The 57671-nt window shown below is 71.3% G+C and carries 53 protein-coding genes (2 of these 53 cut by a window edge); 30 read left to right on the forward strand and 23 right to left on the reverse strand.

Annotation, left to right across the window (positions count from 1 at the left end; genetic code table 11):
- The 5 genes from GF068_RS35965 to GF068_RS35985 all read left to right on the forward strand — a co-directional run.
- Positions 1-266, forward strand: partial view of an ATP-binding protein gene (locus GF068_RS35965; protein ID WP_338046714.1) — the final stretch only. 868 nt of this gene lie to the left of the window's left edge; 266 of the gene's 1134 nt are visible here — the last part of the coding sequence; its start codon lies beyond the left edge, outside the window; the stop codon is at positions 264-266.
- Entirely contained in the window at positions 263-2701 is a 2439-nt protein-coding gene (locus GF068_RS35970) for a DUF5682 family protein (RefSeq protein ID WP_153824062.1), read from the forward strand. The genes GF068_RS35965 and GF068_RS35970 overlap by 4 nt, the downstream gene beginning before the upstream one ends.
- 66 nt (positions 2702-2767) lie before the next feature.
- Positions 2768-3292: a hypothetical protein gene (locus GF068_RS35975; RefSeq protein WP_153824063.1), complete on the forward strand. Its 525-nt coding sequence runs from the start codon at positions 2768-2770 to the stop codon at positions 3290-3292.
- A gap of 8 nt (positions 3293-3300) precedes the next feature.
- On the forward strand, positions 3301-3570 hold the full coding sequence (locus tag GF068_RS35980) for a hypothetical protein (RefSeq protein WP_153824064.1): 270 nt from the start codon (positions 3301-3303) through the stop codon (positions 3568-3570).
- A 70-nt stretch (positions 3571-3640) separates the two neighbouring features.
- Complete coding sequence (locus GF068_RS35985) at positions 3641-4120, forward strand: peroxiredoxin family protein (protein ID WP_153824065.1); 480 nt, start codon at positions 3641-3643, stop codon at positions 4118-4120.
- Between the two features lie 406 nt (positions 4121-4526).
- Here GF068_RS35985 and GF068_RS35990 read toward each other — a convergent pair whose 3' ends face one another.
- Positions 4527-5528 carry a metallophosphoesterase gene (locus tag GF068_RS35990; protein ID WP_338046715.1) on the reverse strand — a complete coding sequence of 334 codons (1002 nt, stop codon included), beginning with the start codon at positions 5526-5528 and terminating at the stop codon, positions 4527-4529.
- 149 nt (positions 5529-5677) lie between these two features.
- Here GF068_RS35990 and GF068_RS44575 point away from each other — a divergent pair, with 149 nt between their 5' ends.
- The 8 genes from GF068_RS44575 (at position 5678) to GF068_RS36030 (ending at position 19384) form a co-directional block, all read left to right on the forward strand.
- Positions 5678-7777 carry a hypothetical protein gene (locus GF068_RS44575; RefSeq protein WP_153824066.1) on the forward strand — a complete coding sequence of 700 codons (2100 nt, stop codon included), beginning with the start codon at positions 5678-5680 and terminating at the stop codon, positions 7775-7777.
- Positions 7774-8931 carry a VWA domain-containing protein gene (locus GF068_RS36000; RefSeq protein ID WP_153824067.1) on the forward strand — a complete coding sequence of 386 codons (1158 nt, stop codon included), beginning with the start codon at positions 7774-7776 and terminating at the stop codon, positions 8929-8931. Before GF068_RS44575 ends, GF068_RS36000 begins: the two co-directional genes overlap by 4 nt.
- Positions 8928-10337 carry a hypothetical protein gene (locus GF068_RS36005; protein ID WP_153824068.1) on the forward strand — a complete coding sequence of 470 codons (1410 nt, stop codon included), beginning with the start codon at positions 8928-8930 and terminating at the stop codon, positions 10335-10337. The genes GF068_RS36000 and GF068_RS36005 overlap by 4 nt, the downstream gene beginning before the upstream one ends.
- Positions 10334-10669 (forward strand): hypothetical protein, encoded by a 336-nt coding sequence (locus GF068_RS36010; protein WP_153824069.1) that lies wholly within the window; start codon positions 10334-10336, stop codon positions 10667-10669. Before GF068_RS36005 ends, GF068_RS36010 begins: the two co-directional genes overlap by 4 nt.
- Positions 10666-13653, forward strand: a complete 2988-nt coding sequence (locus GF068_RS47235; protein ID WP_153824070.1) for a DUF4132 domain-containing protein — start codon at positions 10666-10668, stop codon at positions 13651-13653. Before GF068_RS36010 ends, GF068_RS47235 begins: the two co-directional genes overlap by 4 nt.
- 7 nt (positions 13654-13660) lie before the next feature.
- Positions 13661-16330 carry a PAS domain S-box protein gene (locus GF068_RS36020; RefSeq protein WP_153824071.1) on the forward strand — a complete coding sequence of 890 codons (2670 nt, stop codon included), beginning with the start codon at positions 13661-13663 and terminating at the stop codon, positions 16328-16330.
- A gap of 83 nt (positions 16331-16413) precedes the next feature.
- Entirely contained in the window at positions 16414-18387 is a 1974-nt protein-coding gene (locus GF068_RS36025) for a sensor histidine kinase (protein WP_153824072.1), read from the forward strand.
- 40 nt (positions 18388-18427) lie between these two features.
- Complete coding sequence (locus GF068_RS36030) at positions 18428-19384, forward strand: lysylphosphatidylglycerol synthase domain-containing protein (protein WP_153824073.1); 957 nt, start codon at positions 18428-18430, stop codon at positions 19382-19384.
- Here GF068_RS36030 and GF068_RS36035 read toward each other — a convergent pair.
- From GF068_RS36035 to GF068_RS36050, 4 genes are all read right to left on the reverse strand, one after another.
- Positions 19338-20726, reverse strand: a complete 1389-nt coding sequence (locus GF068_RS36035; protein WP_153824074.1) for a DUF362 domain-containing protein — start codon at positions 20724-20726, stop codon at positions 19338-19340. The genes GF068_RS36030 and GF068_RS36035 overlap by 47 nt on opposite strands.
- A complete protein-coding gene (locus GF068_RS36040; protein ID WP_153824075.1) occupies positions 20723-22966 on the reverse strand; it encodes a glycosyltransferase in 2244 nt (747 codons plus the stop codon). The genes GF068_RS36035 and GF068_RS36040 overlap by 4 nt, the downstream gene beginning before the upstream one ends.
- Before the next feature lie 15 nt (positions 22967-22981).
- Positions 22982-24031 (reverse strand): NAD-dependent epimerase/dehydratase family protein, encoded by a 1050-nt coding sequence (locus tag GF068_RS36045; protein WP_170319875.1) that lies wholly within the window; start codon positions 24029-24031, stop codon positions 22982-22984.
- A 91-nt stretch (positions 24032-24122) separates the two neighbouring features.
- Positions 24123-24755, reverse strand: a complete 633-nt coding sequence (locus GF068_RS36050) for a hypothetical protein (protein ID WP_153824077.1) — start codon at positions 24753-24755, stop codon at positions 24123-24125.
- Positions 24756-25075: 320 nt separating this feature from the next.
- On the opposite strand from GF068_RS36050, the gene GF068_RS36055 reads away from it, so the two are divergent.
- Entirely contained in the window at positions 25076-25660 is a 585-nt protein-coding gene (locus GF068_RS36055) for a hypothetical protein (protein WP_153824078.1), read from the forward strand.
- 19 nt (positions 25661-25679) lie between these two features.
- Here GF068_RS36055 and GF068_RS36060 read toward each other — a convergent pair whose 3' ends face one another.
- A complete protein-coding gene (locus GF068_RS36060) occupies positions 25680-26318 on the reverse strand; it encodes a hypothetical protein (RefSeq protein WP_153824079.1) in 639 nt (212 codons plus the stop codon).
- Positions 26319-26434: 116 nt separating this feature from the next.
- On the opposite strand from GF068_RS36060, the gene GF068_RS36065 reads away from it, so the two are divergent.
- The 3 genes from GF068_RS36065 to GF068_RS36075 are packed head-to-tail and all read left to right on the forward strand — an operon-like array spanning position 26435 to position 28864.
- Positions 26435-27076 (forward strand): O-methyltransferase, encoded by a 642-nt coding sequence (locus tag GF068_RS36065; RefSeq protein WP_153824080.1) that lies wholly within the window; start codon positions 26435-26437, stop codon positions 27074-27076.
- Positions 27077-27104: 28 nt separating this feature from the next.
- Positions 27105-27884 (forward strand): type III pantothenate kinase, encoded by a 780-nt coding sequence (locus GF068_RS36070; RefSeq protein ID WP_153824081.1) that lies wholly within the window; start codon positions 27105-27107, stop codon positions 27882-27884.
- The gene (locus GF068_RS36075) at positions 27881-28864 is read left to right on the forward strand and encodes a FecCD family ABC transporter permease (protein WP_153824082.1); all 984 of its coding nucleotides are present in this window, start codon (positions 27881-27883) and stop codon (positions 28862-28864) included. Before GF068_RS36070 ends, GF068_RS36075 begins: the two co-directional genes overlap by 4 nt.
- Here the strand turns inward: GF068_RS36075 and GF068_RS36080 are convergent.
- The 7 genes from GF068_RS36080 to GF068_RS36110 all read right to left on the reverse strand — a co-directional run bounded on the left by GF068_RS36080 (position 28861) and on the right by GF068_RS36110 (position 35448).
- Positions 28861-29478 (reverse strand): glutathione S-transferase family protein, encoded by a 618-nt coding sequence (locus GF068_RS36080; protein WP_153824083.1) that lies wholly within the window; start codon positions 29476-29478, stop codon positions 28861-28863. The two genes, GF068_RS36075 and GF068_RS36080, sit on opposite strands and share 4 nt — an antisense overlap.
- Before the next feature lie 87 nt (positions 29479-29565).
- Positions 29566-30465 (reverse strand): Rossmann-fold NAD(P)-binding domain-containing protein, encoded by a 900-nt coding sequence (locus GF068_RS36085; protein ID WP_153824084.1) that lies wholly within the window; start codon positions 30463-30465, stop codon positions 29566-29568.
- A complete protein-coding gene (locus GF068_RS36090; RefSeq protein WP_153824085.1) occupies positions 30465-32435 on the reverse strand; it encodes a cytochrome C peroxidase in 1971 nt (656 codons plus the stop codon). The genes GF068_RS36085 and GF068_RS36090 overlap by 1 nt, the downstream gene beginning before the upstream one ends.
- 171 nt (positions 32436-32606) lie before the next feature.
- Positions 32607-33005: a (deoxy)nucleoside triphosphate pyrophosphohydrolase gene (locus tag GF068_RS36095; RefSeq protein WP_153824086.1), complete on the reverse strand. Its 399-nt coding sequence runs from the start codon at positions 33003-33005 to the stop codon at positions 32607-32609.
- A gap of 61 nt (positions 33006-33066) precedes the next feature.
- On the reverse strand, positions 33067-34116 hold the full coding sequence (locus GF068_RS36100; RefSeq protein ID WP_338046716.1) for an FHA domain-containing protein: 1050 nt from the start codon (positions 34114-34116) through the stop codon (positions 33067-33069).
- Between the two features lie 181 nt (positions 34117-34297).
- Positions 34298-34909, reverse strand: coding sequence for a Holliday junction branch migration protein RuvA (gene ruvA / locus GF068_RS36105; protein ID WP_153824087.1), 612 nt, complete (start codon positions 34907-34909; stop codon positions 34298-34300).
- Positions 34906-35448: a hypothetical protein gene (locus GF068_RS36110; protein WP_153824088.1), complete on the reverse strand. Its 543-nt coding sequence runs from the start codon at positions 35446-35448 to the stop codon at positions 34906-34908. Before GF068_RS36110 ends, ruvA begins: the two co-directional genes overlap by 4 nt.
- A 96-nt stretch (positions 35449-35544) precedes the next feature.
- Between GF068_RS36110 and GF068_RS36115 the strand changes: the two genes are divergently transcribed.
- Together GF068_RS36115 and GF068_RS36120 are read left to right on the forward strand one after the other, a co-directional pair.
- On the forward strand, positions 35545-36030 hold the full coding sequence (locus GF068_RS36115; protein WP_206079625.1) for a coiled-coil domain-containing protein: 486 nt from the start codon (positions 35545-35547) through the stop codon (positions 36028-36030).
- A complete protein-coding gene (locus GF068_RS36120) occupies positions 36027-37343 on the forward strand; it encodes a LysM peptidoglycan-binding domain-containing protein (protein WP_153824089.1) in 1317 nt (438 codons plus the stop codon). Before GF068_RS36115 ends, GF068_RS36120 begins: the two co-directional genes overlap by 4 nt.
- Here GF068_RS36120 and GF068_RS36125 read toward each other — a convergent pair.
- Genes GF068_RS36125 through GF068_RS36135 form a run of 3 tightly spaced genes read right to left on the reverse strand, consistent with a single transcriptional unit; the run spans position 37337 to position 39668 of the window.
- Complete coding sequence (locus tag GF068_RS36125) at positions 37337-37744, reverse strand: hypothetical protein (protein WP_153824090.1); 408 nt, start codon at positions 37742-37744, stop codon at positions 37337-37339. The genes GF068_RS36120 and GF068_RS36125 overlap by 7 nt on opposite strands.
- Before the next feature lie 2 nt (positions 37745-37746).
- A complete protein-coding gene (locus GF068_RS36130; RefSeq protein WP_153824091.1) occupies positions 37747-38628 on the reverse strand; it encodes a hypothetical protein in 882 nt (293 codons plus the stop codon).
- Entirely contained in the window at positions 38625-39668 is a 1044-nt protein-coding gene (locus GF068_RS36135; protein WP_170319876.1) for an AAA family ATPase, read from the reverse strand. The genes GF068_RS36130 and GF068_RS36135 overlap by 4 nt, the downstream gene beginning before the upstream one ends.
- 95 nt (positions 39669-39763) lie before the next feature.
- Here GF068_RS36135 and GF068_RS36140 point away from each other — a divergent pair, with 95 nt between their 5' ends.
- On the forward strand, positions 39764-40204 hold the full coding sequence (locus tag GF068_RS36140) for a hypothetical protein (RefSeq protein ID WP_153824093.1): 441 nt from the start codon (positions 39764-39766) through the stop codon (positions 40202-40204).
- A gap of 7 nt (positions 40205-40211) precedes the next feature.
- Here the strand turns inward: GF068_RS36140 and GF068_RS36145 are convergent, their stop codons facing one another.
- The 3 genes from GF068_RS36145 to GF068_RS36155 are packed head-to-tail and all read right to left on the reverse strand — an operon-like array spanning position 40212 to position 42234.
- On the reverse strand, positions 40212-40616 hold the full coding sequence (locus GF068_RS36145; protein WP_153824094.1) for a hypothetical protein: 405 nt from the start codon (positions 40614-40616) through the stop codon (positions 40212-40214).
- Complete coding sequence (locus GF068_RS36150) at positions 40613-41116, reverse strand: hypothetical protein (RefSeq protein WP_153824095.1); 504 nt, start codon at positions 41114-41116, stop codon at positions 40613-40615. Before GF068_RS36150 ends, GF068_RS36145 begins: the two co-directional genes overlap by 4 nt.
- The gene (locus tag GF068_RS36155) at positions 41113-42234 is read right to left on the reverse strand and encodes a radical SAM protein (protein WP_153824096.1); all 1122 of its coding nucleotides are present in this window, start codon (positions 42232-42234) and stop codon (positions 41113-41115) included. The genes GF068_RS36150 and GF068_RS36155 overlap by 4 nt, the downstream gene beginning before the upstream one ends.
- Before the next feature lie 103 nt (positions 42235-42337).
- On the opposite strand from GF068_RS36155, the gene GF068_RS36160 reads away from it, so the two are divergent.
- A complete protein-coding gene (locus GF068_RS36160; protein WP_153824123.1) occupies positions 42338-43471 on the forward strand; it encodes an AAA family ATPase in 1134 nt (377 codons plus the stop codon).
- Positions 43468-44112: a DUF4276 family protein gene (locus tag GF068_RS36165; RefSeq protein WP_170319877.1), complete on the forward strand. Its 645-nt coding sequence runs from the start codon at positions 43468-43470 to the stop codon at positions 44110-44112. The genes GF068_RS36160 and GF068_RS36165 overlap by 4 nt, the downstream gene beginning before the upstream one ends.
- Before the next feature lie 399 nt (positions 44113-44511).
- Here GF068_RS36165 and GF068_RS36170 read toward each other — a convergent pair whose 3' ends face one another.
- Positions 44512-45687 (reverse strand): urate hydroxylase PuuD, encoded by a 1176-nt coding sequence (locus GF068_RS36170; RefSeq protein WP_153824098.1) that lies wholly within the window; start codon positions 45685-45687, stop codon positions 44512-44514.
- A 116-nt stretch (positions 45688-45803) separates the two neighbouring features.
- On the opposite strand from GF068_RS36170, the gene GF068_RS47240 reads away from it, so the two are divergent.
- Complete coding sequence (locus GF068_RS47240; RefSeq protein WP_338046717.1) at positions 45804-48317, forward strand: transglycosylase SLT domain-containing protein; 2514 nt, start codon at positions 45804-45806, stop codon at positions 48315-48317.
- Positions 48318-48321: 4 nt separating this feature from the next.
- Here GF068_RS47240 and GF068_RS36180 read toward each other — a convergent pair whose 3' ends face one another.
- Complete coding sequence (locus tag GF068_RS36180) at positions 48322-49065, reverse strand: hypothetical protein (RefSeq protein ID WP_153824099.1); 744 nt, start codon at positions 49063-49065, stop codon at positions 48322-48324.
- A gap of 79 nt (positions 49066-49144) precedes the next feature.
- Between GF068_RS36180 and GF068_RS36185 the strand changes: the two genes are divergently transcribed.
- From GF068_RS36185 to uraH, 7 genes are read left to right on the forward strand one after another with little or no spacing between them, the layout of a single operon-like run.
- Entirely contained in the window at positions 49145-50431 is a 1287-nt protein-coding gene (locus GF068_RS36185) for a protein kinase domain-containing protein (RefSeq protein ID WP_153824100.1), read from the forward strand.
- A gap of 1 nt (position 50432) precedes the next feature.
- On the forward strand, positions 50433-51560 hold the full coding sequence (locus tag GF068_RS36190) for a dipeptidase (protein WP_338046718.1): 1128 nt from the start codon (positions 50433-50435) through the stop codon (positions 51558-51560).
- 22 nt (positions 51561-51582) lie between these two features.
- Entirely contained in the window at positions 51583-52131 is a 549-nt protein-coding gene (locus GF068_RS36195) for a DUF1232 domain-containing protein (RefSeq protein WP_153824101.1), read from the forward strand.
- Positions 52131-53495, forward strand: a complete 1365-nt coding sequence (gene allB, locus GF068_RS36200) for an allantoinase AllB (RefSeq protein ID WP_153824102.1) — start codon at positions 52131-52133, stop codon at positions 53493-53495. Before GF068_RS36195 ends, allB begins: the two co-directional genes overlap by 1 nt.
- A 12-nt stretch (positions 53496-53507) precedes the next feature.
- The gene (alc, locus tag GF068_RS36205) at positions 53508-54503 is read left to right on the forward strand and encodes an allantoicase (RefSeq protein WP_153824103.1); all 996 of its coding nucleotides are present in this window, start codon (positions 53508-53510) and stop codon (positions 54501-54503) included.
- A gap of 10 nt (positions 54504-54513) precedes the next feature.
- Entirely contained in the window at positions 54514-55014 is a 501-nt protein-coding gene (gene uraD, locus GF068_RS45705; RefSeq protein ID WP_338046720.1) for a 2-oxo-4-hydroxy-4-carboxy-5-ureidoimidazoline decarboxylase, read from the forward strand.
- Positions 55011-55361: a hydroxyisourate hydrolase gene (gene uraH, locus GF068_RS36215; protein WP_153824104.1), complete on the forward strand. Its 351-nt coding sequence runs from the start codon at positions 55011-55013 to the stop codon at positions 55359-55361. The genes uraD and uraH overlap by 4 nt, the downstream gene beginning before the upstream one ends.
- On the opposite strand, the gene GF068_RS36220 is transcribed toward uraH, so the two are convergent.
- Positions 55362-56771 carry a DUF6986 family protein gene (locus tag GF068_RS36220; RefSeq protein WP_338046721.1) on the reverse strand — a complete coding sequence of 470 codons (1410 nt, stop codon included), beginning with the start codon at positions 56769-56771 and terminating at the stop codon, positions 55362-55364.
- Between the two features lie 9 nt (positions 56772-56780).
- Positions 56781-57671 carry the 3' portion of a DEAD/DEAH box helicase gene (locus GF068_RS36225; protein ID WP_153824105.1) on the reverse strand. 1662 nt of this gene lie beyond the right edge of the window, so only the last 891 of its 2553 coding nucleotides appear in the window; the start codon falls outside the window, past its right edge; the stop codon is at positions 56781-56783.

The raw sequence follows: 57671 nt of genomic DNA on the forward strand, positions 1-57671 counted from the left end.
ACCGGCCCGAGGCCCCGCTGTCGACGGCCGAGGCGATCGCGACCTTGCACGCCGCCGCGCTGCACGCGCACTACTACGGCACGGGAAGGCTCGGCGCGGAGGAGGTGGCCTCGCACCTCGCGGGCGCGGCGACGCTCGACGCGGCGGACGACGCGGCGAAGCTCGAGCGGTACGTGGAGACGGTCGTGCGTGATCGAGCCGCGCGGCACGGCGGCCCGTGGGGCGCGCTGATCGAGGCCTGGCGCAAGATCGGCCGCGCGCCGTGAACCACAGAGAGCTCGGGCCTTCGCCGGAGACACGCGCCGAGGTGGCGCGGCGGCTCGGCCTCTCGAGCGCGCTCGCCTTCTTCCCGGTGCGGCACCAGAGCCCGACGTGCGCGGCGAAGCTCGAGGCGCTCTTGCCGTCGCTCTCGCCGGACGTGATCCTCGTCGAGCTGCCCGCGCGCTTCGAGGAGCACCTCGACGCGTTGCTCGACCCGGAGAGCCGCGCGCCCTTCGCGTTCTGCGTGGTGACCGAGGAGAAGGGCCCCCGCTTCGTCGCGCGGCGCGACACGAGCCGGGGCGCGGAGCCGCCGCGATCGCGGGCGTACTACCCGTTCTGCGACTACGCGCCCGAGCTCGTGGCGCTGCGGTACGCGAAGGCGCGCGGCGCCGAGGTGCGCTTCATCGATCGGCTCGAAGCGCCACGCGACGAGGACGCGGACGCGGGTGATCTCGTGGTCGCGGAGGTGGCGCTCGGCGAGCGGCTCGCGCGTGACGCGCGAGGCCTCTTCGGGCGGAGCCGGTTCACGGCGGCGCTCTGCGCGCGGGCGGGCGCGCGGGATTTCGACGAGCTCTGGGAGGCGCTCTTCGAGCAAGGAGGCTGGGACGAGAGCCCCGAGGGCTGGGCGATCGCGGTGGGCGCGTACGCGCTCGCGACGCGGCAGACGTTCGGCCGGGAGGAGCTCGAGGCGGACGGGACGCTCGCGCGCGAGCGGTTCATGGCGGCGAGGATCGCGGACGCCACGCGCGGGGGCAGGCGCGCGCTCGTGGTGGCCGGCGCGCTGCACGTGGTCGCGCTCGGCGCCGCGCGCGAGGAGATCACGCAGCAGCGGCGGGCGCCGCGGGACGACGCGGAGGCGCTCGTGCGGCTCGTCCCGTACACGTTCCCGCGGCTCGACGCGTTGCTCGGGTACGCGCCGGGGATGAGCGGGCCCGCGTTTTACCAGCACGTGTGGGAGGCGCGCGCGGAGGCCGATCCCTTCGCGCGGGCGGCGGAGAAGGTCCTGCTCGAGACGATCGGGCGGGCGCGGGCCGAGGGGGACGCGCTCGGGCCGGGGGACGCGATCGCGGCGCTCGCGTTCGCGCGGGAGCTCGCGTCGCTCCGGGGCCGGCCGAAGATCGGGCGGGCCGAGGTGATCGAGGCCGCGACGAGCTGCTTCGTGAAGGGCGAGCTGCGCGTCTCGGGGCGGCGGGTCGTCGCGGCGCTCGGCGAGGCGCTGCGCGGCAGCCGCGTGGGCAAGCTCGGGCCCGTGGCCGGTCCGGGCGCGATCACGCGGGATTTCCGCGAGACGGCCGAGGCGCTTGGCCTCCTGCCCTCCGGAGGGCCGCCGCGGGTGATCGAGCTCTCGCTCGCGACGTCGAGGAAGGCGCGGCGGTGCTCGTGGTTCTTGCATCGCACGGCGTGGCTCGGGCTCGGGTTCGCGACGCCAGTCGGGGCGAGTGACGAGGGGGCTGCCCAGGCGTCAACCGAGCGATGGACCGTGGCGTATGCGCCGGAGGTCGACGCGCGGCTGCTCGACCTCGCGGCGGAGGGGGCGAGCGTCGAGGAGGCGGCGGCGCGCAAGCTCGCGCGCGTGGCCAGCACGAGTGAAGGGCGCGCGGGGCCGATCGCGGCGTGTGTCGGGCGTGGGGTGCGGATGGGGCTCGAAGCGGTCTGCCTGCGGCTCGCGCCGGCCCTCGAGGCGGCGATCCGGGCCGACGAGGATCCGCGCTCGCTGCTCGAAGCGGGGCGGATCCTCCGGCGGGTGCGGGCGGCGCGGGCGGCGCTCGGCTCGCCGCGGGCGGCGTGGCTCGATGCGCTCGGGCGCGTGGCCTACGAGGAGGCGACCGAGAGGTTGCCGCGGCTCGCGCAGACCTCGGGGGCGCGGGCCTCGGAGGTGCCGGCGCTGCTCGTGGGCCTCGGGGCGGCGACGCTCGCGGCGGACGGCATGGGGCCCGAGCGGGCGCGGGTCGTGGTGAAGGCGCGGGCGGCGCGGGAGATCGCCCGGGCCACCTCGCCGCTCGTGCTGGGCGCGCTCGACGGGCTGCTCGTGAGCCTCGGCGAGGGGCGGGGCGCGGAGCTCGGCGCGCATTTCGAGGCGGCGCGGGCCCGGCCGGAGGCGAAGGGCGCGTACCTCGAGGGCCTGCTCGTGCTCTCGCCGCGCGCGTTGCTCGACGAACCCTCGCTCCTCGAAGCGCTCGTCGTGCACGTCTCGTCGGGCAGCTTCGAGCGCTTCCTCGCCTCGCTCCCGTCCTTGCGCCGCGCGCTCGGTCGACTTGGCCCTCGCGAGCTCGAAGAGATCTCCACGCGTGCTTCCGCGCTGCTCGGCCTCGGCGCCTCGGAGGCGCCGCTCGTGTCGCCCTTGCCGCCCGAGGAGGTGGCGCGCCTCTCGGCCTGGGAGCGCCGCTGGCTCGAGGCCGAGGCGGCGTGGGCGGGTCCGTCTCCGACATCGAGCCGCTGACGCCGGCCACGCGCCCGGAGTACGATGCGGGCGCGAGGTGAAGACGTGAGAGGACCTGGAAAAACCTTGGCTTCCTGTCTGGCCGTGGCGCTCGTCGCGTCGACGGCGGTCGCGTCGGCGGACGTGGTCGCCGACGGGCCGACCCGGCGAGAGATCCGCGAGCAACGCAAGGAGCTACGCGAGGAGCGCAAGGAGCTGCGCGAGGAAAAGAAAGAGCTGCGCGAGGATCGCAAGGCTGGCGCGGACAAGGAGGAGCTGCGCGACGACAAGAAGGAGATCCGCGAGGAGAAGAAGGAGCTACGCGAGGCGCGCAAGGAGCTCCGCGCGGACCTGAAGGCGAAGCGCGAGGAGAAGCGCAAGGAGCTGCGCGCGAAGTGGGGCGAGACGCTGAAGCGGCCCGAGGCGCGCGCGGAGCTCCAGGTGCACGCGCGGCGGATGGCGCGGCTCGCGCAGGCGCGGAAGGTGGCCGAGGCGGACGGCAAGAAGGAGCTCGTCGCGCGGATCGACAAGCTCGTCGAGAAGGAAAAGGCGCGTCACCAGCGCGTGATGGATCGGCTGAAGGACAAGAAGGATCCCGGAGGTGCGCCGTGAGAGGAGCCGTGCTCGCAAGCGTCCTGGCGCTCGTCGCCGTCGCGGGTTGTGAACAGAAGAAGGAAGACGTCGCGCCGGCCGCGCCCACGACGGCGAAGCCGACCGCGGATCTGCCGAGGCCGCCCGTGGGGATCGCGCCGGCGGAGGCTCCGAAGGCGGCGGCGGACGAGGACGACCTCGCGACGCCGGAGGAGTTCGAGGAGGAGGCCGAGAAGGACATCACCTCGGCGACCCTCGCGGCCGAGGTCGACAAGCTCGAGAAGGAGATCGGCGAGTGACGGGCGGCGCGGGGGCGGGGCGCTCGGCCCTGCTCGACGCGCCGCTTGTGCTTTGCTACCCATCGTTTTGATGAGCTCGCTCAAGGTCGGGGATCAGGCGCCGGAGATCGACGCGCAGACGAGCGCCGGGAGCCGGTTCGTCCTCTCCCGGCAAGAGGGGCTCTGCACGGTCATCTTCTTCTACCCGAAGGCGTTCACGCCCATCTGCACGATGGAGACGGCGTTCTTCCGGGACAACTACAACGAGCTCGCGCTGGCCGGCGCGAACCTCATCGGCGTGAGCACGGACGCGGAGGACACGCAGTGCAAGTTCGCCCGCGACAGCCACCTGAACTTCCCGCTCATCGCGGACGCGGACAAGCGGATCGCGAAGGCGTACGACGTCCTCTGGCCGGTCCTAGGCGTGGCGCAGCGGTACACGTTCGTGGTGAGCCCCGAGATGCGCCTCGAGGCGATCTTCCACCACGAGCTCAGCGCCGAGAAGCACCGCGACGACGTGCTCCGCTTCGTGCACGCGAAGTTCGAAGCGCAACGGCCCAAGGTCGGCTAGGTACCTTACATCTAAAGCGACAAAGACAGGTCCGGACGTCCCGACCTGGGCTTGCACCGGCTGCAGAGACAACTCCGGACGTCCCGACCTGCACGTACACCGGCTGCAGAGACACCTCCGGACGTCCCGACCTGCGCTTGCACCGGCTGCAGAGACAACTCCGGGCGCGCCGACCTGCGCTCGCACCGGCTGCAGAGACACCTCCGGACGTCCCGACCTGCGCTTGCACCGGCTGCAGAGACACCTCCGGACGTCCCGACCTGCGCTTGCACCGGCTGCAGAGCCAGCTCCGGACGCGCCGACCTGCGCTCGCACCGGCTGCAGAGCCAGCTCCGGACGCGCCGACCTGCGATCGCACCGGCTGCAGAGCCAGCTCCGGACGCGCCGACCTCTCTTTGGCGCATCTTCAGCGCCGCGGCGCCTTCATCCGCTCGCGCTTTTCGCGCTTGGCGGCCACGGCGGCGGCGCGCTTGGCCATGACCTCGGGCGTGGGCGGGCGGCCGGGGAGCGGGTCCTGGTCGTCGTGGTGCTCCTCGATGGCGCCGGGCTCGTAGCCGAGCTCGAAGATCGCGACCTCGCGTTGACCCCGATCGCCGAGGCGGATCGGCATGACGGACGCGCCGATGCCCGCGCCGACGTACACCGCGCCGGGGTGCGCGCCGCCGCTCCTGCGGCTGCCGTAGAGGCCGTGCACATAGCGGTGCCCCGCGAGCTTGCCGATCGCGAGCTCGTGCAAACGCGCGAGCGTGACCTGTCCGGCGTGGGTGTGGCCCGAGAGGACGAGCGGCACGTCGCCGAGCGCCCAGAGGCCATCCGCCTCCTCGGCGATGTGGGACATGGCGATCGTGGGCAGGTCGCGGCGCAGGCCCTTCAAGGCCTCGTCGCGGCGGGCGTGGCCGGTGTAGGCGTCGTCCAGGCCGACGACCTGGAGCATCTGGTGGCGCAGGCCGATGAGGGTGTGGCGGTTGTCGAGGACCTCGACGCCGCCGCGGCGCAAGGCGAGGCGGACCTCGTCGGCGCCGGACCAGTAGTCGTGGTTGCCGAGCACCGCCATCACGGGCGCCTCGAAGCGCTGCACGAGGTACTGGAGGCGATCGAGGTACTGCTGGCTGTGGCAGACGAAATCCCCCGTGAGCAGCACGAGATCGGGCTTCTCCGCGTTGGTCAGCTCGACCGCCGCGAGCTGCACCGCCCACGGGGTCACGCGGCCGACGTGGATGTCGGTCAGGTGCGCGATGCGCAGGTGGGAGAGGTGCTCGGTGTAATGCCAGGGGCCGGCGAAGCGGCGGACCTGGATGCTCTTGCTGGCGCGTTCGACGGCCACCTTCGGGATGACGGTCTCGTCACCGGGGAGGCGGCCGGGGTACTGCTCGGTGAGCAAGCCGTCGGGCGGAGGGATGCTCGGCACGAGGGATCAGTATAAGGCGCGCCCCCGCACAAGCTACGGCTTTTGCCCGGGATTCGCCGCTCGCTCGCGCGTGGACCACGGCGGCTCCAGGCCTTTCGAGCCTTCCACTTTACCCATACGAGGGCGTCGTCTAGCGTCCCGATCCGCGGATGGCGGAGCGGGGATTCTGCGGTGCCCTCCGGAGGGCGAGGGCGTTCGCGGAGAGGCCGTGGATCCGCGTGCTCGTCGTCGTGACGTCGCTGCTCGTGGCGGTCGTGTTGCTCCGGCCCGGCCCGAGCGGGCCGAAGCGAGCGACCTGGGAGGAGCTCGTCCTGCCGCTCGCCCCGGGAGCGATCGTCACGCGTGGATATCACCTGTCTCCGCCGAGGCGCGGCGAGGAAGAGGACGTGATCTTCACGGCGCGGCGCGGCGCGGAGAAGATCGAGATCCACGTCGTCGACCGAGGTCGATGGCCCGGCGTGCGCGAGACGAAGAGTTTTGGTGTCGCCTACGAGACGCCACGGTCGAACGCGCCGACCGAGGATCTCGAGGCCGTGACGCAGGCGCTGCGGGACGTGATCGACCGGAACGACACGGGGCACGGATCCCCCGCGTCGATCCCGCTCGCGGCCGAGGCGGAGCCGCCTGCCTTGGCGCGCGCGCTCATGCGGCTCGAAGGGTGGCGCGTGATCGTGGTGCCGGGGCTCGTCGCGCTGGCGGTGGGGCTCGTCGGAGCGCTGCGGAGGGGCGATGCGATCGTGGCGGCGGCGCTGTTCGGGCTCGGGCTCTTGTTGCGTGCGGCGCACCTCGATGTGCCGTTCGTGCATGACCAGGACGTGCAGCGTCTCTTCACGGGGGCCTTGCCGCTCGGCGAGATCCTGACGGGCAAGGGGCTCGAGGACAGGCACCCGCCGCTGTGGTTCGTGGTGCTGCACGTGGCGGGCTGGTTCGGGGATTCGGAGGCCGTCATGCGCGCGCCGGCCGTGATCGCGGGGGCGCTCGTGGCGCCGGCGATCGTGTGGGGGGCGCGGCTCGTGCGAGGGCGCGCAGGGCCACTCGGGGCGGTCGCGGCGCTCAGGGTGGCGGTGAGCCCGGAGTTCGTGGCGCGGTCACGGGAGGTGAGTGAGATCCCGCTGTTTGCGCTGCTCGTGGTGGTGATGTGTTCGCTCGTGGTGGCGATCCCTCACCCCCAACCCCTCTCCCGCCCGCGGGAGAGGGGAGGAGATGCGCCGTCTGAGCCCCTCTCCCGGGACGGGAGAGGGGTTGGGGTGAGGGAACTCGGACTCGCGGCCACGACAGCGCTGCTCGCGTGGACGTATTACCTCGCGCCGCTGGTGATCGCAGGCGTGCTCGTCGGCCTCTGGGCGGCGCGGAAGCCGCTCGCGAGCGTGGCGCGGCCGATCGGCTTGGGTGCGCTCCTCGGCGCGCCTGCGTTCGTGCTTCTCTTCGTGACGATCGTGCGGGATCACGGGGCGCGCGAGGTGGCGGAGCGGTTCCCGGATCTCGCGTGGGGCGCCGGGGAGGGCGCGGGGCTCGGGTACCTGATCGCGGAGGTCTACAAAAACGTGGGCCCTGGGGTGCTCGTCGCGGTCTGGGCGGCGATGGCCGGGCTCATGGCGCCGCGATGTGCAGGCGCCCTCGTGCCTTGCGGCGCGCTGCTCGTGACGATGATGGGGGTGTCGTTCGCCTCGAAGTTCGCCCGCGTGCAGCCCTATTACGTCGGCGCCGTGGCCCCGGTGCTCGCGCTCGCGATCGCGCTCGCGCCCAGAGGCCGCGTGCCGATGTGGATCTGGTCGGTGCTCGCCGGCGTCGCGCTGTCGTTGCTGTTCGTCATGCCCCGGCCGCGACCGCACCTCACGTACCTGCCCGACGCGGACGCGTTCATGCCGCGCTTCGCCGCGATCGCCGCGAGCCGCTCGGAGAAGCGTTTCGTGACGGTGGCGCACTACGACGCGACGCTGCTCGCGTATTACCTGAAGCGCGAGGCGAACGAGCCGGCGGAGTGGCCACGGACGGAGGTGTCGGGGGAGTTCGTCGTCGGGGAAGAAGGGCGGCGGATCCTGCCGCTCGTGCAGGTGCACCGGATGGAGGAGCAAACGGCGGAGCAGGCGCGGGAGAAGCTACGCGCGGCGCTCGCGGAGGGGCCGGCGCTCGTGATCGAGCGGGACGCGTTCGTGCTGGCGCCGGTGCACGACGAGATCGCAAGGTGCGAGGTGCTGGTGGAGGCGCCGTCGGCGCGGCTCGTCGCGTGTGGGGGAGGGGGGCGGTGACGAAGGGCGCGGACGAGAAGAAACACGAAGCGGCGCGGCGGCTGCGGCTGCTCTTCGGGCGCTTCGCGGACAGCGCCCTCGGCAGCCCGCTCGACGGGGACGAGAAGCTCCTCCGGATCGACGAGGATCTCTCGTTCCTCTACGACCGCGCGTTCCGCAAACAGGGCGCAGGGCGCAATACGCGCGGGGCGGGGCTCGGGCCGAGCGTGCTGCGGCCTTCGACGTGGCTCGCGAGCGTGGAGGAACTGTTCCCGCCGGAGGCGCGTGTGGTGATGGAGGAGGACGCGGCGGCGCGGCACGGGCTCGCGGCGTTGCTCGAGGATCCGGCGGCGCTCGCGACGGTGACGCCTTCCCCCGCGATCCTCGCGCTGCTCGTGCGGCTGCGCGGGCAGATCCCGGAGGCGTCGCTCCCCGCGGCGCGGCGGCTCATCGAGGAGGCCGTGCGGGAGCTGTCACGCGCGCTCGCGCGAGAGCTCGTCCCGTCGCTGACGGGCGCGTCCGCGCCGCGAGGTCGTACGAATCTGCGCGTGCTCGCGAACCTCGACGCGCGGCGGACGGTGCGCGAGAACCTCCGGAACTACGACCGCGCGCGCGGGCTGCTCGGCGTCGAGCGGCTCGTGTTCCGGCGGCGACAGGCGCGAAAGGAGCGGCTGCGGCTGATCGTGCTGCTCGATCAGAGCGGCTCGATGGTGGACAGCGTGGTGCAGGCGGCGATCCTGGCGGCGATCTTCGCGTCGGTGCCGTCGATCGATCTGCGGCTCGTCGTGTTCGACACGCACGTGGTGGACATGACGGAGCTCGCCGGGGATCCGGTGGAGGTGCTGTTCTCGCTGCAGCTCGGGGGCGGGACGTTGATCGAGCGGGCCGTGGGGTACGCGGCGACGCTGATCGCCGAGCCGCGGCGGACGCTCTGCGTGCTGATCTCGGATTTCCGCGAGGGAGGCGCGCTCGGGGCGCTCGTGACGCGGGTGAAGGATCTGCTCGACGCCGGGGTGACGGTGCTCGGGCTCGTGGCCCTCGGCGACAAGGGCGCGGGTGGGTTCGACGCGCGCGTGACGGGCGCGCTCTCGGCGCTCGGGATGCCGATCGGGGCGATGACGCCGCGCGAGCTCGCGGCCTGGGTCGGGCGTCACGCGCGCGGGGGCGAGGCGTGAGGTCGCGCGCGGCAGCGCCGGCCGGGATGCGGCGCGCGGCGGCGCGGACCGAGCTCGTGGCCGTGCCGATCGGGGGCGGCGCGGTGCGCGTCGGCGGCGCGACGGTGGCGCTTCGTGAGGGGCACGCGACGTGTGATTGCCCGATGGGCGGCGCGCCTTGGTGCCTGCATCGGCTGGTGGCGGAGGGCGAGGAACGAACACGGGATCTCGGCGGGCGCGAGGAGCGCGTGGAGGCGCCGTCCGTCGTGTTGCCCGAGCCCTCGGGGGCCGAGGCGCTGCCCGCGGAGGACGCCGCGCGGTTCGCGCCGATCCTCGGCGAGGTGGAGGCGCTCGTGGCCGAGCTCGTGACGCTTGGCCTGCGGCGCGCGGCGCGTGTGTCGGGGGATCGGGCGCGAGAGCTCTGCGCGCGCGCCGCTGCGATGCGGCCACGCGCGAGGGGGCCACGCGACGCGGGGCTCGGCAGGCTCGCGCGGGCGCTCGATCGCCTCGCGGCGCTCTTGCCGATGCTCGAAGGGCCGGACGTGGGCGCGGCGGAGGCGGACGCGCTGCGCGAGGTCGCGATCACGCGGAACCTCGTGCGCGCGCTCCGCGCGAACACGGGCGCGCTGCCGCTCGAGGACATCGCGGGCGCGTCGCAACGCGCGTACGTCGAGGTGCCGCCGATCGAGGTGCAGGGGCTCGGGCTCGAGGCGTGGGTCGCGGCGGGAGGTGTCGCGGGGGTGACGGCGTACGTGGCCGTGCTCGGCGAGGGTCGTGTCCTCACGCGGACGCTGCTGACGAAGGGCAGGCCCGAGCGGCTCGTGGATCCGCGGACGTGGGCGGAGGGGCTCGCGGCGGGGCCCGCGTTCGCGCGGAGCGGCATCACCTTGCGGGATCTCGCGCGCGGCAGGTTCGCGCTGTCCGGCGCGAGGATCGCGCTCTCTCACGGGCGCCTCTCGGGCAGCCGCGCGACGAGCGCCGCCCGGAGACCGGCGCTGCCGAGGGACGACGCGCGCCTCGCGCGGCACGTGCTCGCGCGCGCCGAGGACGCGGCGCGGCTCGGCCGGAGCCTCGCCTTCGATCCGCTCGGCCGCCCTCCGCGCTCGTCGCCGATCGTGCTCTTGCCCGTGCAGCGCCTGTCCCCGACCGACTTCGATCACGCGACGCAGGAGCTCTCGATCCGCATACACGTCGGGGCGGGCGTGGAGCTGCGGACGTCGCTGTCGTTCCGGGAGGAGCGCGTGCTCCTCTTCGACAACCTCGAGGTGCTGAGCCGCTCCGCGAGGCCTCCACGCTGGCTCTGCGTCCGCCTCGCGCGGGAAGGCGGCGCGCTCGTGATCGAGCCCCTCTCGGCCGAGCTCGCAGATGGCTCCACGATCGATCTCACGCTCGACGTCGTGGACCCCGCGCTCGAGGTGACCCGATGATCGCCGAGCGGCTCGCGAGGCGCGCGCGCGCGGCGATCGAGGAGCTCGCGGCGGCCGGCGCGCTCGAGCGGACGGAGAGCCGGGCGACCACGTTCCGGCGGCTCTCGGCGGACGCGCGGGCGATCGGGCTGTTCGATCTCGCGGCGCGGCTCGAGGCCGTGGCGACGGCGCTCGAGGGGCAAGCGGCGCTCGGGCCTCGGCCAAACGCCGCGCTCGCCGAGGCGCTGCTCGCGTCGTACGACAGGATCGAGGCGCTCTCCGCGACGCTCGCTCGTTCGGCGTTGCTCGCGGCGTTCGGGGCGGAGGACACGGGCGACGCGGAGGTGCCGTGATCGATCGGGCCGAGCCCTCCGATCTCGAGGCCGTCTTCCTCGTGCGGCTGCGCTCGCTCGTGCCTGCCGTGCGTGTCGTGGAGGTCCACGCGGATGCCTGGCCGGCGCGCCGCGTCGTCGAGCAGCACGAGGGGTACTTCGCCGAGGACGTGTTGCTCTTGCGGTACGAGCCTCGCAGGGAGATCCCCTTCCCGCTTCGCCTGCACGGCGCGTCGCCCGACGACCTCGCCTTCCACGAACGCGTGCGACGCGCGAGCCGCGTCTTCCTGCGCGCCGCGGCGCTCGTGGAGGCGCGCCCCCGCCGCGCGGAGCAGGCGTTCGGGGCGATCGAGGCGCTCTTCGAGGCGATCGGCCCCGACGCGGCGGCCTCGATGTGGATCGAAGCCGCGCGCACGTTCCTCGCGCTCGGCGACGAGGAGCATGCGGCACGGTGCCTGCGCCGCCTCGCGCGGCTGTCGAGGCGCGCGCCCGTCTCCGCGGAGATGCTCGTCGAGGCAACGATGTCGCCACGCGCCGGGATGATCCCGCCCGGGGATCTCGTCGACGCCGCGGCCGAACGTTTGGATGCCCCCGCGGGCCTCGCGCTCCGGCTCGGCGTGTTGCGACGTGTGCTCGAAGCCGGCCGCGACGTGCCGCCGGGGACGATGGCGGCGCTCGCGAGCGCGGCGCGGGCCGCGGCAGATCCTGCGGCGGCCGAGGCCCGGATCGACGCGGCCCTGCTCGGCTGTGTTGGCCTCGCAGGGACGTGGGCGCCGGCGGGCGAGGTTTCGCTCGTGCGCGCGCGGCTCGCGGCGCTCTGGGCGCACTCGCACGTGGCGGGTGAACACGGCGAGCGCGTGCGCGACGACCTCGCGCGTACGCTGCGCGGCCTGCTCGCCGACCTCGACGCGTCGCGCCTCTCGGCCGTGCTCGATGTCCTGCTGCCCGCGCGCTCGCATGACGATGGATCACTCGTCCTCGACGTCACCCGATGTTTGCTCGGCGCCCTCGCGCGCGAGAACGATCCGGCCGCCGAGGACACCTGCGCCCGCGCTCTCTTGCACCTCGCCGACGTCGCCGCGCCCCTCCTCTTCGAACACGCAGACGAGCTCGGTCCCGCGCTCGCCCTCGCCTTCGACAAACCCGCGTCGCGCCCGCTGCTCGCCGCGCTCTGCGCCGACCTCGACGCCGCCACGCGCTCCCGCCTCGGCCCGGCCGAGACGGGCCCGCCGCCGCGCTCCGGCTCGCGTGTCCGTCGCGCCCGATCCCTCACGCGATGGCTGCCCGCGCCGCTCGTCGCCGCGACCCTCTCCGCGCTCGTGTCTTCCGCCGCGGATCCCACGTTCGCCCCCGCCGCCTCCTCCCCCGCGCTCGCCTTCGCCTGGGCGCTCCGCCTCCTCGGCCTCGCGCAAGACGAACGCACCTCGGTCGACCTCGCCGAAGGCGCGCTCTCCCTCGCCGAGGCCCTCGCGCGGCGTATCGATCCTCGCCTCGTCTCCGCGACGAACCTCTCCGCCGCGGACCCCACCGTCCACCTCATGCGCCCCGATCCTGCCGCGCTCCTCCGCGGCGTCGCGCTCACGCGCGCCTGCCTCGCCGACCGGAGATCCCTGCGCCCCGAGCGCTGGCCCGCCCCGGCCCTGCCCGGCATCGAAGATCCACGCGACGCTCGTTTCGTCCTGCTCGCGTGGGCGCTCTCGTCGCTCGAGGCCTCCGAGGCCGGCAGCCATCACCTCGCCTTCGCGCGTATCGCCGAGGCGACGCCCCTCGTGCGCGCCGGCGCCGGCCGCCTCTCGCCTTCGACGCTCGCCTTGCGTGGCGCCTCGGGCTCGTTCGCTCGCCTCGCCGAGGCGGGTGTCCTCCGCATCCCCACCGCGGACGCGCCCTCCCTCCGCGACGTCGTCCTGCTCTGCGCTCCGCGCGAGCTCGCCGAAGCGTTCGCCCGCGACGTCGGCCTCTCCCCGCCCCTCGTCGCCGCGGCTCCAGCGTCGTCCGTCGCGCCACCACACCTCGATCCCCCCGCTGCCCCGGCCCCGCGCGAGCTTCCCCTGCCCGACCTCGATCCCGCGCGCTCCCTCGCCGATCTCTCGCCGCGAAGAACCCACGCCGCTGCCCTACCCGCGCGAGATCCCGCGCTGCCGCTCTCGCCCGTGATCGCCGGCCACGTCGTCTCGCTCGGGCCTCGCGGCGAGCTCCACGTCACGCCCGAAGGCGCGTCCTCTCCGCTTCGCCGCGTCCCTTCGTCCGTCCGCAACGACGACCGTTACCGCGCGCTCGTCCGCGGACGCCGCGCCGAACGCGCACACAAGCACGAGGCAGCCCGGCTCCTCGATGACCACATGCTCGGCGCCGCGCGTATCGGCGCCGCCGAGCTCGCGTGGCTGCTCGACGATCCCGCCTACGCCTCGCTCCTCCGGCACCTCGTCCTCGCCACGCGCCCGCGCGAGCCCGGCCCGCCCGAGGGCCTCGTGCTCCTCTGGGCCTGGGAGCCGACGCGTGGCCTCGGCGTCGTCCCGCTCGACTACGACGCGCGCTGGATCGGCTGGACCGACGTCGAGCTCGTTCATCCGGCGGACCTGCCCGACGTCGCCCCGTGGCGCGTGCTGCTCGACGACCTCGGCGTCAAGCAGGAGCTGCCCCAGCTCTTCCGTGACCTCCGCGGCGTCCCCGACGACGAGCTCGACGCGACCGAGAGCCACGCCCTCGCGCGTCGGAAGACCTCCGGAGCAGCCCTCCGGCGCGCGCTCGAGGACGAGGGGTTCTGCACGGGACCCGGGCTCGCCACGCGTACGTTCGTCCACCAACGTTCCCGAACGACCGTCACGGCGTGGTTCGACCCGGGCAGCCCTCCCTGGCCCCGCGACGCCACGTCCTCCGGCGCGTTCGGTTTCCAGGACCCGAGCGGCGCTCCGCTGACCTTCCGCGCAGTGCCCCGTCCGCTCGTCTGCGAGGCGAGGGCCCGCGTCGAGCGCGCCCTTGCGCGCGCCGCGTCACGCGCGAGATAGTCGAGCCTTGCCGGTTCGCCTCACCGCCTCGATCCTCGGTAGCAGCTCCCCCGCGCGCGCCGCGCTGGAAGCCGAGATCCGCGCGGCCGGCTTCGAGCCGCTCCCCGCCGCAGACGAGCGAGCGGAGCCGTCCCTGCTCGTCGTCTTCGAGCGCGCGGACGACGCCCCCGAAGCCACGCTCGACGCTTGCCGCGCCGCGCGCGCCTGGTTCGACGTCGGCCCGCTCGTCGTGGCGACCGAGCGCGACGGCGATACGCACCTCCACGCGCTCGTCGACGCGGGCGCCGACGAGCTTTTCGTCCTGCCATACGAGGCGCCGCGGATCGGCCCGCGCCTCGCCGCGATCCGACGCCGCATCCAGACGCTCGGGCGCCTCGTCGACGAGAAGCGCGACGTCGAGCGAAGGCACGAGCACCTCTACGAGCGCGCGCCCATCATCTTGCACTCGATCGATCACGAGGGCCGCCTCGTGAGCGTCAGCGACGGCTGGCTCGAGGCGTTCGGCTACGAGCGCGGGGAGGTCCTCGGCCGCCGCTCCGTCGACTTCATGACCGAGGCCTCTCGCGAGCAAGCGCTCGCCCGGATCCCCGAGCTCTTCCGCACGGGCGTCGGCCGCGGCACACGTTACGAGTTCGTACGAAAGGACGGCGGCACCTTCGAGGTGATGATGACCGTGCTCGTCGAGCGTGACGCCGCGGGCGCGCCCCTGCGCACGTTCGCCGTCTCCACGGATCTCAGCGAGGTGCGCAAGGTCGAGCGCGAATCGGAGGCCCTCCTGCGCGAGAAAGAGACGCGCCTGCGCGCGCTGCTCGACAACGCGCCGGTGGTCCTCTGGGCGGTCGATCGGGACGGCCTCATCACGTTCGCCGAAGGCAAAGGGCTCGCGCACCTCGGCTTCCGGCCGGGCGAGCTCGTCGGCACGTCCGCCCTCGACCTGCCCGTCGAGGGCGGCGTGGGGATCCCGCAGGTGAGCGAGCCGCTCGCGGGCCGGGTATACAAGGGCGAGATCTCGGTCGCGGGCGTGTGGTTCGAGCACGCCGCCTGGCCTCTGCGCGACGCGTCGGGCGCCGTGACGGGCGCGCTCGGCGTCTCCACCGACATCACCGAGCGGCGCCGCGCCGAGCTCGCCCTCCGCGAGAGCGAGCGGCTCGCGCAGGCCGTCTTCGAGAACGCCCCCGTGGGCATCCAGATCTTCGGCCCCGATGGCAACTCCGTGCGCATGAACGAGGCGCACCGCAAGCAGCTCCGCCTGCCGAGCACGAGCTACGGCGTCGGCCAGTTCAACGCCCTCACCGATCCGCTCCACGTCGAGACCGGGATGGACGCGTGTTTCGCCCGCGCATACGCGGGCGAGGTCGTCGAGATCCACGAGCAGGACGTGAACCTCGACATCGACGGCAACGCCTGGAGCAGCGCCCGATCGCGCCTCGTCTTCGACACGATCCTCTTCCCCATCCGCGACGGCGACGTGACCCGCGCCGTCGTCGCCTTCTGCCGCGACGTCACCGAGCGCAGGCACGCCGAGGCGCGCCTGCTGCTCGCCGATCGGCTCGCCTCCCTCGGCACGATGGCGGCCGGCGTCGCCCACGAGATCAACAACCCTCTCTCCTTCGTCCTCGCGAACCTCGAGTTCGTCGTGGGCGCCCTGCGCCGCGGGCCCCCCGACGCCGCCACGTACGAGGCCGCCACGCAGGCCCTCGACGAGGCCCTCGAGGGCGCGCAGCGCATGCGCGCCATCGTGCGCGACATGTCCACGTTCTCCCGCCCCGAGGGCGACACCGCCGACCGCGGGCCGATCGACGTGCACGACGTCCTCGAAAAAGCCCTGCGCATGACCCACCACGCCCTGCGCCACAGGGCCCGCGTCACGCGCGCCTTCGGCGACGTGCCCCGCGTCATCGGCAACGGGCCGCGGCTCGGCCAGGTCTTCGTCAACCTGCTCGCCAACGCCGCGCAGGCCATGCCCGATCGCCCCGAGTCCGAGAACGAGATCCGCCTCGTCACGCGCCTCGTCGACGGCCGCGTCGCCGTCGAGGTCGTGGACAACGGCGTCGGCATCCCGCCCGAGCACCTCCCGCGGATCTTCGATCCCTTCTTCACGACGAAGCCCGTCGGCGAGGGCACGGGCCTCGGCCTGCCGGTTTGTCACAGCATCGTCACCGCGCTCGGCGGCGAGCTCGCCGTCGAGAGCACGCCCTCCACGGGCACGATCTTCCGCGTGCTCCTGCCCGCCGCGCCTGTCGCCGAAGCTCCGCGCGAGCGCCTCCGCCCCAGGGCGCGCGACGAGCGGCCCCGCGTCCTCTTCGTCGACGACGAGCCCTACGTCTGCGCCGCCGTGCGCCGCATGCTCGGCCGCGACCTCGACCTCGTCTGCGTCTCCGGCCCCGACGAGGCGCTCGCGCTCGTCGGCGCGGGCGAGCGCTTCGACGCCGTCATCTGTGATCTCATGATGCCCGGCACGAGCGGCGTCGCCCTCTACGCCTCTCTGCTCGAGCTCGATCCCGCGCTCGATCGTCGCGTCGGCTTCTTGACCGGCGGCGCGTGCACCGACGAGGTCCGGTCATTCGCCGGAGGCGTCGAGGATCGCCTCCTGCTCAAGCCCTTCGAGTCCGAAACCTTTCGCGCCCTCGTCTTCGCGCTCGCCTCGGGCGACATGCCGCCGAAGCGGGCGCGCTAGCGCGACGAGGGCCACGCCCGGTCGACCTTGGTCTCCTCCGCAGGCTCCCGACGCGGGAGGCGAGGTTTTATGGACCCGCTCTGATGGCGTCTGGTCTCGACCTCGTCCGCGGAGGTTGGAGAGCCCCGCGGCGATGGAGAACATCCGGCGGCGGACTCGCTCTGACGCTGGGCACCGTCGGCGGGACGATCGCCCTCCGCCACAGCCTCGACCCGTTCCTCGACGCCACGTCTCCCCTGCTCGCGTTCGTCTTCCCGGTGACGATATGCGCCGCGCTCGGCGGCTTCTGGCTCGGGCTCCTTTGCACGCTCCTCTCCCTCGGGGCGGGCGTGCTCTTCTTCATGGATCCCCTGTACGAGCTCGCGCTGGTGCACACGGGCGACGTCGTCCGGACCCTCCTCTTCGCCGTCATCGGCTTCGCCATCAGCGCCGTGAGCGGCCGCATGCACCACGAGCTCGCGCAGAGCCGCGAGGCCGAGCGCATCATCGCCGACCGCGAGCAGGCGAACGCGCAGAACGCCCGTTACTTCCGCGCCCTTCTCGCCTCCCGCACCCTCGGCGTCGCCTCCTTTCGTGGCGGCGCCATCGTCGAGGCGAACGACGCCTTCCTCGATTTACTTGGTTTGACCTCCCATGAGTTCGCCCAGAGGGGCTCGATCGACTGGCGCGACATCACGCCCCCCGAGCACCTGGCCGCCGACGAGCGCGCGGGCAGGCAGCTCCGCGCGACAGGTTACTGCGCGCCTTACGAAAAAGAGTTCTTCCGGGCGGACGGGCGGCGCGTCCCCGCGCTGATCGGCGGCGCCTTCATCCTCGGCCGCCAGGGCAGAGAGCTCTCCGGCATGATGTACATCGTCGACCTCTCGCGCGTCCGCCGCGCCGAGCAAGCCCTGCGCGAGAGCGAAACGCGGCTCCGGCTCGCGCTCGACGCGGCCCGCGCCGGCTCGTGGGACTGGGACGCGGCGACGGGCCACATCGTCTGGTCCGAGCGCAACTACGAGCTTTACGGCGTCGATCCGAGGTCCGTGCCGACCTTCGATCGATGGCTCGAAGCCCTGCACCCCGAGGATCGCGCCCGCGTGAAGGACGAGTACCAGCGTGTCCTCGCGGGGAGCGACGAGCACTTCCGCCTCGAGCTACGCGTCGTCCACCCCGCGCGTGGCGTCCGCTGGATCTCCGTCCTCGGCCAGGTGTACCGCGACGAGCGCGGCGAGGCCGTACGCGCCGCGGGCCTGAGCCTCGACGTCACCGACCGCAGGAACATCGAGGAGAGCGAGCGCGCCGCCCGCGAGGAGGCCGAACGCGCGAGCCGCCTCAAGGACGAGTTCGTCGCGACGCTCTCGCACGAGCTGCGCACGCCCCTCACCGCCGTGCTCGGCTGGGCCCAGGTCCTCCGGCGCGCGCGCCCCGACGGCGACAAACTCGACCGCGGCCTCGAGGTCATCGAGCGCAACGCGCGCCTGCTCGCGCAGCTCGTCTCCGACCTGCTCGACGTCAGCCGCATCGTCACCGGCAAGATCCAGCTCGACCTCGGGGCCGTGGACCCCGGCACCGTCGTGCTCTCGGCGGCCGAGACCGTCCGCTCGGCCGCGGAGGCCAAGGGCGTCACGCTCGACGTCCACGTCGCGCCCCTCGCCGAGCCCCTCCTCGGCGACGCCGCTCGCCTCGAGCAGGCCGTGTGGAACCTCCTGTCGAACGCCGTCAAGTTCACGCCTCCGGGCGGCCGCGTCGACGTGACCGTGCGCCTCGAGGGCGAGCGCGCCCTCATCGTCGTCTCCGACTCCGGCCAGGGCATCGCGCCCGAGTTCTTGCCGCACCTCTTCCAGCGCTTCCGCCAGGAGGACAGCACCTCGACGCGCCGCTACGGCGGCCTCGGCCTCGGCCTCTCCATCGTCAAGCACATCGCCGACCTGCATGGCGGGCGCGTGTACGCCGAGAGCGCGGGCCCGGGGCGCGGCTCGACCTTCACGGTGGAGATCCCTCGTCGGTCCGCGCAGACGGCCGACGCTCCGCGCAGCTCGAGGCCGCCCTCGGCTCCCTGGCAACGCGCCGGCTGATCCCCCTGCCTCTCCGCCGGATTCTGGTACTGTCGCGCCGATGGCCGAAGCGCCTCCCCGCCCCGCCGTCGAGCGCCCTCGATCGCTCGTGCGCGCCGCCCTGCCGTTCGTCCTGTCGATTGCCCTCGTCGCGCTCGTCCTCTCCCGCCTCGATCTCCGGGCCTTCCGGGAGCACCTCGCGCGTGTCTCCGCGCCCTCGTTCCTCGCCTTCGCCGCCGTCTTCGTGGTCTCGCTCTGCGCGGCCGACAGCCTCGCGACCGTGCTCGTGTATCGCCGCTCCGTCGCGCCCATCCCATTTCGAGATTTTTTCGTCCTGCGCGGCGCCTCGTACCTGCCTTCGCTCCTGAACCACCACGTCGGCCAGGCCTTCATCACCGTCGCCCTCTCCCGCATCCACGGCGTCCCCCTGGCCCGCGTCGCCGGCGCCACCCTGCTCGTGTATGCCTCCTGGATGGGGTCGATCCTCGGCCTCGCGTGTATCGCGATCGTCCTCGCGGACAAACCCCTCGTCTGGCTCGCCGTGCCCCTCGGCGCGGGCCTGCTCTACCTCGCCCTGCTCGCGATACGCCCCGCGCGCCTCGCGTCCATCCGGGTCCTCGCGCCCCTCTTCGAGGCCGGCGTCCGTGGCCACCTCTGGGCCCTCTTCGCGCGCTTGCCGCACCTCGCCGTCCTTTTCCTCGGCACGTGGATCCCCTTCTGGTTTTTTGGCGTGCGTATCCCTGCGGCGGCGGCGTTTGCCTTCATTCCCGTCCTGATGGTCGCCGTCACCTTGCCGATCACGCCGCAGGGGTTCGGAACGCGGGACGTCCTCGCGGCCACCTTGCTCGAGCCCTTCGCGCCCTTCCCCACGCAGGAGGAGCGCCTCGCGGCCATCGCGGCGTCGACCACCGCGTGGGGCGTGGCCATCACCCTCGTCGAGATCGTCTTCGCGCTCGTGCTCTTGCGCCGGTTCAGCCGAGGCTCGGCCAGCTCCGCGGCGGCCGAAACTTCGTATTGAATCGGGGTCCGTCCCGCCGGACGCTCCTCGCCTCCACGTCCCCGCCGGGCAGCATCCCCCACGCCTCCCGGATCATCACGATCTTCGCCGGATCGAACCCCATCTCCTCCGCGACCGTGGCGTCCACGATCCCCGGATCGAACCCGCCCACGAGCGTCCCGGCGAACACCGGCGTCGCCCCGAGCGGCCCTTCGCCCTCGCCCGCCACGATCCCGTCCACGAGCGCGAGGTAACGCCGCACGGGTTCGTCCCGCAAGACGCCGTCACGATCGACGAAAAAGAGGATCCGGTTCAGGTCGAGGATGGTCCGCCAGAGCGTATCGTTGCCCTCCCAGCTCCCGTCGATCACCTTCGGCAACGCGCCGAGGCGGGCGAGGCGCGCGACCAGGGAATGGTCACCGGGCAGGGGAAATCGCGAGAGTTTGTCCTCGATCCGCTCCGCCAAACGCCGCGGCCGATCGAACTCGTCACCGCCGACGGACGGGTCCCCTGCCGTGAAATGCGGGAGCCAGTATTTCTCGTTCGTGACTCCGATGACGCTCTTCAAGGCCAGCGTGACGCCGGTCTTCTTGTGCGTCTTCATCTTGGGCAGGTTGATGACCACGTCCGCGTCGAGCACCGTGCGCGGCAGGCTGTACTCGTGTTTGCCGCGCGTGTGGTGCGGGACGGGCGTCTCGTAATGGCTGCGGTGGAACCGGAGCCGCTCCCCCGGCGGCGCGTCCTTCCGCGAAAAGGCGCTCGCGTCGCCGAGATCCACCACCCGATACCCCCGCGGATCACCCGGGAGCCTCGTGCGGACGAGCAGGCCGAGGTTCATCGAGAGGCCCCCGCGGCGCACGTCGTCGAGCGCGAAATACGGCGCCACCCGGAAATAACGCAGGTCCACGAAATCGACGTCCGCGCCGCCCCGCCTCAGGTGATCGATCACCGCGAAGATCCCGAGCGGCCCGGCGACCTTCTCGATCTCGCAGCCCTCCACGGGCGAATCCACGACCCGCACGCTCCCCCGCGGCCCCGCCGCCCGGAGCGCATAATCGAGCACGGGCCTGAGGAGCGCGCCGTGCGTGCTCGACGCCCATAGTTTTTCGCCCGTGATCTTCTCGTGCAGGTTCTTCGAGGAGACCAGGTTTGGCTTGACGATCACCCGGTCGCCGGGCCGGATCAGGTCACCGAGCGGGTTCCATTCCGGCGTGCCGGCCCGCGCCGCGTCGAGCGAGAGCTCCCGGAAGAGCGCCTCCACCATCGCATACACCGGGTTCGGCGGATCAAACGGCGGCGCGCCCCCCGCGGCGTACGTCGTCCCCGGGCGGGACACGATAGCGACCGGATTCGCCGCGGTCATGCGCGGCTCGCCCCGCGGTCCACGCTCGGAACGACCGACGCCGAGCTGCGCTGGAAATCGATCCCGAGCCTGGACACGGCCGCGACGCGCTTGCCCGTGCGCACCATCGCCACCTCGTCCACGAAATCGACCGTGATCCGGAGGTCGTGACCGAGCACCTCGCGGAACTTCGCGAGCACCTCGCCGAGCACGTCGTCCGAGAACCGCCCGCCCTTCACGACCCGGAACGTGATCGCCCCGAGCTCCTCCTGCACCACCTGGAATTGCTTGATCGCGTGATCGTACTCCTTGAGGTAATGCGCGAAGAACGTCCCCGGCACGTGCTGGCCGTCCGTGCCCTGGATGATCGACTGCACCCGCCCCTCGATCGCCCCGATCCGCGGCGCGCCCCGCCCGCACGTGCACGGCGCCCACGCATCCATGGCCTCGGCCAGATCCCCGATACGATAACGGATGAACGGCATGCACATGTTCGTGAGGTCCGTGATCACGACCTCGCCGATCTCGCCGGGCTTCGCCGGCTCGCCGCCCTTCAGGATCTCGACGATGTATCCCTCGGCGACGACGTGGTGCCCCGCGTGCGCCTCGCATTCGTAGGCGATGCCCGAGAACTCGCGGCTGCCGTACTTGTCGAACACCGCGCACCCGAACGCCTGCTCGATCACGCGCCGGCTCGGGATCGGCAGCGTCTGCGCGCTCGACATCACGGCCCGCGGCCGCACCGAGAGATCCCCGTGCGCCTGGAGGTACCGCGCCAGGAAATCGAGCGCCTCGGCATATCCGTCGAGCAAGACCGGCTCCGCCTGCGCGATCGTGCGGACCATCGCGGCGAGGTTCTTCTCGCTCATCTCGAAGACCGGCACGAACGTGCGATTCGAGAGCATCGCGTCCGCGCGCTCCTTCCGGATCTGGCTCTTCGACATCCCGATCGTCTGGTGCCAGAGCCGCACGCACGGGTCGCCGAATCGATACCCCGTCCACTCCTGGGCCCGCAGCGTCGCCGCCCAGCGCAATTCGAGCTGCACGCGGTCCGCATAACAGACGAAAGGCTCACCCGTCGATCCGCTCGTCGCGATGCGCAGCACCTGCGATTTGTCGTGGTTCTCCGACATGATGTCGAAATAGAGGTGCTTGCGGATGTCGGCCTTCGTGAGCAGCGGCAATTTGTGCAGATCCGCCTGCCCCCGGATGTCCTCGGGCCGCAGGCCCCGCTCCTGCATGCGCGCGCGGTAATACGGCACGTTGCGGTAGGCGTGCCGGATGAGGCGCCGGAGCTTCTCGTCCTGGAGCTCGCGGGTCTCCGAGGCGCCCAGCCATTGCGTCTTGCAGAGCGTCTCGTAATGATGCTCGACGTCCCGCGTGATCATCCAGTGCGTGCTGTCGAAGGCCGCGAGGTACGCGCGCCACCGCGCCTCCTGCACCGGCGTCCGCGACGGCGTACGATCCGCCACCGGATGGCGCCGCAAGAATTGATGCGCCACGTCCGGCGGCGGCCGGCTCACGCGGTACTCCCACGTCGCCTTCCCGATGTCCACGAGCGAGAGCACGCTCGCCCGCACGGCCGTCTTCTCGAGGAAGCTCGTCCCCTGCCGCCGCTGCTCGAAGATCGTCTCGATCTCCTTGTACGAATACCCCTTCGCGTGGGCGGCGACCATGATGAACGATTGCCAGTAGAAATACGTGCCGCGGTACGTGAGCAGGTCGAGCATCACCTCGCGGGCGCACATGACGAACCCGCTCTTGTTGTCCGAGAGGTTCATCCCGAACACGCCGTTCAACAGGTGATTGAGCCCGCGGCTCAGGTGGTATCGCTGGTCCTTGCGCCGCCCGACCGCGCTCCGGAACCCCTGCACCACGTCGACGCTGTACTCGTAGAGCGCGCGCCGGAGCCGCAGGAGATCCTCCGGCTGGTACTGCAGATCCGCGTCGATCGTCGCGACGAGCTTGCCACGCGACGCGCCCACGCCCGTCCGCCACGCCGCCGCGATGCCCCGGTTCTCCGGGTGGAAGCAGCCCACGATCCGCCCCGCGGAGCCGGCCGAGAGCTCGCGGATCACCGCCGCCGTCCCGTCCTTCGACCCGTCGTCGACGAGCACGAGCTCCCCCACGAGCCCGCCGACCTCGAAGACCCCGAGCACACGCGTCGCGAGCTCGCGCAGGTTGAGCTCTTCATTGAAGCAAGGGACGATCACGCTGAGCTCGATCGGCGATTCGTCCATGGAGAGCGCTTGTTCGGTCATCGGAGGGCGCGCAGTCTACTCCACGGCGCTGCCCGGGGAAGCCGCGCGGGAGCTTTGCGTGTACGCAGGCGCCTTGCCCGCGATCTCGGCCGAAAACCGGCTGACGCCCTCGAGCGAGCGCATCCGCGGCGTCCAGCCGAGCTCCCGCACCGCCTTCGAGGCGTCGTACACCACGTCCCGCGAGAGCAGCTTCACCACGAAGGGCGTGAGCGGCGGCGTCTCCTTCCGACCGGCCAGCGAGAAGGCCGCCACGAGCGACCTCGCCGCGGCCATCGCGGCCGGATACGGGAGCGACAACCGCGGCGGCCGTAGCTCTGCCGCGCGCGCGATCGCCTCGAACACCTCGCGCACGCTCGGCGGACGCGCGTCGACCTCGTCCATCACGTTGAACGCCTCGCCCCCGAGATCACGCCGCTCCGCGGCCCGCAGGACCACGTCGACCACGTGATCCACCCACACGACGTTGAGCGGCGCGCGCCCTCCGTCGACGAGCAGCATCATCCGCTTTCGTAACGTCGCGATCGCGCGCGGCAGGAAGTTCCGATCGTACGGCCCGTAGATCATGGGCGGACGCACCGCGACCACCGAGAGCCCGAGCGCGCGTCCTCGCTCGAGCGCGAGCCTCTCCGCGTGTGTCTTCGAGTCCTCGTAGGGCAAACCGCTCGTGCGTGTCGGCCACGCCTCGGTCACGCGACCACGATCGGGCCTGCCGTACACGGCCACCGACGAGACGTGCACCACGTGGGGCACGCCCGCCTCCACCGCCGCCTCGATCACGGCGCGTGTGCCGCCCACGTTCACGCGCTCCATCTCGGCCGGGTTCGAGGTCTCGCCGACCGCGGCCGCCGCGTGCACGACCACGTCCACGCCGCGCAGGATGTCCCCGAGCGCCCGCCGATCCTCGACGTCTCCGCCCACCACGCGCACGCCGATCCGCGACAGCGCCCGCGCGTCGAGCCGCGTGGGATCCCGCGCGATCCCCGCCACCTCGTGTCCGGCTTCCCGCGCGATCTCGCAGAGCCTCCGGCCCACGCCGCTCGTGATCCCCGTCGCCGCGATCTTCATGGCGGCGAGGGTGGCACGCGGGCCCCGCGCATTCCAGCCGCAGCCGCGAAGCGGATGCTGGGGTTTGGGGCGCTGCCCCATCGTGAACGAGCTAGCCGCGCGACGGCCGCGTCGCCGGAGCGGGCGCGCTCGACGGCCGCTCGGTGCGCGGCGGCTCGCCGACCTCCGAGGGCCTGCGCGGCGGCTCGCCGACCTCGGAGGGCCTGCGCGGCGGCTCCTGGGAAGAGCGGAGGTGCGAGGTCGTCGGCAAGGACGAGATCCGATCGCTCCGGTTCGACTCGAGCGCCTGGGGCCTTCGCGGCGCGAGGCTCACGGGCGGCGCCTCCCCGCGCACGCTCTGGCCGCGCAGGTACTCGAGCGCCTCCGCCTCGTCGTGAAACACCTCGGCCCCCGCGCCGTCCTCGCGCAGGTGGCGCTTGACCTGCAGCGCGCCCACCGCCGTCTTCACGACGATCGCGGCGCCGCGGAACCCCCGGAACATCCGGGGCCGATAGCGCCGCATGGCGTCCTCGAACAGCGGATCGTTGCGCCGCGGCCCTTCGCGCAGATCCACGAGCAGCTTCCTCCGATCACGCCCGAGCTCGTCGAACGCGCCGATCACCGCTTCGAGGTCCTGCTCCATGATCCAGACGTCGGTGTAGTCGCGCGGCGTCCTTCGGAGGATGAGGATGTGCCCCGAGCCATCCGTCTCCACCAGGTGATACGGGGTCTCGAGCTCGATCATCACGTCGAAGCATAAACCGCCTGTTTTCGGGCGGCGAGCTTTCCTTCCGTGCTAGGGTCCGCCTCGCAAAATGGGCGCCTTTGCGCCCTTCGCGAGGACCTATGCGATCCATCGAAAACAGGCTCGGCGTGGCCCTCGTGGCCGCCTCGATCGGTGCTCTGCTCCTCGGCGCGACGCGCGACGCGCGGGCCTGAGGCATCGCGCCGGCCGTCGGTCCGACGGGCATCCCCTCTTGCAACGACGACCTGGGCGCGCCTCTGCCCCTGGGCGAACCCGGCGCGCCCGCGCCGAGGCCGAAGCCGCGCCTGTACCGCGTCGGCGTGACGACGGGTTACGCCTGGACAAACCTCGTCTTCGCCGGGAAATACGACGTCGCCCTCGAGCGGCGCGCGGCGGTCGCGACGTTCGAGCGCAGGCTCGGCTCCGCGTGGACGCTCCAGCTCGGCGCGGGTGGCATCCTCTGGGGCAGCTTGCGCGAGGGAGCGCGGCGCTACGATTTCGGCCCTGGCTGGTCCGCCTCCATTGCCGCGTCCTACCGCCTGCTCGACGGCCGTGATCGATGGCCCTTCGTCCTGCTCGGCGCCTCGCTCGCCGTCGCCGGCGCCGAGACCCGCGAGGCGAAACGAGGCGCCCCCGTGGTCCCGTATCACGCCGGCGACCTCCGCATCAGCGCCGTCGCCGGCAAGACGTTTTTCGACGTGCTGAGCCCGTACGTCGTGGCCCGCGTGTTCGGCGGGCCGATCTTCTGGCAGGTCGACGGCGAGGATCGGCAGGGCACCGATCGTTACAAGTTCCAGCTCGGCCTCGGCCTCGTGGCGACGCTGCCGATCGGGCTCGACGTGTTCGCGGAGATCGTCCCGCTCGGCGAGCGCAGCGCCACGAGCGGCGCGGGTTTTTCCTTCTAGAACCGCGCGCCGCGCCCCTTCATCCGCAGATGCACTGGAAGGGATCGATACACTCGAGGCCCTGGAAGGCGCAATCGAACGGACACGCGAAGGGGTTGCACGGCGTGCCGGAATCCGTGCCGCCGTCGGCGCCGCCCGAGCACGTGCCGCCCATGCACGTCTGACCGGCCGCGCATTCCGCGTCCGAGCAGCACTGCGACTGACACACGCAGGAGAAACCGTTCTTCACGTACCCCGCGTTGCAGCTCACGTCGCAGAGGCCCGACGAGTTGCAGATCGCGGTGCCGTTGCCCACGGACGGACACGGCGTGCACGTGGTCGACGTGAAGCACCCCGTCGCGGGGGTGTTGCCCGCGCAAACGCCGGCGCAGGCGTGCTCCATCGGCCCACACATCTGCCCGCCCGAGCTCGAGCTACTCGACGCGCCGCTGCTCGCGCTGCTGCTCGACGCGCTGCTGCTCGACGCGTTGCTGCTCGACGCGTTGCTGCTGCTGCTGCTCGCCGAGCCCATCCCACCCATACCGGTGTCGAGCCCGCTGCCCTCGCCGCCCTCGCCGCCCGTGCCCACGCCTGGCCCGGTCGCGGTCGCGCAACCGCCGCCGATCCACGCCCCGAACCCGAGCGCCATCACCAGAAAGCCAAGCTGCTTCGTGCGCACGACGTACCTCCGCGCTCGATGTTCACCTGTTTCTCCCGCAAGTGGAAGCTTCACCGACGAGGACGTCGTGGTAGACGAACCCGCACGCGCACGCCGCGACACGGCGGGGAGGACGCATGAAGCCCATCATTTCGCCCGAGCTGGACGTTTACATCGAAGCCCATACCCGCCCGCGCCCGGCGCTCTTCGACGAATTGCGCGACGCGACGTACGCCTCGACGAGCTCGCCGCAGATGCAGGTGGGCCGCGTCGAGGGCACGTTCCTGAAGATGCTCTGCGCGCTCGCCTCGGCGCGGCGCGTGCTCGAGATCGGCACGTTCACCGGCTACTCCGCGCTCTGCATGGCCGAGGCGCTGCCCGACGATGGCGAGCTCCTCACGCTCGATCGAGACCCCGACGCGACGCGTATCGCCCGCTCCTTCTTCGATCGGAGCCCGCACGGAAAGAAGATCCGCATCCTCCTCGGCGACGCCCTCGAGACCCTGCGATCCCTCCCTCCGGGCGCGCCCTTCGACCTCGTCTTCATCGACGCCGACAAGGAGCGCTACACCGACTACTACGAGGCCGTCCTGCCGCTCCTCCGCCAGGGCGGACTCGTCGTGGGAGACAACACGCTCTGGAGCGGCAACGTCCTCGATCCGAAGGAAGCGTCCGACCACGGCATCTGCCGCTTCAACGACCACGTCACGGCCGATCCGCGCGTCGAGAACGTCCTGCTCTCGATCCGCGACGGCATGATGCTCGCGCGGAAGCTCTGATTTCCCCAGGAAGTGGTAGGGTCTCCCCATGCTGCTCGTCGTCGACGTGGGCAACACGAACATCTCGTTCGGCGTGTTCGAAGGGACGAAGCTCCTGCACCACGTGCGCTCCGAGAGCGCGCGGAACCGCACGGCCGACGAGTACGCGGTCCTCGTCCGTCAGATGCTGGCGCTGCGCGGCGTCGATCCCGACCTCATCGAGAGCGCCATCATCGCGAGCGTCGTGCCGACCCTGACCGACACCATGATCGAGCTCGTCCGCCGCGCCTTCCGCCGCGATCCGCTCGTCGTCGGTCCGGGCATCAAGACGGGCATGGCCATCCTCTACGAGAACCCGCGCGAGGTCGGCGCCGACCGCATCGTCAACGCCGTCGCGGCCTACGAGTGGGCGAAGGGCCCCGTCATCGTCGTCGACTTCGGCACGGCCACGACCTTCGACTGCGTGACGCCGAAGGGCGAGTACCTCGGCGGCGTGATCACGCCCGGCGTGCACATCAGCGCCGAGGCCCTCTTCTCGCGCGCCGCGCGCCTCTCCCGCGTCGAGATCACCTTGCCCCCCAAGGTCGTCGGGAGAAACCCGGTCCACAGCATGCAATCCGGCATCGTGTACGGCTACGCGGGCCTCGTGGACGGCCTCTGCAAGCGCCTCGTCGACGAGCTCGGCTACACCTGCCGCGTCGTCGCCACGGGCGGCCTCGCGCGGCTCATCGCGCCGCTCACCACGTCCATCGAGCAGGTCGACGACGACCTCACGCTCACGGGCCTGCGCCTGCTCTACGAGCGCAACCGCGGGACGGAAGGCGCTTGATCCGACGACCGATCCTGCCCGCCGCCGCGCTCCTCGTCCTCGTCACCGCCCTCGCGCTCGCCTTCGGCACCGAGCCTGTCTCGCTCGCAGACGCCCTCCACGAGGACGGCCTCGCCCGCACGATCCTGCTCGACGTGCGCCTGCCGCGTGTCGCCCTCGCCGCCATGGCCGGCGCCGGCCTCGGCGTCGTCGGCGCCGCGTTCCAGGCGCTCCTCCGCAACCCGCTCGCCGAGCCGTACGTGCTCGGCGTCTCGGGCGGCGCCGCGCTCGGCGCCACCACGGCCATCGCCCTCGGCCTCGGCGCCACCACGCTGCTCGGCGCGGCGCTCATCCCGGCCGCCTCGCTCGTCGGCGGCCTGCTCGCCACCTCGCTCGTCTACGCCGTCGCGCGTGGCATGCGCGGCGGCGCCTCGGGCACGGCCATCCTGCTCGCCGGCGTGATGGTCAACTCCATGGCCGCCGCGCTCATCACGTTCCTCAAGGCCCTCGTCCCGCCCTCACGCGCGCAGCAGCTCTTGCGCTGGCTCGTCGGCTTCGTCGACCTCCCGCACGCCTCGTCGCTCCTCGCGGCCCTCGCCTACGTGGGCGTCGGCTGCGCCGTGCTCCTCCGCGACGCCGGGCGCCTCAACGTCCTCGTGCTCGGCGACGCGACGGCCGGCACGCTCGGCGTCGACGTGCGCGCCCTCGAGCGGCGCACGTTCATCGCCTCCTCGTGTGTCGTCGGCGCGATTGTCAGCTTGACCGGCCTCATCGGCTTCGTGGGCCTCGTCGTCCCGCACGCCGTCCGCCGCTTGATCGGCCCCGACCAGCGGCGCGTCTTGCCCGTCTCGCTCCTCTCGGGCGCGACGATGCTCATCGGCTGCGACCTCCTCGCGCGCCTCGCCTTCCGCTCGCTCGGCACCGAGCCGCCCGTCGGCGCCGTGACGGCGCTGATCGGCGGCCCGGCCTTCCTCGTGCTCCTGCGTCGCTCGGGCGGTTAACCCTGCATGATCCGCGCGAACGCGGGCCGCGCCGTGCACCGATCGACCCACGCGTTCACGTTCGCGAAGGCGCTCGTATCGATGCCGAAGCGCCTCATGAACGGGATGGCCGCGGCGATGCCGATGTCGGCGAACGTGAACGTGTTGCCCACGAGGTACTCCTTGCCCTCGAGCGCGTCGTTCAGGATCACGAACTGCGCGGCGATGTCCTTCTTCGCGGTCTCGGCGGCCTTCGGGTTCCGCTCGTCCTCGGGGAAACGATCCAGCGTGTTGCGGAGGAACCGCTGCAGCGCTTCTCCCATGGTCACGTTGCCCCAGGCCAGCCACTGGAAGGCCTCGGCGCGCTCCGGGTTCGGCGGCGGGAAGAGCCCCTTGTCCACGCCGAAGCGCTCGCCGAGGTAGAGCAGGATCGCGAGGCCCTCGAAGATCGGGCGGCCCTCGGCGACGAGGAGCGGCACCTTGCCGTTCGGGTTGAGCGCGAGGAACTCCGGCTTGCGCTGATCACCCGCCGCGAGGTCGAGCTTGACCTTCTCGTACGGGATGCCGAGCTCCTCGAGCGCCCAGTGCACCCGCGCCGCGCTCGTCATCGGCGTGTAATAGAACTTGATGTCCATCGCGATCGACCTTCCTCCCTGCGCGGCGCAGGCAGCGCCGCCGCGGTCGAGGGTGTCCGACGCGGCCACGCGCGGCAAGAGCCGGGCTCATCGATGGTGCATGTCGACATCGAAGACGGCGGGCTGCGTGCCGTCGTCGTCCTCGGCCCAGCCCACGGACACGCCGACGAGCGGCTCGTGATCCCGCTTCGTGCGGCTCGTGCTCACGCTCACCTGGATCACGCGCATCCCCACATCCGAAGGTTTCGCGCGGCTCTGCGGCAGGATCTGGGACCCGGACAACGTGGTCCGCGCGGGCTGCGGCGAGGCGACGCGGTTCGTGCGGATGCGACCTGCTGCCATGATCATGGCGCCGTTCGTGGCGGTCGTATCGAGCCCGATCCGGAGGTGCCCGCACTGCGTGAACCCGACCTGCCCGCGCGGATCCACGTAGCCGAGCCTCTCCTGCGCCGGGATCACGACCTGGAGCTCGTTGCCCTTGCGTAGCCCGTACACCACGTAGCTCGCCGGCCCCTTCGCGAGCGTGGTGAGCGGCACGCGTGTCGTCGCGACCTTCCGCACGCTCGACGTTCGCGCGTCGAGCCAGCCGTCCACGACCTCGAGCTCCGCCTCGCCCGGCTTGCGCTCGACGAGGCGCTCGACGCGCATCGGGACCACGGCGCCTGCGCGGACGAGCGTCTGCGCGGAGCCCGAAGGCGCCACGCCCCGCGGGGTCGCGCCCGCCGTGAGGCAACGCCCTCCCTCGACGTGCACGTTCGCGAACGCGCGCTTGCCCTGGAACGCATCGGCCTCGACGCGCACACCCTCGAGGCTCTCGCCCGCGGGGATGGCGTCCGGCGCGTCCTTCGGATGCAACATCTCCGGCACGCGCGCCTCGGGGATCGAAGAGAAGCTCGGCGCGACCGCCGCGTGCGCGCTCGTGCCCGCCACGAAGGCCAGCGACGAAGCCACGAGCGCGACGGAGAGGCTCGTCCCGATGCGGCTCATCACAGGCTCCTCATGTAGGCCTCGAGCGCGTCGAGGTCTCCCTTCGAGAGGTGCTTCGTGTGGCCCATCGTGCCGTCGACGCCGATCAGGAGCGAACGCAAGGTCGCGTAGCGGCCGTCGTGGAAATACGGCGCCGTGCCGCCGACGAAGCGGAGCGAGGGCGTGTCGAACGTGGCCGCGACGTCGGCGTCGGCGCGGCTCGAGACGTCGTGCGCCCTGTGATCGGTCCACGCGCCCTCCTCGTGATGGCAGCTCCCGCAGCCCGTCTCTGCCGAGTGGAAGACCACCTTGCCGTGCTGAACGAGCGCTTCGTTCGACGGATCCTTCCTCTCCGCCTCCGGAGGCGTGAGGCTCGTGGCGAACGCGACGAGCGCGTCGAGCTCACGCCGCGCGAGCCCGCCTCCGCCGAGCCGACCGAAGGTCTCCGCGAGGTGCGCCTCGACGCTGTCGCCGCGGCCCGTCCAGCCGTATGGCGCCGTCTTCGCGAGCCTGCCGGCGAGCATCGGCGTCTGCCGCGGCCCCTCCGGCGTCGCCCACGTGAGCGCGTCGTCACGCCCGTCGGGATGGCAACTCGCGCAGGCGCGACCGTCGTTCGAGATGCGTGAATCACCACTCGCGTGAAAGAGCCTCCGGCCGAGCTCGAGATCCGCGAGCGCCGCCGTCTGCGCCTTGCGCGAGAGCCCGACGCGCACCACCGCGGGCGCCTCCGCCTCGGCCGCGTCCTCTCCGCCGAGCGGCGCGATCTGGAGCGTGCGATCGAACTGCGACCACACGACGAGCCGCCGGCCCTCCACGTCGACCGCGAGCCCCGTCGGCCCTGCGGCGACCGGGAAGCGGCGCCGCTCGGCCCGCTGCGGATCGGCCGCCGCCGCGTCGTACTCGACGACCGCGTCGATGCCGAGGCACGTGACGAAGAGCGAGCGCGAAGCCGGGTCGATCGCCGCCGCCCGCGGGAGCAAACACGCGGGGCGAGGTCGCGTCGCGCCCACCATCTGCCGCACGTCCGGCTTCACGTGGATCGACTCGCCGATCGGCTGCTCGGTGTCCTCGTCGACGACCGCGACCGCCGCGACCTCCGGCGGGTTCATGCCGCCGCTGCCGTACCCCTCCGAGCGCTCCTCGGCGCGCCCCGGATCCACGAGCACCTGCGGCGCGAAGATCCGCCCCGAGAGCTCGGTCGACTTGGCGAGCGCGAACCCCTGACACGCGCGCCGCTCGATCTCCTCGCCGCCGCCGAAGAGGCCGATCTTCCCCCGCCGGAACCCGCCCTCCTCGATCCCGCCCACGTCCACCGGGCGCGCGCGCTTCGCCTCGAGATCGACCACGCTCATCCGCGAGCCCACGACGTGCGCGACGAACGCCTTCTTGCCGTCGTCCGAGACCACGACCCCCCGAGGCTCGCGCGGCAGCGGCACCTCGTACGTCCGGCGCATGCTCGCCACGTCGTACGCCGTGAGCGCCGCGCCCCAGCCGCTCGACACGAGCAACGTCCTGTCATCGGGCGTCGTCGAGAGCGCGACCGGCTCGATCGGCGTCGGCACCGTGCAGAGCGACACGAGCGGCTTCGACGGATCGGCCTCCGGCTCGAGCACCTCGATCGCCGCCTTGTCCCGGAGCGCCACCACGACGCGACCATCGGCCGCCACGACGAGCTGCGACGGCGTCCCTCCGAGCTGGGTCGTCCCGAGCTCCTTGCCCGTCGCGACGTCGACCGTGTGGATGTCGCCGTCATCCTCGTCCGCGACGTACGCGATCGTCTTGCCCCCGGCCTTCGCCAGCGCGACCACGCCGCCCTGCCGCGCGCCGGCCACGGGCTTCGCGCCCACGCCCGGGCGCACGCGCGCGCAGCTCCTCTCCCCGACGCCGGGCGCCTTCGCCTCCGCGCCCCCGCGCCCCGTGCTCCCACACCCCGCCGCGAGACCTGCCGTCGCCGCAGCAACCAGACCGATGACCGCAACGCTCGTTCGCATGCTGCCTTCCTCTTCGCGTGGGGCTCCGGGTCGCCTGCGGCGCCCTGCGCCCCACACCCCAAACCTCCCCCAGCGTCACTCGCATTCCAGAGCCGGATGTCCGCGCCCGCGGAGGGACCTATGGACGAGCGGCGCAGCCGATCGATTTACGCGTCGCGAAAAGAAAGACGATCAGCCCATCCCCAGCAGCTTGTTCATGCTGGCCTCATCGGCGGGCGTGAACGGGTGCTGGTCGAACTCCGCGCTCGTGACCCACTTGAACGCGTTCACCGCCAGCGGCGCGGGCTCGCCCGCCGTGATGCGGCACTCGTAGAGGTAGAGGTCCACGACGTACCGCTCGTACGGGTGGCTCACGAACGAGATCATCTGCCCCGGCTCGACCTCGACCCCGAGCCGATGGAAGACCTCGCGCTTCAGCGCCGCCGCGTCCGTCTCCGCGTCCTCCACGCGCCCGCCGGGGAACTCCCACAACAAGGGCAAGAGGGCCGTCGGGCGGCGCTGCGTGATGAGGTAACGCCCTTCGTGCTCGATGACGGCAGCAACGACGCGGATCGTACGCGGCGGTTCCATGGCCGACATTCTCCCCCGCCGAAGCGCGCGGCGCCAGAAGCCGCGCGCTCCGACAACCGTCTCAAGCTTGAATGTTGATCCGGAAGAGCTGCTGGCCCATCAGCAACACGTCCCCGTCGATGAGATCCACCTCCGACGAGATCCGGGTGAACGTGCCGTTCGAGCTGCCCAGATCCGTGACGAAGAGCTGGCCACGCTCGTAGCTGATGCGGCAGTGCAGACCCGAGACGTAACCGTCCTCGGGGAAGAGCACGTCCCCACGCTCGCGGCCGAGGTGCAGGCCCGTCTCCGGGATCGGGAACGAGTTGCCCGTCGCGTCCCGGCCGATGATCAGCGCGATGCGACCCACGTAGCCCTTCGACGGGCTGCCGAGCCGCTCCACGCCGTCCGCCGTCGCCTGCATCGCCGAGAGCGCCTCGAAGCGGACGATCTCCTGGCCGATGCGGAACACGTCGCCGATCATCACCGCGATCGGCTCGTCGCGGCGCAGCTTCTTGTACACGCCGTTCAGCGAGCTCTCGTCACGCACGGTGAGCTTGCCGTTCTTCGACACGAACGTCGCGTGCCGCGGCGACAGGTAGTTGTCACCCGCGAAGATCGCCCCGACGTCACGGCCGATCGTGAACGTCGCCGATGGCAACGTGTACGAGCCCGCCTCCGAGCCGTCCGCGCGAAGAGCGGTCAGGACGACCGTCATCGCGCTCGGCGTCGAGGCCACCGGCGGCGCCGCGGGCGAGGCGGCGGCCATCGCCGGCACGCTCCCGGGCTTCGGCAGCTTCGCGCCGCACGACGCGCAGAACCGGTTCGTCAGCGCGTTCGCGTGCCCGCAATCCTTGCAGATCACGGGACCCGCGCCCGCCGCAGGCGCGGCCTGCGCCGCGATCGGCGGGTGCACGGCTGCAGGCGCGGGCGGCGGGAACTGCGCCACCGCGCCCTTCGCCCCCATGTCGTCCGTCACGGCGCCCGGACGAACGACAGGGATGCCCTGCGGCGGCGTGCCGCCCGACGCAAACTTCTTCGGAGAAGCATCCCTCGGCAGCTCCGATCCGCAGCCCAGGCAGAACTTGTAGTGGTCCTGGTTCTCCTTGTTGCATTTGGGACAGGTAATCACACCGCCTCCTCGGGCACTGCCGACGCTGGCCCACGCGGACCGCGGCGCCGAGCATATTCGGGCCTATTTTTTTTGTCGAGGTTTCTCGGCGTCGTGCCACGCGAGCGTCACGCGCGTTCCTCGCTCGGGGGCTTCGCTCGGACAAGCCGAGCTGCGCCCCCGAATCCCCGGCAAACCCGGTTTACTTGGAGGAGAGGAGCGCGAGCGCCTCGCGCACGAGATCGCCGAGGGGCTCGGTCTGCACGCGCGCGCCGAGCGCCGTCACCGCGCGCTCGGCCTCGGCCGGCCGGAAGCCCATCCGCGTGAGCGCGCCGTGCAAGAGCTCCGCTTTGCCCTCGGTCGCCGCGGGCCTCGGCGCCTCGGCGCCCTTCGCGACGACCGGCGCCGCCGCGAGCTTGCCCTTGAGCTCGAGGATGAGCCGCTCGGCGGTCTTCTTGCCGATCCCGGGGACGGCCACGAGCCGCGACGCCTCGCCGCGCGCGAGCGCCGCCGCGAGCTCGCCCGCGGGCAGCGCCCCCAGGATCGACATCGCCATCTTCGGCCCCACGCTGGAGACCCCGATCAGCGCGCGAAACGCCGCGCGATCGTCCAGCGTCGGGAAGCCGTAGAGCGCGAAGGTGTCTTCCCGGACGTGCGTGTGCACGTAGAGGGTGACGACGCCGTCACCCTCCCGCGCCGCACGCCCGAGCGCGCCGAGCGGCACCGTGACCTCGTAGCCGACACCTCCGACGTCGATGACCACGACGCCCTCGGCCGAGTCCTCGACGATGCGGCCCGTGAGCCTGCCGATCAATCCTTCTTCGCTCCCTGCGCGATCCAGCGGCGCACCTTGTCACGCGCGTCCTGCGGGAGCAGGTCGCCCGTGAGCGGCATCGAGCCGCCGCACGCGGCGTCGCAGATCACCGCGGCGCACGTCAAGGTGCCGTCCATCTTGTGCATGAGGAAGCTCGTCTCCGGGCTGCCCGCCGCGACGATGTCCATGCCCGTCGCCTTCGTCGCCTTCACGCCGACGTTCTGCGCGAAGATCGCGTCGATCTCCGCCTGCGTCGGCTCGGTCGCGCTGTTGGCCGGGCCGAGGTAGGGCTGCCCGGCCTGACCCACGACCGCGCCGTGGCAAGCCGCGCCGCCGATGCCGCAGGAGTTGCGGAAGATCGGGAGCACGTCGCCCGTGAACGTCACCGCGGGGCTCGTCTTGTCGAACGACCCGTAGTCGTAACAAGTATCGTCGCCGTTCCCGTCGTCGGAGCAACCCGCCACGCCAAACGCGAGCGCGGCCAGGGAAGCAAGACCAGCAATCATCAAAGATACGAGTTTGTTCGAGCGCTTCGGCATGGCCCCGACCCTACCAGAATTCCGGTCCGCTACGGCAGAGGTTAGGCCGCTGCTCGCTTGGCCCGCGCGGGGGGACGGCATTACCATCGGCGTGGCATGCGGTCCCTCTGCGCCCTCGCCCTCGCCTTCTCCGTCTCCGGCTGCGCCGGTGGGGGCCAGGAAGCCCTCCGCAAGGAGATCGCGTCCCTGCGCCAGGAGGTGGGCCGTGTACGTGCAGACAACAACATCCTGGCCGCCCGGGTCGAGACGCTCGAGCTCTCGAGCACGAAGCTCGCCGCGCGTGGAAACGCGCCTGCGAGCGCGAACGCCTCGACGAGCGCCGAGGACGACCGACCTTCGCTCGACGTCGTGCACCTCGCGCCGACAGCCGAAGGCGGGACCGCGGCGGCGCTCGCGCCCATCGCAGGGGCGCCCGCCGAAGACGACGACACGAGCGCCTCGAACGAGGCCGACGACGCGCCTCGCCCGCTCCTCCGCTCGACGGCCCGGGGCGAGGTGATCACGCAACCTGCCTCTCTCGCGCCCCCGAGCCCCGCGAAGGCCAAGCGCCCCCTCCCGAGCCCCCCGAGAACGGCACCATGACGCACACACGCGCCCTCGCCTCGAGCTCCCTCGTCCTCCTCGCCCTCGCGGCCTCGGGCCACGCGCGCGCGCAGGACACCGATGCCGCGCCTTCGCAGGGAGGCGGCGCGCAGGTCACCGTCGTGCAGGTCCCGCAGGCGCCGGCGCCGCCGACGCAGGTGGTCGTCCCGGGTTACCCGCAGCCCGGCTTCAACCCCGACGGACACCTGCCCTCGAGCTCGCGCTCCACGCTCGACACGTCGCGCTCCGCCGACGGCTTCGATCTGCTGCCCGATCCCGAGGCGAGCGAGACCGTGCGTGGCACGGCGAACGGCGGCTTCGTCCTCGAAGGTCAACACGTGCCGGAGCTCCACAGCGTGCGCACGGGCGACACGCTCTGGGACATCTCGAGCCGCTACTACAAGAACCCGTACGGCTGGCCGCGCCTCTGGGCGCAGAACCCGCAAATCCAGAACCCACACTGGATCTACCCCGGCGATCAGGTCCGCCTGCGCGACTCGAGCGACAGCGGCCTCCCCGGCATGCGCCGCCTCCTCAGCGGCGAGCGCAAGGTCGCGCCGCAGACGGTGTTCTTGCGCGACACGGGCTGGCTCGACGACAAGAAGGAAGACGTCTGGGGCGAGATCAACGGCAGCCCCGCGGACAAGATGCTGCTCGCCGCGGGCGACGACGTCTACGTGCAGCTCGACGACAAACACGAGGTCGCGGTCGGCCAGCTCCTCACGATCTTCCGCCCGCTCGTGACGAGCGGCGACGCCGCGCAGAAGGGCCAGCTCATCTCGATCCGCGGCACGTTGCGGGTCGATCGCATCAACCCGCAGACGCGTATGGTCCGCGGCCGCGTGGTCGAGTCGCTCGACACGGTCGAGCGCGGCGCGAAGGTCGGCCCGGTCGATCGGCGCTTCGTCGTCGTCTCGCCCGTGACGAGCGCCGAGGACATCGAGGCGAAGATCGTGGCGGCGCTTTATCCGCACGCGTTTTACGGGCAGCACCAGGTGGTGTTCCTGGACAAGGGCGAGAAGGAGGGCGTCAAGCCCGGGATGCGCTTCTTCGCCCTGCGCCGCGGCGATCGCTGGCGCCACACGTTACGCGCCGCCGGCAAGTTCGCGACCATGCGGCCGGTCGTCGAAGACGATCGCCCCGCGCAGACGGAGGCCCTCGCGCCGCCCGCCGACGAGAACCTCTTCCCGGACGAGACGTACGCGGAGCTGCGCGTGTTGAAGGTCCGTGAGCACACGGCGACGGCGCTGGTGACGGCCTCGCAGCACGAGATCGAGCGCGGCGCGTTCGTCGCGGCGCGCAAGGGTTACTGACCGGGCCCGCCGAGCCAGACCGGGACGAAGCGCGGCGAGGCGAGCGCGAGGATACACGCGGCAGCCGAGAGCAAGGCGCCACCGTGGAGGAGCGCGAGCCCGAGCCGCGTGAGGCCCTTCGGCTGGGCCTGTCCGATCGAGCTCCACGCGGCGAGCGTGTTCGCGAGGGGGATGGCGAACGCGAGCCAGAGGAGCGGCGACGTGGTCTCGCCTGGCGAGTGCGGGGTGACGAGCGCGGCGACGAGCAGGTAGGCCGAAAAGAGGTAGATGGTCGGGCTCTTGATGCGCCGCGCCGCGAGGTGAGCGCGTCCCTCGCGCGCGCCGCGGAGGCCGCGGAGGACCGACACGAGGACGGCGGCGAGGAGCCAGGTGACGCAGAGGAGCCAGGCGAGAGGGAGCACGGCTAGAGGGAACGCTCGCGCTCCGCGCGGTCGAGGATGAGACGGATCAGGGCGGCGACCTCGGACGGCGGCTCTGGGCGCTGGTCGAGATATCGCTCGACCAGATCCATGCGATCAGGCCGCTTCCGGGCGCAGGGGATGCTGCGGTGGAGCTCCTGGAACACGAGCTTGCCCGACACCTGCCTCTGCAATTCATCGAGATCATCGGCCCTGGCTTGCAGGAACGCGAGGCGCTCTCGGTATGCCTCGCGCGCCGCGTCCTCCGCACCAAAGGACCTCCCCCAGGTGACGAGCGTCTCCTCGACGTTCACCGTCGCGACCGCCTGGATGGAGGAGAGGTAGCTCCGACCGGCGAACCCTGGTTTCGCGCCGTGGCTCTCGGCCAAACGCCTCGTGGTCCAGTTGTGCGCCGCGACAGGAAGTGCCTCGCGATAAAAGCCATGGATGCGCTCGGCCACGGCCTCTGCGGTGTCCCATCCCGTCGGCAACACACCTTCGCGGCGCCAGAGGACCCGTTGCAGGACGGCGAGCCAGCCCTCCGGTTCGAGCAGGTAGCTCTCCAGATCGTAGCGGCGCAGGCGGTAACAGGAGCCGTCGAAGGAGGGATCGGACTGACGCTCGATCACCTCGTCCGGCGTGAAATCCCGGTCGAGGATGCCGAACACGGGCACCGGCGTCCCGCGCTTCCGGAGCTCGGTCACGGCCACCTGCACGCGCTCCCAGCCGTCTTGCGCATGAAAGGTCACGCTTCGACCGAGCGAGCCGAACCATTCCTTGTAGAAGAACTCGTCCTCGCGGTAGTCCTCGCCCTCGCAGATGATCGCGATGCCCGCGCCGCTCCGCAGCACGACCTCGAGCTGATCGAGGCTCTTCGGACCGCTCACGAAGGTTCCTCGTCGACGGGTGCGTCGAAGCGGCTCTCCGGATAGTCGAGGCTCATCACCTCGCCAGGGGGGACGCTGCGCACGATCTCCCGCGAGTGCGTGGCGAGGAAGACCTGCATGTCGAGCTTGCGTGCGAAGCGCCGAAGCTGCGCGAGGGTCTGCCGCTGCAGGGTCGGGTGCAGGCTGATCTCGGGCTCGTCGATGAAGAGCACGCCGTGCGGCCGTTTGCGCCGCGTGATCTCGCCGAAGAGCATCACGCACTGACGTTCCCCCGACGGGAGCTGATCGAGCAGCACCGCGGCAGGTTTGCCCGAGGCGTCGTTCCATGGCGTCGAGACGCGGACGCGCCCCTCGCGCACGACGACCTGACGCCCGGGGCCGAGCACGGCCTGGAGGAGCTCGACGGACGAGGCGAGCTCACCCGTCGGCTCGCCGCGGCTACTCCGTTCGAGGTCCAAGTAGTTCTGCCAGACCCAGAGCTGTTCGAGGGAGCCGGTCCACTGGTTCGCGGGGGAGTAGCGAGAGATCCACTGGCGGTCGTCAGGCGGCGGCTCGATGGTGCCGCCACGAACGGGACGAAGCTCGCGGTCGTGCGGGAAGTAGATCAAACCGCCGGAGAGATCGGCCTTTCCCTGCACCAATAGCGCAAGCTCCAGAACCAATTTCTCGAAGCTGGAGCCACGCGTATACGCACACGGGCGAAACTCGCCCTCCTCGAAGACCCGTGGACCAAAAGGCTCCCATCCGTCGCCCTCGGGCAGCTTCCCGTAAGCGACATCGATGGGCTCGGGGTCGTCACGCCCGAGCTCCATGGTCAACGTCACGAGACCCGCCTCGTCGAGAATCCGTGGCGGGGCTTCGTCGACGACGAACCGCAACATCGCCTCGACGACGTCGAACACCGTCGTCTTCCCCGACCCGTTGCTCCCCACCAGCACCACGCGGTCCCGCGCCTCGCCCGTCACCGGATCCGTGAAGTCCAGGACGCGTTTGCCCCGAAAGCTCCGCAAGTCGTGGATTTCGAGGCGCCGGATCCGCATGGTGCTCCTCCCACCTCGCCCCATACCACGGGACGCCCGTCACGGCCCCGACATCCGCGTCCTCGCGTCCGGCCGCCGTGGTAAACGTAGCCACCATGAAACGTGCGGCCCTCCCGCTCGGACTCGCCCTCCTCCTCGTCTTCGTGATCGCGCCCCTCGGCTGCGCTTCGTCGACGCCTCCGCCCGAAGAGCCACAAGGCCCTGAGATCGGCGTCGTCGACGCGACGGTCGTGGTCGAGAGTTGTCCCGACGCGAAGACGATGAACGCGAAGGCTGCGCACGCGTCGATCCGGAAGCTCGTCGAGCCGTGCAGCAAGATCCCCGGCGGCGCCGCGCATTTCTCGACCACGCTCATGCCGGGCGGCCGCGTCGTGCTCGCGTCTCCTTCGGGCAACCCGGACGAGGGCGTCGTGCCCACGTGCGTGCTCTCGAACCAGCTCACGCACCGCGTGTTCCTCCGCAAGCCGTGCAAGTTCGACGTCAAGCTCGAGGAGCGCAAGCTCCAGGCCGAGGCCCCCGCCTCGCCCTCGCCCTGAGCACGCTTCAGCGCGGGCAGTACCAGGACGGCAGCGGCCAGGGATCGGGCGTCTGCGTCATGAGCGCCCAGCCGAAATAAACGAAGTCCACGAGCAGCACGAGCCCCCCTGCCCGCGCGACGGCCATCACCGCGCTCGGCCGCGCGAGCCAGCGCGCCCGCTGCGCGAGCATGTACACGGCCGCGCCTGCGGCGAGCGCGAACACGAGCCCGAGCGCCGTTCGTCCGTACCAGTCCATGCCGAGCCCCTCGGGCCGCGACGCGAGGACGAACCTTCGTTCGAGCGGCAAGTACCAGGGCACGGGGGATTTGCGCGCGGCGCTCACGAGGAACACGAGCCCGTAGGCGAGCCGCGCCGCGAGGAACGCGAGGAAGAGCCGCGCCGAGGGCGAGGGCGCCTTCGCCTCGTTCATCCGATCCCCCGCACCGACGCGACGAGGACACCGAGCGTGACGTTGAGCCACACGACCGCGCAGACGAGCAAGCTCATCACCGCGTAGATCCGCACGAGCCAGCGCTCCTCCGCGGGACGCAACGTGAACGCGAGCGCGCCGAGCCCGAGCGCGACGACGAGCGTGAGCGAGGCGTAGACCTCTTTGACGTCGAACAATCCGGCGTAGAGCGGCGCGTACCTGTCGAGGTAGAGGCCACGCACGTGGTAGCGGTACGTCGGGTAGAGCAGCGCGCCGACGGCGAAGGTGAAGACGTACGCGACGGCGACGACCTTCGCCCAGGTCTTCTCGGTCGAGACGCGGACGAGCTTGCCGCGCAGCCAGTGGCGCATCGTGAGGGCGTGGTGCGTCGAGGCGCCGACGAGCACGATGCTCCCCGCGGCGTGAAGGACCATCAAGAGGCGCCGCGCGCCGTAGAGGAAGACGGCCTCGCTCTCGGGCGGCGCGCAGGGGTCGATCACGCAGAGGCCTCGGCGCGATGGCGCTGCACACGCGGGCACTCGGGGTCGGGGCTGAACGTGTTCGACGCGTGGCGCGAGACGACCTGGCAACCACCACGACAGACGGGGAAGAGCGCGCAGGAAGCGCAGGGTTCGGGCGGAGAAGCGTGATAGGCGCGGAAGTGATCGATCTCCTCGGTCGACGAAGGCGAGAAGCTACACGGCGCTTCGCGCCCCGCGACGTCGAGCCCGCCGAGGTGCCTGCCGGCCTCGCAACCGAAGACGCCGAGCGAAGCGAGCAGCTCCGCCGCGTTTGGTTCGGCTACGAGCGATTCGGAGAGCAGCGGCACGAGCGCGCAGTCGATCCGGACCGACAGCCTCCGCCGGTGTACGACGGCGGTGATCGCCGGCCAGAGCGCCTCTCTTTGCGCCGACGAGAGCCTCGCCTCGAAGTACACGAGCCCCGCGGCGCGCCCCTGCGGCTTGTACCGCAAGAGCTGCAGCTCGCCCGCGCCGAGATCCGCGACACGTTCGGCCGTCGCCTCGAGCTGTTCGACCGATCGCCGCGTGAGCACGAGGTTCACGCCGACGGCGATCCCCGCGCGCGCCAAGATCTCGATCGCGCGCTCGGCCGCGCGTGCGCCGTCGAACCCACGCACGGCTGCGTACGCGCCGCCCACGCCGTCGTGGCTCACGTTGATCTGCGCGAACGCCCGGAGCTCGTCCGCGCGCTCTTCCTTGAGCCCGAAGCCACTCGTGGTCATCACGGGCACGAGCCCGAGCGAACGCGCGTAACGCGCGAGTTCGCCGAGGTCGTCACGCAGGAGCGGCTCTCCGCCGCCGAAGGCCACGGTCGAAGCGCCGAGCTCGCGCACGCTCGCGAGCCGCTGACGGAGCTCCCCGAGGGAAGGCTCCGCGCCGTCGGGCCGCGCGTCGAGGTAACAATCGGCGCAAGGCGCGTGGCAACGCGCGTTCACCGCGAGGTGGACTTCGAGCGGGCGTGGAGGTCGCGCCGCGTCCGCAGGCTCTCCCGCGGGAACGCCGAGCCGCGCGGCGAGCGCGTGATCGACGGCGACGAGGGTTCGATCATCGAGACGAACCCACGCGCCGAAGGGCTCGGGGCGGGACCAGGGGGGCATGCAGGGGGAGCGATCTAGTGCGGGCGGGCGTGGGCGTCACGGGGACGAGCGAGCCGAGGCGCAACTTGACGGGGCAAGCGGGGTGCTCGAACCTTCGCGGGCGATGTTCCTGCGAAGCCTGAAGCTGAACCGGCTGCTCTCGTTTGGTCCGGATGCGGAGGCGGTCGAGCTCCGGCCGCTGAACGTGCTCATCGGGCCGAATGGGTCGGGGAAGTCGAATTTCATCGAGGCGATCAGCCTGTTGAAGGCGGCGCCGAAGGATCTGGCTGTGCCGATCCGGGAGGGTGGAGGTACGGCTGAGTGGCTCTGGAAGGGAAACTCCACGGGACACGCCGCCGTGGAGGCTGTCACGAATGTATGGATTCGACATCAATTCGCATTCATCGCCGTCAACCACCGACTCCATCTAACGAACGAGCGCATTGCCGACATTGGAGAAGACGGCACTGCGGACGTGCCATATTTCAACTTCGCGAACTCACGCGAAGCGACCCTATACGGAAACCGCGACGAGTCCGTCATCATAAACTTCGACCGCGAACAGTCAGTGTTGTCGCAGGTCAAGGGACCCAACTATCCGGGGTTGGGTATGTTGGCCGAATACTACGAAGACATTCGACTCTATCGCGACTTCACCTTCGGGCGTCGCTCCCCCGCTCGTAGGCCACAGCCTGCGGATCTCCCCACGGATCACTTGATGGAGAACGCCGAAAATCTCGGGCTGATTCTCAACAAGTTCCGTCGTGACATCCCGACTAAAAAGGCGCTCATCGAGGGGCTCAAAAAGGTCTTCGATGGGATCACGGATTTTTCGGTACAGGTCGAGGCCAACACCGCGCAGATTTTCCTCGAAGAAGAAGGATGGACGATCCCCGCGACGCGAGTCTCGGACGGCACGATGCGCTGGCTCTCCCTCCTCGCGATTCTCCTCGATCCCAATCCTCCTGCCCTCGTCTGCATCGAGGAGCCCGAGCTCGGCTTGCACCCAGACCTGATGAACCCGCTCGCGCGTCTCCTGAAGGACGCCTCCGAGCGGATGCAGATCATCATCACCACGCACTCGGAGGCGCTCGTCGGTGCCTTCACCGAGACCCCCGAAGACGTCCTCGTCTGCGAGCGACGTGACGGCTCGACGACGATGCAGCGGCTCGATCGTGAGCAGCTCTCCGAGTGGCTCGAGGAGTATTCCCTTGGGCAACTCTGGTCCAAAGGCATCCTCGGAGGGAATCGGTGGTGAGCCGAGGCAAGACGACGCCCTCCGCTCCCGAGGTGTGGATCTTCGTCGAAGGCGGGGGCTCGACACGCGAAGTGCAGGCCGCCCTTCGTCTCGGCTTTTCCAACCTCTTCACCAAGGCGCTGGGGACGCGCCGCAAGCCGAGCGTCATCGTCAGCGGCGGACGCGACCAGGCGTTCAAGGAGTGGCAACGCGCGCTCAAGACCAACCCCGAGAAGCTGTCGCTCCTCCTCGTCGACAGCGAAGGCCCCGTCCCCGAAGGCGCGGCCCCCTGGGCCTGCTTGCAAGCACGCACCGGCGACACCCACTGGAGCAAACCGCAAGGCACCACCGACGACCAGCTCCACCTGATGGTCCAGGCCATGGAGGCGTGGTTCTTCGCGGATCGTGATGCGCTTTTGCGCTTCTACGGCAAGGACTTCCAGCCGGGTGCGCTCCCGGCGCGACAAGACGTCGAGAACATCCCCAAGCCGGAGCTCGCCAAGGCCCTCGCCCACGCCTCACGCGACACGACGAAGGGCTCCTACACGAAGCACCACGGCTTCGCCCTCATCGGCCAGATCGATCCCGCCAAGCTCCGCGCCGCCTCCCCCTGGGCCGCCCGCTTCTTCGACCATCTCCTCGCCCTCTGCCCCGCCCGCTGATCCTCGCGACCTCGTCCGCCCGACCAACGCTCCCACGCCTGCGCGCGTCGACCACGCCTCTCCGAGAGTCGCCCACACGACAAAATCCCGCGACCTCGTGTCTCGGAGACTCGACCCCGTCTCTCCGAGGCTCGTCCTCGAGCCTCCGGAGGCTCGACCCCGCCTCTCCGAGCGTCGCCCACGCCACCCAATGCAACGACCTCGTGTCTCCGGAGACTCGACCCCGTCTCTCCAAGCGTCGCCCACACCACAAAACCATGCGACCTCGTGTCTCCGGAGACTCGACCCCGCCTCCCCGAGCGTCGCCCACACGACAAAAGCCCGCGACCTCGTATCTCCGGCCACTCGACCCCGTCGTTCCGAGACGTGCCCCCGTCTCTCCCCGCGTCGCCCCCGCCCCTACTTCCCCTGCCCCTCGATCCACACCTTGAGCTGCGCCCTCTCCTCGTCCGTCATCGCCGTCGCGTTCCCGAGTGGCATATCGCGGCTCACGTTCGTCCGTTGCACCACCTTCTCTGCCTTCGCCATCACCTGCTCCGGCGTATCCAGCATGAACCCGCCCGGCGGCGCCACGAAGGTCGGGTGCGTCGGCTTCTGCGAATGGCACGGCACGCAGCGCTTTTGCACGATGGCCATCGCCGTCGCCGTGTCCACCGGCCCCACCACCGGCGGCGGCGCCGGGCGCACGAAGCTCAGGCCCACCGCGCCCCCGAAGGCCGCCACCACCACCACGAGCAAGGGCCGCTCCTTCCGGTCCTCCTTGTAAAGGACGTTCAGGTAATGGCGGATCGACACCCCTCCCGCCATGAGAAGCCACAAGATCAACCACGCGCGGTGGTGGTTGTAGGCCAGCGCGAAATGGTTGCTGATCATCGCGAACGTGACCGGCAACGTGAAATAGTTGTTGTGCTGCGACCGCCGCTTCGCCTGATCGCCGTGCCGCAGATCGAGCGCCTCGCCCGCATTGAGCTGCTTTCGCATGGCGATGTGGTGGGGCACGATCGACGTCCACACGTTGAGCCCCATGCACGTCCCGAGCATCGCCCCCACGTGAATGTACGCGGCGCGCCCGCTGAAGACGTGCTGATAACCGTACGCCGCGAGCGCGACGAACACAGCCATCACGGCCATCACCTTGCGGTTGTCCTCCACGAAGAAGCAGAGCTCGTTGTAGAAGAACCAGCAAGCGAGGATCGACGCGACGCTGATGCCGATCGCCGCCGTCGGGCCGATGTCCGCCACGCTCGGGTCGATGAGGTACGTCCGCGCGCCATACCAGTAGATGCCCGCCAGGAGCAACGCGCCCGTGATCAGCGTGGTCTTCGCCGGCCAGGCGTGCACGAGCAGGCGCTCGGGGTGCGTCTTCGGCCAGTATTGCTCGTGATAATAAAAACTGCCGCCGTGGATCTCGTCGAGCGTGCCCCGGATGTTCTCCTTCAGGACCTCGCCCTTCGGCGGACGCACCGAGAGGTCGAACCAATTGAAATAAAAAGACGTGCCCACCCACGCGATGCCCGCCATGAGGTGCAGCCAGCGAAGCAGAATCGCGATCCAGTCCTGGAATACCGCCATCATCGTCCCGCTCCGCGCATGCGGGCCCCGTATACCCCGTCCGCCCGCGGGCGTCGACGATCCCGCTCGTTCTGCAGCTTTCTCCGGCCGATCCGTGCTTTTCGGGCTAAACTCGCGCCGTGGCTCTCCGCTCGTTCCTCTCCCGCCGCAGCGCCGTCTGGGGGCTCGGCCTCACGGCCCTGGTCGCCCTCGGCTGCGCCGCCGTCACCACCGCCCCGCGCCTCGGCGCCGGCTCGGCGCCCACGTCCGCCGCCGCCGCCGCCGCCGCGCCCGCCTCCACCGCCGCGCCCGCCTCTCCCTCGGCCGCCGCCTCCACCTCCACCGCCGCCGCCCCCGAAGAGCCCGTCGCCTTCGATCCGGACGCCGCCCTGCCCCTCCTCGACGACCCACGCCTCGCCGCCGTCAAGGCCGCCGTGGCGCGCGAAGCCTACGTCGAGGCCGCGCGGGAGCTCGACACCGCGCTCGCCAAGGAGCCACGCCCCTCCCGCGAGGAGGAGCACGCCTTCCGCTACCAGCTCGGCCGCCTCCGCGCGCTCGCAGGTGATCCGCTCGGCGCCGCGCGCGCCTTCGGGGAGGCCGCCGCGGTGGGCGGGCCCCTCGAAGGATACGCCCGCTACGAGGCCGCCGATCTGTCGGTCCGCGCCGGCGAGCACGCCGAGGCCCTGCGCCACATCGAGAAGATCCCCGCCGATCTGCCCGTCGCCTCCCAGGTCGTCCTCCTGCGCGCCGACGCCCTGCTCGGCAAGGGTGACCTCGACGCGGCGTTGCCCCATTACCGCGCCTACCTCGGCAAGTCGGGCCACCCGCCGCGCTGGGTCGAGGTCTCGCTGAAGGTGGCCCGCGCCCTCCTGCAAAAGCCCTCCGAGGAGCACGCGGAAGAAGCCATCGGCCTCGCCCGGCGCGTGATCTACGAGGGTCCCTCGGGCGCGGGGAGCGGGGAGGCGAAGGCTATCGAGAACGACGCCCTCGGCAGCTTGCCCTTCCCGCGCCGCAAGGCCTTCGAGACCCCGAGCCAGGACGACCTGCTCTCGCAGGCCAAGCGCCAGCTCGCCGCCAGCCAGAGCCGCGCGGCCCTGCGCACGACCGACGGGCTCATCGCCGATCCCCGCGCCGCCACGCCCGGCGACCTCGGCTGCGGCGCCTGGATGGTCCGCGCCGAGGCCCTCTTCCGGCTGCGCAAGAGGCCCGAGGCGGCCGACGCCTACGGCAGCGCGATCGAGCGCTGCGCCGGCACGCCTCGCCGGGTCGAGGCCCTCTGGCACGGCGGCAAGGCCTCCGCGCGCGCGGCCCGAAACGCCGAGGCCGCGCAGCGGTACGGCCTGCTCGAGCAGGAGTTCGCGCCGCACAGGCTCGCCGACGACGCGCGCTTGAAGGGGGCCCTCGCGGCGCGCGAGCTCGGCGACGAGGCGCGCTTCACGCAGATGCTCACGAAGATGCCCGACGACTACCCCGAGGGCGACATGACGACCGACGGCCTCTTCGAGCTCGCCCTCGGTCGCATGACGAAGCGCGACTGGGCCGGCGCCGTCGCGCCCCTCGAGCGCGCCCTCGCCCGCGCCCCGCGCGAGCGCGTCTACTACGCGGCCGGCCGCCTGCCCTACTACCTCGCGCGTGCGCGGCTAGAAACCGGCGCGATCGATCAGGCCAAGGAGCTCTTCGCCTCGGTCATCCGCGACTACCCGCTCACGTTTTACATGTCCCTCGCCTACGCGCGCCTCGCGGACAAGGACCGCGTCGCCGCCGACCGTGCGCTCGACGAGGCGCTCGCGCGCGAGGGCGCGACGGCCCCGCTGCCGCCGCCGGCGAGCGCGGCGTTCGCCCAGCCAGCGTTCGTCCGCGCGCTCGCGCTCGCGCGGCAAGGCGAGTCGAGGCTCGCGCGTATCGAGCTCGATCGCCTGGGCGTCGGCGCCCGCACCGCGCCGCCCGAGGTGCTCTGGGCCGCGGCGCTCCTCTTCTCACGGGCCGGCTCGCCGAAGGAGGCGCACCAGATCCTGCGCACCGCGACGAACACGATCCCCAAGGGACGCGCCGAGCTCACGGACTGGACCGATCACTACCCCGCCGGCAACTGGCGCTCGGCCTGGGAGATCGCCTTCCCGCGCCCCTACGCGTCGATCGTCGCGGCCGAGGCGCAACGCAGCGGCATCCCCGAGTCGCTCGCCCACGCGATCATGCGCGAGGAGAGCGCGTTCGATCCACGCGTCGTCTCCAGCGCGGCGGCGGTCGGGCTGATGCAGCTCATCTTGCCGACGGCGCAGCGCATGGCGAAGCCGCTCAAGCTGAAGGCCACCGCCGAGTCGCTGAAGCGCCCCGAGATCAACGTCGCGCTCGGCTGCCGCTACCTCTCGATCCTGCGCGCGAAGTTCAAGGACAACCCGCTGCTCGCGATCCCCGGCTACAACGCGGGCGGGGGCAAGCCGAAGGACTGGGTGGACGAGCGCCCGAACGAGGACTTCGACCTCTGGGTGGAGCAGATCCCCTACGAGGAGACGCGGAACTACACGAAGCGGGTGATGACGAGCATGGCCGCGTACGACTTCCTCTACGGGAAAGGCAAGTCGGGCGAGGCGCTCGCGGCGCCGCTCCACGCGAGCCCGGCGGCGCGGGGGGCGCTGGCGGCGAAGGCGCCGTAGGGCCTCACTCGCCTTCGGGTCTTCGCCACCGCGTCGTGAGCTGATCCTTCTCGCGGGCGAGGCCGTGCGCGCGCATGGCCTCCATGACGAGCCCGGCGCTCTCGGGGCTGTGGACGGGCGCGGCGGCGATACGCGGCCAGGCGGAGGACGCGTGCAGCGGCGTGGTCGAGCAGAGCAGCTCGGTCACGCCGCGGAGGTCGTGCACGCAGTCCTTCGGCTCGATGCCGCTCGCCAGGCCGTCGACGCGGACGTCGGTCGCGAGGTTTCCCACGAGCTCGGTCCACCGCGCGCGGATCTCGTCGGTCATCTCGAGGCCGGGCGGGAGCGCAGGCGCGGGCTTCTCGATCTCGCGCAGGGGCTCGTCCCCGGCGCGCGTGTACAGGAAGGGATCGCCGATCCGGACGGCCCAGCCGAGTTCGAACCAGAACAGGACCATGGACGCGCCGCGGGCGCTCGGGTGCAGCGGGTCGGTCGGGTTCGACGTGAGGAGCGCCTGCAAGGCCTCGACGTACTTCACCGCGACGGCCTCGACCGCCTCGCGCGGCGGCGCCTTGCCGAGCCAGTGCTCCGGCGGCTGGAACGCCTCCCAGCGCGGCGTCGGCGCGTACCCTCGGACGCCGGTCAGATGAAGGACCCGCACGATCCGGCTGTAGTGAAACCGGGCGACGCGGAACTCCGGGTACTCCTGCTCGGTGAACTTCCAGAGGAGCTGATCGCAGGCTTCGTAGTGGACATGGCCGTTGGGCACGGTCGCCATCCTCCCGCGGGTCGACGCGAAGGGGAAGCGGGGGGGCGTGTCCTGGGGACAGTTCTGGTAAGGTTCGCCCGTGACCACCCCGAGCCCGGCCGAAAAGCTCGTCGGCGCGACCCTCAACCGGCGCTTTCGGCTCGTGCGCCTGCTCGGCGAAGGCGGCATGGGCGCCGTCTACGAGGCCGAGAGCGTACAAGGCGAAGGCAAGCGCGCGGTGAAGATGCTCCACGAGGAGTTCACCCGCATCCCCGAGGTCCGCGACCGCTTCCTCCAGGAAGTGACGGCCACGAAGAACCTCGTGCACCCGAACGTCGTGCCGATCCTCGAGTCGGCCGTCGCCGAGGACGGCTCGCCGTACCTCGTGATGGAGCTCCTGCGTGGCCAGTCGCTCGGCGACAAGCTCGACGGCGGCGTGATCCTCCCCGTGCCCGAGGCCTTCCGTATCACGAGCCAGATCCTCGCCGCCCTCTCGGCCGCCCACGCGCAGCGCGTCGTGCACCGCGATCTCAAGCCCGACAACGTCTTCGTCGCCAGGGATCCGGGCGGCAACGAGGTCGTGAAGATCCTCGATTTCGGCATCGCGAAGGTCATGGACGCCGCGGGCGGCATGGGGAACAAGACCCGCACCGGCGCGCTCATCGGCACGCCCGGGTACATGAGCCCCGAGCAGATCAAGAGCGCGAAGAACGTCGACCCGCGCAGCGATCTCTGGGGCGTCGCGACCATCCTCTACCAGATGCTCACGGGGACGTTGCCCTTCGAGGCCGACAACGACTTCACCCGCCTCACCGCGGTCATCGTCGGACACCCGACGCCGATCACCGTCTACGCCCCCGAGCTCCAGCGCTTCACGCCCTTCTTCGATCGCGCCCTCGAGAAGGACCCGAACAAACGCTTCCAGACGGCCGACGAGATGGCGCAGGTCCTCGCCGCCCTCGTGCGCGTCGAGGCGCCGACGGCCGCGGCGCAAGGCGGATGGCAGCCGCAACAAGAGAGCGCAGCGACGCTCGCCTCGGCGGCCACGACGGTGATGCCCGTGATCACGACGCCCCACCCGCCTCCGATGGCGCCCGTGTCGGGCTCGTTCGCCGTCGCCGACACCGATCCCGCGGCCTCGCCGCGTCAAACGGCGCCTGGCGCGCCCGCGCCGGCCGCCGTGCTCTACACGCCGCAACCCGCGGGCGGCACGCAGATGAGCCCCGAGCGGCACGGCCCGCCGATCCCTCGCGCGGCCCCGCAGGTCGCCATCGTGCCCGCGCCGCCCCTGCCCAAGCCGGCCGGCGTGCCCGTGCCGATCGCCGCCGCGATCGCCTTCGGCGCCTTCCTCCTCGGCCTCGTGATCGGGCTCGTCGTGGGAGGTTGACGTGCCCGCGCTCCTGCTCACGGCCCGCTTCGCCAAGGCCCTCGCCTCTGCCGCCTCGCTGGTCGTGAGCCTCGCGAACCCGGCGAGCGCCGTCGCCGAGGCCCCGGCCGAGCCGCGCTTCATGGTCGTCGACCTGCACGCCGACGTGCCCTGGCAGGTCCACGGCAAGGGCCGCTCGCCGAAGCTCACCGAAGGGCAAGCGCGCATCGAGGCGCTGCAAAAGGGCGGCTACGGCGGCGTGGTCCTGCCGATCTACATCTCCGACAAGATCAAGGGCGGGCCGAAGATCGACGACGCCGAGGCGATCTACCGCGCGGCGCTCTCGATCGTCGAGGCGAGCCCGATCTTCTTGCCCCTCGGCTCGCGCTTCGCCGAGCCCGATCGTATCAGCACCTTCCTCGCGATCGAGGGCGCGGGCGCGTTCGCCGAGGACATCACCGCGATCGATCGTTTCATCGATCGTGGCGTCCGCCTCGTGAGCCTCGCGCACGCGAGGAACAACAAGCTCGCCTCCGCGGCGACGGGCGGCGGCGCGAAGTACGGCCTGACCGACCTCGGCAAGCAGTTCGCCGCGCGTATCTACGAGAAGGGCGCGCTCGTGGACGTCTCGCACCTCTCCGACGCGGGCTTCCGGGATCTCGTCCCCATCGCCGAGGCGCACGGCGCGCCCATCGTCGCGACACACTCGAACGCGCGCGCGCTCTGCGACGTGCCGCGCAACCTCACGGACGAGGAGCTGCGCACGATCGGCCGCACGGGCGGCGTCGCGGGCCTGAACTTCCACGCGCCCTTCGTGAAGGCGGGCGGCGCGGCGACGCTCGCCGATCTCGTGGCCCAGGCCGAGCACATGATCACGATCGCCGGCGTCGATCACGTCGCGATCGGCAGCGACTTCGACGGCGACATCCGGCCGGCCGAGGGCATGGAGGACGCGTCGCGTCTGCCCGCGCTCGCCCGCGAGCTGAAGAAGCGGGGCCGAAAGGACGACGAGATCCTGAAGCTGTTTTCGCTGAACGCGCTGCGCGTGCTCGGCTGGCGTCCGTCCCTGGCTCGGGGGCTCCGCTCGGCAGAGCCGAGCTCTGCCCCCGAACCCCCGCCGCAGAAGAACGACGCGCACAAGGCTCCCTGACCGAGAGAAGAAAGGACCTTTCATGACCACCGAGCTCGAGACCCGTTGCTTGAACGTCTTCCCCGAGTGGCTGCGCACGCTCGCCGCCGACGCCGACGACATCGCGAAGCTGCTCGCCTCGACGTCGGCGCCGCTCTCGGCGCGGCGGTACGTCGCGGCGGGGCTGAACTACCTGTTCAAGTCGCTCGACCTCATCCCCGACGGCATCGAGGACCTCGGCTTCCTCGACGACGCGTTCGTCCTGCGCGTCGCGGCCTCGCTCGCGCTCGACGAGAACCCCACCGTGCGCGCCGAGGCGCCCGCGCTCACGCGCCTCGCCGCCGACAAGGCGCTCATCCAGGAGCTGCTCGGCAAGGACTACGGCCGCCTCGAGAAGTACGTGCGCGAGTTGACCCGCGGCGCCGCGCGTGGTCGCACGGTCGACGAGATCATCGAGGACGACGGGACACGCAGCGCGTTCCTGAACGAGGTCTCCGGCTGGGCGCAGAGCTACCAGGCGCCGAGCTTCTCCCGCGACGAGAAGAACATCGTCAAGCTGCAGTCCTTCCTCTCGGCGAAGCTGCCCACCTGATGGAGAGCCCCGTGGCCGCTCCGTTCGACCTCGTGCTGAAGAGCCGCCGCGTCGTGTTGCCGGACGGGGTGCGCGAGGCCGCGATCGCCATCCGCGGCGAGCGTATCGCGGCGGTGCTCGACGCATCGGCCGTGCCGCCGGGCGCGCGCACGATCGACGTGGGCGATCGGGTGATCATGCCCGGCCTCGTCGACACACACGCGCACATCAACGAGCCGGGGCGCACCGAATGGGAGGGCTTCGAGACGGCCACGCGCGCGTGCGCGGCCGGCGGCATCACGACGGTCGTCGACATGCCGCTGAACTCGATCCCCGTGACCACGACGCGCGCGGCGCTCGACGAGAAGCGCCACGCATCCGCGGGGCGAACGTGGGTCGATCACGGCTTCTGGGGCGGCGTCGTGCCGGGCAACGAGCGCGAGCTCGAGCCCCTCGTCGAGGCGGGCGCGCTCGGCTTCAAGGCCTTCCTCGTGCACTCCGGCATCGACGATTTTCCCATGGCCGCCGAGGACGATCTGCGCCGCGCGATGCCGATCCTCGCGCGCCTCTCGGTGCCCCTGCTCGTGCACGCCGAGCTCGAGGACGACACGCCCGCGCCTGCTGGCGATCCGCGCAGCTACGCGACGTACCTCGCCTCGCGTCCGGCCGCGTGGGAAGAGCGCGCCGTGCGCCGCATGATCGATCTCTGCCGCACCTACGGCGGCCCCGTGCACGTCGTGCACCTCTCGGCCGCGGGCGCGCTCGAGGACGCGGGACGCGCGCGCGCCGAGGGCCTGCCGTTTTCGATCGAGACCTGCCCGCACTACCTGCTGCTCGCGGCCGAGGAGGTCCCCGAGGGCCACACCGAGTACAAGTGCGCGCCGCCGATCCGCGAGCGTGACAACCGCGAGCGACTCTGGAGCGCGCTCGTCTCCGGCGCGATCGACCTCGTCGTCTCGGATCACTCGCCGTGCACGCCGCGCCTGAAGCTCCCCGAGGAGGGTGACTTCCTGCGCGCGTGGGGCGGCATCGCCTCGCTCCAGCTCGGCCTGTCCCTCGTCTGGACCGAGGCCGAGAAGCGCGGCGCGACGCTCTCGGATCTCGCGCGCTGGATGTGCGAGGCGCCCGCGCGGCTCGCCGGTCTCTCCCACAAGAAGGGGCGGATCGCGCCCGGGCTCGACGCGGACCTCGTGGTCTGGGATCCCGAGGCGACGTTCGTCGTCGAGCCCTCGATCCTGCGGCATCGCCACCCGGTGACGCCGTACCTCGGGCGAACGCTGCGCGGCGAGGTGAAGAGGACGATCCTTCGAGGTCAAACGGTGTACGAGGACGGCGTCGTCCGTGACGAGCCCCTCGGCGTCCCGCTCCTGGGACGTGGTGCGTGAGAGAGGGAGACGATGGCTGATTTCGAGACGATGGTCGATCTCGCGTCCGAGCGCCTCGGAGGCGCGGCGATCTGGGCGACGGACGATTTCTTCGCGCCGAAGGAGAACCTGCTCAAGCCCGGCAAGGCGGTCTTCATCCCGGGCAAGTACACCGAGCAGGGCAAGTGGATGGACGGCTGGGAGTCGCGGCGGCGGCGCGAGGGAAGCGAGGACGCGTGTATCGTGCGCCTCGGCCTCGCCGGCCGGATCGCGGGCTTCGACGTCGACACGAGCCACTTCCTCGGCAACGCCCCCGCGAAGGTCTCCATCGAGGCGACACACGTGCCCGGTTATCGCTCGCTCGAAGCCTTGCTCGGCGCGGACGTCGCGTGGACCGAGATCCTCGCGCCCTCCGCGGTCAAACCCGGCTCGCAGAACCTGTTCGCCATCGCCGATCAGGGAACCTACTCGCACGTAAAACTGCGCATCTATCCGGACGGCGGCGTCGCGCGGCTGCGTGTCTACGGCGAGGTCGAGCCCGACTGGCCGTTGCTGCTCGCCGAGCATCACGTCCTCGATCTCGCGGCCGTCGAACACGGCGGCGTGGTCATCGCCGCGAGTGACGAGTTCTTCTCGGATCGGCGCAACCTCCTCCTGCCCGGCCCCTCGCGCGACATGGGCGACGGCTGGGAGAGCCGCCGACGCCGCGGACCGGGCCACGACTGGGCGATCGTGCGCCTCGGCCGCGCCGGCACGCTCGTGCGCACCGACATCGACACGACGCACTTCAAGGGCAACTACCCCGAGAGCTGCTCGCTCGAAGGTTGTTTCCTTCGTGGGGAAGCGACACCCGAGGCGCTCGAGGCGGCCGCGTGGAGGGAGCTCTTGCCGCGCACGAAGCTCGAAGCGCACACGCGGCATCAGTTCTCGCTCCACGCAGGCGGCCCCGTGAGCCACGTGCGGCTGCGTATCTTCCCCGACGGCGGCGTCGCGCGGCTGCGGCTCTACGGCGCGCCGTTCATGGGGTGAAGGAGCGACCGTGGACGAGTGCCGAGTCTTGAACGAGCTCGAAGGCGAGGAGGCGCGCGCCGCGCTCACGCGCTGCTGCGGCAGCACGCGCTGGGTCTCGCGGATGTTGCAAGAGCGCCCTTTCCAGAGCCGCGCCCACCTCTTCGAGGCAGCGTCGCGGCACTGGAGCGCGCTCGACGTCGCCGACTGGGACGAAGCGTTCTCGCATCATCCGCGCATCGGCGAGCCAAACGCGGCCGCGAAGTCCACGGCCGCCTGGGCCACGAACGAGCAGGCCGGCGCCGCGCGATCGGCGGACGACGTGCGCGCCGCGATCGCCGAGGGCAACCGCGCCTACGAGGCGAAGTTCGGCCGGATCTACCTCGTCTGCGCCACGGGCAAGACGGGCGAGGAGCTGCTCGCGATCCTGCGCGCGCGGCTCGACAACGACGCGGAGACCGAGCTGCGCGTCGCCGTGGGTGAACAAGAAAAGATCACGCGCCTGCGCCTGGAGAAGATCCTCTCGCCATGAGCACGAGCCCCATCACCACCCATGTCCTCGACACGAGCCGCGGCAGACCCGCGGAGGGCGTCCCCGTCGTGCTGGAGCGCCTGGAAGACAGCGGCGAGGCCGTCGTGCTCGGGCGCGGCGAGACGGACGCGGACGGCCGCCTGCGCGACCTCCTGCCGCCCGAGCCACGCCCGAAGCCTGGCACCTACCGCATCACGTTCGACACGGGCGCGTACTTCGCGGCGCACGGCACGACGGGCTTTTACCCGAGCGTCGCGATCACCTTCCACCTGCGCGCGCCGGAGGAGCACCACCACGTGCCCCTCCTTTTGAACCCGTACGGATTCTCGACGTACCGCGGGAGCTGATCAGCTCTTCCGCGCCGCGAGGATCTTCACGAACGAGCGCGTCGCGAAGTCCGCCGCGCCGAGCCCCGTCATCTGCTCGGCCTCGGCCTCGGTCAACGCGCCGCAGGCGATCGCGCGCAAGAAATAGTTGAGAAGCCCCTGCCCCGTCGCGGCGTCGTCGAACACGTCGCCGAGCAACGTCGCCTGCGCGGCCTTGTCGAGGAACGCCTTGAGGCGCGCGCCCGCGGCTTCGAGCCCCTCCAGGAAAAACGCGTACACCGCGCCGTACCGCGCCGGGAGCTGCGCCGGGTGCAGATCCCATCCCTGGTAAAACCCCGTCACGAGCGAGTGCCGGATGTGGTCGTGCGCGAGCCGCCACGCCCGATGCACCACGGCCCGGTTCTCCGCGAGCTCCGCCGCCCCGAGCGTGCCTCCCTCGGGCGCGCGATGGGGCCCGATCGGCATCACGTTCGTCGCGCCGTCGGAGAGCATCACGCCCGTCCCCGCGAGCGTCACTTTCATCACGTGCTTGGCGAAGTCACACGCCGGATGCGCCATGTACTGGTGCGCCGCCGTGATCGCACATCCCGCGGTGTAGTCGTACGTCCCGAAGTGCGCGCCCGTGCATCGACCCTTCGCCAGCGCCATGAGGTGCGGCAACGCGGCGCGACCGTCCGGCAGGAAGATCGACTGCGTCGTCTCGACCATCACCTCGAACAGGAGCGACTTCGGCGGCAGCCCGAGCGCGGCTTCGAGCGCTTCGAAGAGCGCGACGAGCGCCTCGACCTGCTCGGGCGCCGTGATCTTCGGCAGCGTCACGACAAAGCCCTCAGGCAACCGCCCGCCCATCCGGGTCACGAGCGTCGTCACGAACAGGTCGAGCGTGCGCACGCTGCGCGCGCGCAGCTCCTCGTTCAGAGGCTTGATGCGGATGCCGAGGAACGGCGGCGCCGTCCCGTTCGCCACGGCCTCCGCGACCTGCTCGGCCGCCGCCACCGCGTGGCCGTCCTCCTCGGCGTCGGTGCGATTTCCGTAGCCGTCCTCGAAGTCGATCCGGAAGTCCTCCACGGGCTCACGCGCGAGCTTCTCGAGCACGCGCTCGTGCACGAGCCGCGCGAGGTACCCCGGCGACCCCACGGGCGCGTCCTTGATCGCGGCCGGATCATCGGGCAGCGCGCTCGCGAACGAGAGGCCAAGCGCGCGGGCGAACGTCACGGGATCGGGCGCGTACGCGCGCATCACGTCGAGCGCGACCTCGCCGGAGCGCTGGCACGTGCGCGCCTTGAAGAGGTGCGCACCGCCGTAGACCGTGTGCACCGGCTGCCTGCGCGAGGGCTCGCCGGGGTAGGCCAGGACGAAGTCGCGGTTCGCCTGGGCGAGCCGCGTGAGGGTGACGTGGGGGAGGTTCTCGGAGCTCAGCGACGTCTTCACGCCGCCATCTTACGACGAGATGCGCCGCAAGGAGATCACCGGCCGGTTCGCCTCGCGCGACTTGTCGAGATCGATCACGCCCTCGAGCGCCCACCCGCTGCTCTCGCCCTCCTCGTCGACGAGGACCTGCGAGAACTCCCAGATGAACGGCCACTGCCGGATCTGCGTGTTCTCGGGGCTGCGCGCCTTCGGATCGGTGCGGACCTCGCCGTGCTCCTCCCAGAACGGCGCGAGCGCCTCCTCGAAGCGCCGCGGCGTCCAGTCCTCGCCGCCGGGCTCGACGATCTCCGTCGCCTCGACGTAGTCCCGCCGCGCGATCGCGCGCACCAGCGCGAAGAGCTCGTTCCGGATGAGGGCGATGAACGCGCGCGTGTCGGTGGTGACGTCGAACAGCTCCTCCTTCGGCTCGGGTTTGCCCTCGACCACCGCCATCACGCGGTCGGGGTTCTTCATCCGCTCCCACTCCTCGATGAGCGAGCTGTCCACCTGCCGCACGATCGCGCCGAGGAAGATCTCCACGTCGTCGAGCTCGTCGGTCTTCTCGCGATCGGGCACCGTCTGCAGGAGCGCCTTGTACACGTCCGAGAGGTACCGCAGGAGCAGCCCTTCGCTGCGCTGCAGCTCGTACTCCTTCACGTAATCCGAGAACGACCAGAGCCCCTCGAACATCTCGCGCGCGATCGACTTCGGCCGGATGTTCTCGCGCCCGACCCACGGGTGCTTCTTCGCGAACTCGTTGAAGCTCTCGTAGATGAAGTCCGCGTTTGGCTTCGGGTACTCCATCTTGTCGAGCTCCGCGACCCGATCCTCGAACTCCATCCCGGCTGCCTTGAGCTCGATCATCTTCTCGCGCTTCAGCTTGTCGAGCTGCTTCATCAGGAGGAGATCGGGGTTCTCGAG

The organism is Polyangium spumosum (assembly GCF_009649845.1).
Taxonomy (GTDB): Bacteria; Myxococcota_A; Polyangia; order Polyangiales; family Polyangiaceae; genus Polyangium; species Polyangium spumosum.

Bases quoted from the DNA above. Each gene is read 5' to 3' on its own strand.
- GF068_RS44575 (WP_153824066.1), top strand. From the start codon at position 5,678: ATGGCGGAGCGGGGATTCTGCGGTGCCCTCCGGAGGGCGAGGGCGTTC.
- GF068_RS36035 (WP_153824074.1), bottom strand. From the start codon at position 20,726: ATGACCGCGGCGAATCCGGTCGCTATCGTGTCCCGCCCGGGGACGACG.
- GF068_RS36085 (WP_153824084.1), bottom strand. From the start codon at position 30,465: ATGAGCCGCATCGGGACGAGCCTCTCCGTCGCGCTCGTGGCTTCGTCG.
- allB (WP_153824102.1), top strand. From the start codon at position 52,131: ATGGAGAGCCCCGTGGCCGCTCCGTTCGACCTCGTGCTGAAGAGCCGC.
- GF068_RS36045 (WP_170319875.1), bottom strand. From the start codon at position 24,031: ATGAAGATCGCGGCGACGGGGATCACGAGCGGCGTGGGCCGGAGGCTC.
- GF068_RS36155 (WP_153824096.1), bottom strand. From the start codon at position 42,234: ATGCCCCCCTGGTCCCGCCCCGAGCCCTTCGGCGCGTGGGTTCGTCTC.
- GF068_RS36040 (WP_153824075.1), bottom strand. From the start codon at position 22,966: ATGACCGAACAAGCGCTCTCCATGGACGAATCGCCGATCGAGCTCAGC.
- GF068_RS35985 (WP_153824065.1), top strand. From the start codon at position 3,641: ATGAGCTCGCTCAAGGTCGGGGATCAGGCGCCGGAGATCGACGCGCAG.
- GF068_RS36095 (WP_153824086.1), bottom strand. From the start codon at position 33,005: ATGGAACCGCCGCGTACGATCCGCGTCGTTGCTGCCGTCATCGAGCAC.
- GF068_RS36115 (WP_206079625.1), top strand. From the start codon at position 35,545: ATGCGGTCCCTCTGCGCCCTCGCCCTCGCCTTCTCCGTCTCCGGCTGC.
- GF068_RS36135 (WP_170319876.1), bottom strand. From the start codon at position 39,668: ATGCGGATCCGGCGCCTCGAAATCCACGACTTGCGGAGCTTTCGGGGC.
- uraH (WP_153824104.1), top strand. From the start codon at position 55,011: ATGAGCACGAGCCCCATCACCACCCATGTCCTCGACACGAGCCGCGGC.
- GF068_RS36120 (WP_153824089.1), top strand. From the start codon at position 36,027: ATGACGCACACACGCGCCCTCGCCTCGAGCTCCCTCGTCCTCCTCGCC.
- GF068_RS36065 (WP_153824080.1), top strand. From the start codon at position 26,435: ATGAAGCCCATCATTTCGCCCGAGCTGGACGTTTACATCGAAGCCCAT.
- GF068_RS36090 (WP_153824085.1), bottom strand. From the start codon at position 32,435: ATGCGAACGAGCGTTGCGGTCATCGGTCTGGTTGCTGCGGCGACGGCA.
- alc (WP_153824103.1), top strand. From the start codon at position 53,508: ATGGCTGATTTCGAGACGATGGTCGATCTCGCGTCCGAGCGCCTCGGA.
- GF068_RS36195 (WP_153824101.1), top strand. From the start codon at position 51,583: ATGACCACCGAGCTCGAGACCCGTTGCTTGAACGTCTTCCCCGAGTGG.
- GF068_RS36030 (WP_153824073.1), top strand. From the start codon at position 18,428: ATGGCCGAAGCGCCTCCCCGCCCCGCCGTCGAGCGCCCTCGATCGCTC.
- GF068_RS36145 (WP_153824094.1), bottom strand. From the start codon at position 40,616: ATGAACGAGGCGAAGGCGCCCTCGCCCTCGGCGCGGCTCTTCCTCGCG.
- GF068_RS36080 (WP_153824083.1), bottom strand. From the start codon at position 29,478: ATGGACATCAAGTTCTATTACACGCCGATGACGAGCGCGGCGCGGGTG.
- GF068_RS36010 (WP_153824069.1), top strand. From the start codon at position 10,334: ATGATCGCCGAGCGGCTCGCGAGGCGCGCGCGCGCGGCGATCGAGGAG.
- GF068_RS36025 (WP_153824072.1), top strand. From the start codon at position 16,414: ATGGCGTCTGGTCTCGACCTCGTCCGCGGAGGTTGGAGAGCCCCGCGG.
- GF068_RS36110 (WP_153824088.1), bottom strand. From the start codon at position 35,448: ATGCCGAAGCGCTCGAACAAACTCGTATCTTTGATGATTGCTGGTCTT.
- GF068_RS36070 (WP_153824081.1), top strand. From the start codon at position 27,105: ATGCTGCTCGTCGTCGACGTGGGCAACACGAACATCTCGTTCGGCGTG.
- GF068_RS36050 (WP_153824077.1), bottom strand. From the start codon at position 24,755: ATGATCGAGCTCGAGACCCCGTATCACCTGGTGGAGACGGATGGCTCG.
- GF068_RS36160 (WP_153824123.1), top strand. From the start codon at position 42,338: ATGTTCCTGCGAAGCCTGAAGCTGAACCGGCTGCTCTCGTTTGGTCCG.
- GF068_RS36170 (WP_153824098.1), bottom strand. From the start codon at position 45,687: ATGATGGCGGTATTCCAGGACTGGATCGCGATTCTGCTTCGCTGGCTG.
- GF068_RS36140 (WP_153824093.1), top strand. From the start codon at position 39,764: ATGAAACGTGCGGCCCTCCCGCTCGGACTCGCCCTCCTCCTCGTCTTC.